Below are 48,822 nucleotides of genomic sequence, written 5' to 3' on the forward strand. Positions count from 1 at the left end.
TAGGTGTCAACAATTTTTTGCCGCAGGTCAAGGGAGTAGGGTTTCATCTCTAATCAAGAAAATACTCATGCTCTATGCTTTGAGCGTACCTCACTAGACAGGAAAAGGCTATAGTAAATATTTAGATGCTTTCCAAAAAATCCTATTTGAAGCATTTAGGATAGATGTAAAGATTGCCTGTATAGTCGATAACGACTATGAGCTTTTGATTAATAATTCTTCTATAAAAGATGTTGGTGGTTCTAATACATTGCTCCTACATCTGAAACGTAAGGAAATAGAAAATTACTTACTTGACTATGAGGTGATAGCACAAGCAGCAGCAGATTTAGTTGAAGAAAGGAAGAAGTACACAGGAAAAAGCATTAGCTACCCAACTGTTGAGGAAATCAAAGCTGAAGTCAATAGCATACTAGACAGCCCTGAAATTCGCAGTACTGTTAAGTGTCAACTTGTACCAAAATATCGTGAGAAGATGCTTGATAGTTCTCTAGATTCCTCAACTAAAGAACGTAAAGGAGAGGAATGGTTTGAGCAGAAGTGGAATGATGAAAACTGGCAAATAAGGAACTGCCCTGGCAAAGAGGTTCTAAAACGATTAAGAACATGGTGCCAGCAAACCTATGGTCTTACTTTAACTCCTCCTAAACTTGCCGCAACGCTCCATCAGTTGCCAGATGATGTGCAAGAAATTATGGATAAACTCCAAGAATACTTTTACAGTTGACTGAAAACAAAGCCACAAATGAGGCTTCCGAGACATTAGACTATATACTTATTTTTGACTTACAGCTCACCCCTTACCAATACCCCCCTGTAACCGCTGCTCTCGTTCCTCCCAATCCGGTAGATAGGCGCGTACATGAAGCTTTTGAATATTTTGCCGTGATTGGGAACCAGCAAATGCGCCAGCAGGTGTTTTCATTGACATTGAGTTGCTGTTGTTCGGCGCTGGTGTCTATGTATTGTTGAGCTAACTGGGAATGCAGGCAATATTAGGGCACGAGCCACCAATCATGTTTAAGCTACGTTCCACCAGAGCGGCTTTGCGTCCATCCGCGATTAGTGCAGGTGCCAGGGTTTTACCTGCTTTACCGCCACCGATAATAATGTCGTCGTAGTATTGGGTATCCATTTCCATCTCCTTTGCGTTTGGCATTACTTTATTCGACGATTGGGATTACTTCACAGCAGAGCTAACAGCAAAAATCCTTGAACTTTTTTCTATGTAAAAACCATCATTGCGATCACCTGTGTATTCATGATTTTTGCTAGATTGTTGAAATTCCTAAAATGGGTTTTCTTGCCTGCATGATTAACTTGAAAACTAATGGGATGGGTAACTGGTTGCCTATTAGATATGTGGTAAAACCAATTAGACAAACACCATTTCCACTTGAATTTTTCTGAGCTGCAAGTGCAACTCCTTATGCAATTAGCATCGTTGATAGGCGTTATGCCATTGCTGCTACAATCTCGTCCGTAGACAGAACGGCGTTGGCGATATACCCGAAATTAATCAGTGCGGCCTTGTAGCCGTCGCCCAGTTCCGGATGTTGAGGGGCAGCCGTTGCGTCTTTGATGACAAGCACCTCAAATCCCTGTTCGATCAAGTCGCGTAGGTGAGCTTCAACACAAATATTTGCCAGCATTCCGAGCAGAATGACTTTGCTGATGTTGCGCTTACGCAGTTGTAAAACGAGGTCATTGCTCTGCGGTCCGTAGGCTTTGTGGGGACTAACTACGATTGTCTTGCCATCTTCGATAAAGGGCTTGTAGCGCTCAAGCCAGTCAGCACCAGAACCCAAGAATCCGTCGAGGCTCAACGCACCACTGCGATCAAACTCCCTGGATTTAAGCATCATTTGCTCCACGGTTCCGGCAAATTTCCAGCCATAGTCGGTGGGGTAGTAATAGTGGGGGGAGATGAAAACCTCAAATTTATTCTGCTTCGCGGCTTTGAAGATGCGCTCAATGTTCTCGACGGTCTTGTTATCTTTGACATTGTTACCCACCAAGTCCCAGGAAACCCCTGTTTCGCTCAAGACATCGTTTTGCGGATCAATAACGACTACTGCGGTGTCATTCTTGTTGATGTTCATGTCTCTTTTCGCTTGTTGATGTTCACGGTTATCTTTGGTCTGGCACTCACGCAACTGGGTTTTAAAAAAGTGCTTAACACGCGCTAGAGGATTTAATTTTTCCTACAAGTTCGCTGCATCAAGATACGGTTGTTTTTATACACCTCTAAAGTTCCAGACTGCGGGTTATCTAACGTGCCATCCCACACCCAATATTGATAATTTCCATTCCGAAACCTATACACCCGAACACCTTCCGTCGCTTGGCTAGTTCCTCCGTCTAAACTTAAATTCCCGTTGGGACTGGTCGCGCGATAAAGCAGCTTACCAGAAGTATGATTCTGCCAAATATTAATGTTGTAGCCACCCCGGCATTTCGTACTCAGGATGATGCCAGCAGTAGAATCAGCAGACGCTCTTAAGGAAAAATTAGCTAAGACACTAATTGGCAGAGCCAGGAGTAACGCAGATATTTTTAGTAGTGTTTTCATAGTTTTCAAGAGTGTTGTAAAACTAATTACACTGAAATCGTTTACATTTAATTGCTTCGACATTAATTCCGAATTGACGAGAAAGATGCCTTTACCAAAACTCAAATTACTGTTGAAAATTGTCGGCAATAGAGTAAGCGGCTATGGCTTTACCTTCTGAGATAATTCCCTCTACACCATCCGTCGTGTTAAACAGCAACAGCTTAACGGAAACGTTTTTCCGTATTCGTATATTTCGGTGCCTAGCTTGAAGTCGTCGTGAAGGAGTACACAGCTTTAATCCGTTGCGATGGTCTTAAATAAAACCAGTATTCAGTGTTCGCTGGGAAGTCACTGTGGTTCATCTTTCCTGGATTAGCCCAATTCGCTGAAAAGGTCAGGTTTCGGTTATTGAAAGATACACTTTTTCAGAAGAGGGGAATGTGGTAATTCTCATGAACCCCTTTCCTTCTCAGCATTTGCAAGTTTTGTTCTGTACTCAGCCTTTGCCCATGTCTTTGCTTCCGCCTGTCACCAGCAGAGCACAGCGATTCCGATGTATCCGCGATGCGTTCACACTTCTCTATTGCGCGGTTGCAGCGTGTTCAATGATCTCGGCAACGGCGTCTGGATGGGACACCATTACTACATGTGAAGCGCCATTTACTATGATCGTCTTCTTGGAGCTGGCGCGGTTCGCCATGAAAGAATGCACCGCCGCCGGAATGTTCAAGTCGCGATCGCCATAAATGAACCAGGACGGGATAGATTTCCATGCAGGCGCACCGGAGACTTCATTAAACGCGGCTTCCATAATCGGACGCTGGGTACTAGCCATCAGTTGCGCGTCGTTAGCGGGCACATCAGCAGCAAATTGGGCGTGGAACTTGCTCTGCTGAATATACAGGTCTTTGCCACCATCGGGCAGGACAACCGGCGGCGCGAGGGTCGGCGCGAGCGTGCTGCCCGGATAACGTCCTGAGAGTTCGGCGGCAGTCTCGCCTTCCTCAGGAGCAAAGCCAGCAACGTAGACCAGTGCTTTCACATTCTTGTTCCCATTGACTGCATTGGTAGTTACCGAACCTCCGTAGGAATGCCCAACCAGCACGATAGGACCGTTAATGTCTTTAAGGACGCTAGCAACATAGTCTGCATCGCTCTTAACGCCACGTAGGGGATTAGCCACAGCAACCGTTGGGTAACCTTTTGCGATCAGTTTGGTCAATACCCCATTCCAACTGGAAGACTCGGCGAATGCGCCGTGGACAAGGACTATCGTAGGCTTATTGGCTTGTGCACTGGCACTATTCATGATGGCTCCGAGAGAAGTGATTGTAATGGTTCCTAAAAAGAGAATGACAATCAGAAGCAGGCGAATGCTGTTCCTGAAATTGAGCGTATTCATGTTGTGATTTCCTTTGAATTTGTTGCGTTGGATAGGAATGGATTGCAACCGTGATATGAGAAATTGACGGATATGGGTTGTGACCGCGTTCGTGAAGTGTGTGCTTTGCACTCAGTGCTGCGAAGGGTTGATCGCATCATTTCAAGACCCTGACTCATCGCTTATGATTGGGCACTGTGAACAGTACTGTTTCGCTGGTGATGACTTTGTGCAAAGGATCGGCTAGCTCGATTAATACCTTGTGTAAACCAGGTTCCAGACCGACCAGAATGATCGTTTCGCCGCTGCTATCAACAAAGTGCCAGGGCGTGTCATCAACGGTGATGTGGATATGACCAATGCGCGGCGATACATCAAGGGCACCTTTACCGAACACGGGCACCACCCGTAAATTCTCCGTCCGATACTGGATGAAAACACGACCTTGAGCCAATGGTTCAGGAAGCGGTGGATCGACAATCAGCTTAGCGGGTGCTTCATTTTCGATCGCAATCAATGGGGATGGACCAATGATGTTCTTAGCGCTTGTGGTGTGATTGCTCATAGCTGGCAGGTACTTGAGAGAGGAAGGGGGACGCGGGGAAGGGAAAGACGCGGAGACGTGGGGGAAGACACAAGGCAAAATGATGTGGGAAGGGGAAACAACATCAGTATTCTCGTGTCTCCGTGTCCTCTTATTGCAAGTGTTTCTTCAATTCAGCGGCTGCGTGAACAAACAGAGAACGAACTGCCGGAACCTCGGCTAAACCATTGAGCAGCCCAAAGTCATGAATCATGCCGTTGTAACGCACAGTTGTCACTTTCACTCCAGCCTCATCGAGCTTGCGTCCATAGGCTTCGCCACCATCACGCAAGATATCGCTTTCCGCAACTTGAATTAACACCGGAGGCAAGCCTTGCAGTTGCTCAATCGTCGCCTGTAGAGGAGAGGCATAGATATCTTGGCGCTTTTCTGGGTCAGCAATGTACATGTCATACATCCACTTCATCAATGGTGTAGTCAAGAATCGTTTGTCACCAAATTGATGGTAGGACTCCGTTTCAAAACTAGCATCGACGATCGGCCACATCATGATTTGCAACTTAATGTGTGGTCCCCCTTTCGCTTTCGCCATCAACGCAGTCACAGCTGTCATATTGCCGCCGACACTGTTACCGACCACTGCCAGATTCTTGCCGTCTACCTCAATCTCCTCACCATGCTCGGCAACCCATTTCGTCGCGGCGTAGATTTCATTGATCGCCTGTGGGTACTGAGCATCTGGCGTGCGAGTGTAGTTGACAAAGACAGCCGCAAAGCCTGAGAGCACAACGAGATCGCGAACCATGCGCTTGTGCGTTGGATAATCGCCTAATACCCAACCACCACCATGAATAAAGATGAAAACAGGCAATGTGCCTTTGACCCCTTCAGGTCGCACGATATTGAGCATAATCGAATAACCGTCAGCAGTAATCGTCTTCTCAGACTCTTCAATGCCTGAAAGGTCTACTGGAACTGAAGCCTGTGCATCTACAAGAATCTGACGTGCTTCGATCGGAGTGAGTGTCTCCAGCGCCACACCTCCTGAATTCAGCACGTTCAAAAATTCCTTCACTCCTTTGGAAAGACGTGGATCATCTGCAACTTCCAAAATTTTTGCTGCTGACGAGTTTACTTGAGCAACCATGACATTCTCCTTTGATAAGTAGTAAACAATCTGTTGAAATGACACTGTTAAGTGAGTTGATTTAACAGTGATGCTTGATCAGTAGTGGTTGTGGAATGGCAATCACTTTCTACTGACATCGTTTCCCAGCCAGAACTATTTGTTACTGGTGAAAAAGTTGTTAACCTAGCGGGTTGCTGCCTTGATCGGTTGTTTCCACACCGCAGCAGCATAGAGCGAGTTCTCAAAATCGGGGGCAATATCACCTGTGATACGTGCCTCATGATGCGCCCAGTCCTTAAAGAACAAGTCGTGACTGATGCCCGATACTATTGCAGGTACGTCGCGGCGGATGCTGTGGATGTCACCCACTGGCAAGCCAAAGCTGACCAAACCAGCAGGATTAAATACGTGAATGTCTTTCAGATAAGGGGCAGTGCCAGGTACTTTTTCTTGGTATTCGTGGGCGCTACCGAGGTAAGGGTGCATCCCCAAATTGTCGTCGCGCAGGTCTTCTGGTGGCTCGTAGCGATCGCGCCAGAGGGCAATATGCTGGGCAAAGTCGGCTAGTTCGGGACGCTTTGTTGGGTCAACGAAGTAACCAGTGCCAGCGATCGCAAAATCAAACTCGAAAACATCATCGTTCACCTGGATGGCAATGCGATCACCCATTTTCCGTGCCGATTTCCAAGGGGCAGATAGGTGGATGTGAAAGTTCGGGAAGGCGATCGCTCGCTTAATCGAGTTTGGTGGTGGCGCGGTGCCTGCTTGATGAAAGCGCCAAGCCTGGAACCAGCGAACTGCATCGGGTAGTTGAGGATAATTGTCATAAGCGCCAGGATAGTCCCGTACCCGCAGTAATGACAGAGATGCAAGCTCTGACCGCCGTACAAACAGGTGTACTGCCTTAGCTCCCGATTCCAACGCCACTCCTGCTGCATCGAAAGCTGAAGCCGCCGCACCCAGCACCGCCACAGTCTTACCGCGCAGTGCTTCAAAATCGATGGCATCGGCGGTATGTGCGTACAGCGTGCGTGGTAAGTCAGCCAGTACTGGAGGTATGTATGGACCACCAGTGCCAGCCACGCCATTGGCGAAGATAATTTTGCGCGTAGTTTCTACCTGCGGGACACCGTTTACCTCAAGGTGTAGGCGGAAGAAACCTGCATCTGGCTGAATCCGCACCAACTTCGTCCGGTAACGAACCTGGATACCGAGGAATTGCCGATACCAACTGAGGTACTCAGCCCAAGCCACTCGCCCAATGCGATCGATCTGCGCGTAGGCTGCCGCACCGTGCCGAGCTTCGTACCAGGCTTGAAAGGACAATTCTGGGATGCCTAGTTCTGGACCAGGCAGATTTTTCGGCGTGCGGAGCGTTTTCATCCGCGCTCGCGTCAGCCACACGCCTGCATGAGCCTCGTCATCGGCTGCATCGATCCCCGTCACGCGACCGATCCCAGCACGCCGTAGCGCAAATACAAAGGTGCTACCGCTGCCGCTGCCACCTATTATAGTGACATTGTGATCGATGCCAGGGCGATCGGGTACCCAGTTTTCGGGATCGGGACCGAGCAGGCGTAGTGCCTCGCGGGCAGCAAAATCGGGATCGGTCGTTGTTTTCATGTCGATCATGGTGTTCTCGACAACGTGGGTGGTCAGAAAGCAGCGAATATGATCTGCGATCGCGTCCCCATCTTCTTCCAGGGCAAAGTGTCCGGTATCGAGTAGATGAAACTCAAGATTCTGCAAGTCACGTTTGTAGGCATAGGCTCCTTCGACTAAAAAGCCCTGATCGTTTTTGCCCCACACGACTAACGTTGGGGGTTGATACTGACGCAGGTAGGCTTGCCATTGCAGATACAGCAACAAATTGGATTGATAGTCGTACTTCAATGCCAGTTGAATATCCGAGTTACCAGGGCGATCGAGAAGCGCTTCATCCAAAGTCCACGTATCGGGACTGAGGGACTCTAAATTTCTCGCTCCAGTGGTGTAATACCATTTCGCGCCCTTGATAGCTAGAGCCTGACGCACCCGCTCGGTATTCTCAGGTGTCTTGTTCTGCCAAAAAGCTCGCATTGGTTGCCAGAAATCACCTAGCCCTTCCGCGTAGGCATTGCCATTTTGCACAATCAGCGACTCTACCCGCTCTGGATTCTGCGTTGCAAGGCGATAGCCAATAGGAGCGCCATAGTCCATCAAGTAAAGACTGTAGCGTTTCAAGCTGATCGCATCGATAAAGCCTGCCATTACTTCGGTAAGGCGATCGAATGTGTAATCAAACTCATCCACCGTAGGCATGGAACTATAGCCAAAGCCAGGGTAATCAGGGGCAACCAGATGGAAGGAATCCGCAAGTGCAGGTATGAGATTGCGGAACATGTGAGAGGAAGTCGGGAAGCCATGCAACAGCAGAATCGTTGGGTTGTCGCGAGAACCCGCTTCACGATAGAAAATATCTAAACCATCGATTGAGACTGTGCGATATGTGGTCATGGAATATATGCGTTGTAGAAGTATGAGAAACAGGTGTTCTGTTGTTCTCATTGTTCAATATTCATTTGATTCAGAACACTGAAGTTTGCTGAGTTAAGCGACAAGTTAGAGACGGCTTTAAAGCGTTTAAATCTTAACTCAAAGAGTAATTACAGGTTATCTCCATCCAGTTATTTCAATCGTTACAAGAAAGTGCCCTATAAGTAGTGGCTGATGGACGTGAAGCCATGCTGAGAGAACCTTCTTCAACTGGTGAAGTTTTACGACAGGTTAATTTATCTCACATCCTGACGACGACCTTGCTCCTGGAAGTAGTCGCGCCAACTTTCGGGTAAAGCTTCCAGTTGAGCAGCACGGTGAAGTAACTCTGAATTGTCTTCCTGGCGAACATAAAGTTGAGTGATATCAGCAACAGTGATGTTGTTGTCATCTCGACTCACCAACTCTAAAGTGTCTCCAGCTCCGACTTCGCCCTCTTGCAAAACACGAAAGTAAAATCCGGTTCGACGACTCGCGAGAAATGGTTTAACCATATCCGGTCGTCCAAACCGAATCCCAAGTTTGTAGCAGGGTAGACGAGGTTGTGTCACCATCAGTTTTACAGTGCCGATCGCAAAGCGATCGCCAATGTTCACTTCCTCTTCTTTCAGCCCAGTGATCGTGAAATTTTCGCCAAAGATACCTGGCGGGAACTCTGTATCAGGCAATTCACTTTGCCAGTAATCATAATGCTCGAAGGGATAGACATAGATGGCTTTGTCTACTCCTCCATGAACGGTTAGATCGGCTTGCCTATCACCGTCTAAATTGAGCGATCGCACCATCACCCGTTTGCTGACTGGCTCTTTGAAAATTCCAGTTGTAACTGTTTTCCCTTTCCAGGTCACTTCACGCGGAAGTCCTACGTTGACACAGATGAGTTTCATCTTTAGCTCCAAAGTTTTGGATTCCATTCGATTACGGCAGCCAACATGGGATATCGAAAAAATGACTGAGTTGCTTATCGGAGTGCTTGATTGACTAAAGGTGCAATGACCGCGATGTTTTTGACCAACTCATCGGAGAGAGAGAACCGCTGCTTTAAGTAATTAGGATCGTTGTAACTCAGCCATACCTTACCGTCAGCCGCTTCCCATGCCAGTATTTTCAGGGGTAAATCCAGAGCGCTCGTCGGTTCTGCCACCATGAGCGGTGTTCCGGCTTCAGGGTTGCCAAACAGCAATAACTGTGTCGGACGCAGGCTGAGTCCAACTTTTTTGGCTTCAGCTCGTTGATCAATGCGGACAAAAATGGTGATGCCTTTTGCCTGAAGGATAGCTTCTAAGCGATCGACGGTTTCGGTTACTGAATATGGGCTGGGTTGACTGATGATGCCGTTAATTGCATTCATAGCAGCGAACTCCTCTATGGTTTTGGTGATGGGTATTTTTAGGGCACTTTAAATCTGTGCCATACCGCCATCGACAAACAGCTCGATGCCGTTGACAAAGCTGCTGTCGTCACAAGCGAGAAAGACGACGGCTTTGGCAATCTCATCCGGTGTGCCGACTCGTCCTAGTGGGATATTTTTGGCTTCAGTTGCTACGAAATCCTGCACCTGCTCATCACTCAGTCCCATGAGATTGTAACCGGGAGTGGGCACGACACCAGGGCTAATAGCATTAACTCGGATCTGGCGCTCTTTGAGGTCGAGTGTCCAATTGCGAGCAAACGAGCGCACAGCGGCTTTGGTCGCACTGTAAACGCTGAAGGCTGGGGTACCCATAGTAGTAGTAGTCGAGGCGTTTAGAATGATGGAAGCGCCCTCTGGCAACAGAGGTAGTGCCTTCTGCACGGTGAACAGCAGTCCTTTGACGTTAGTGTTGAAGGTTTTGTCAAAGTGTTCTTCGGTGATTGCTCCAAGTGGAACGAGTTCTCCACCACCAGCATTGGCGAAGATCACATCGAGGTGTCCTTTCTCTTGCTCAATCGTGGCGAACAGGCGATCGAGGTCTTCCATCTTGGAGGCATCGCTCTGAACACCCGTGATGTTTTCACCGATCGCTTTGACAGCGGCATCAAGTTCAGTTTGGCGACGACCGGTGATGAAGACATATGCCCCTTCGGCGACAAAGCGCTTAGCAGTGGCAAGACCGATGCCGCTGGTACCGCCGGTGACAAGAGCGACTTTTCCTTCTAGTTTTTTCATCATGATAAATCCTGTGGTTGTTGAGGGGTGAAAGAGTAGTTTGCGGTGGGTTGCTTTCAACACGAGAACAATGAGGAGCAGCCTGATGTTGACGATCTGCGCTAAAAAGTTTTCCCGCATCACCTCATGTGGGGGGTACATCTCCGGGCGCACCCAGAATTTCGTCGCCAATCTCAGCGCTAATGCGTTCAAATAGCGCCAGGTCTGTTGGTTCTGTCTCATCTACCGTCCCGGTTGCTGCAATCAACCGAGCAAAACCGCTGGGTGCAGCAACGACTAATGCACGCGCTGGTTTATCGCTGAGCACGCCAACGACGTGAGGAGTGCCAGGAGAAATCAGAAAGCTTTCGCCAGGGGTTAGCACAGCCTTGTTCTTACCCGCCCAGACCGTAAGCTCCCCTTCCAGCACGTAGAGTTGTTCGGAATAGCGCGTGTGGCGATGGAGGGGCGTTAGTGTACCCGGAGGGTTGTAGCCCTCGATTAGATCGTACTGACCACCTGTTGTAGTGTGATCGGCAATGATGGTGATACGATTGCCCAAAAGCCAGAAAGATTGTGTCATAAGATTGCTCTTTTCTCCTTGTGGATAGGTATAAAGTTGATGTTTAATAGCCTTATTAGTCAGAGGGGTCAATCGCTGCAAATGTGCGATCGCTTGAATCGCTATCGCCTCATCAGGATTGCTGTCTCGATTAACTGGAAAATCATGAGATGACTGAAGCCGCTGAGCAACCTCTTGTGCAATATGGGTAAATACATGATTCAAACTGGAGCTGTTGAGGTGTTGCGGCAGGCTTTGCAACTTTTCAGGATTATCGATAGCAGTGGAGTAAAGGTATTGCCGATCACGGTTCATTAGTTTGTCTCCCTATCTAAACTTCACGGTTTAGAACACATTGCTAGAGTGGGTTTCCTAGTGTTTGATCGTGCAAGCTCAGTGCAAATGTTTTTCACCTGATTCCGAATGAACTATCCCTATTCTTTGACGTTCGGCTAATTTAAACCAAGAAAGTTTTCCAAGATAGGTTTTAAGTTAAGTTCAATTTCAGCATCCTGAAGTGCAACTATATATCTGAATTGCCCAAAAAATAAATTTAAGTTAAAAACTGAATAGCACTCAAAACCATTTTTAAACAGTAATAGAATGGATGTCATAAAATTTTCCTCAGTGAGACATTAGTTAGGATTAAAAACCAGGAACATCAATTACTTACAGTGATAATTGCTGCCATCAACTGGTCAATATTCCAGCGACCAATATAGCGAATTTCATTAATAAACAGTGCTGGGGCAGCTGTTACTCCACTGTTTAATCCACTTTCGATATCTTGATTGATGCGATTGATATGTACTTTACTTGATATATCTTGCAGAAATTGAGGGATATCAAGTCCTAAATTATTGGCATACTCCACAAGATGATCGTTTCCTAACGCTTGTTGATGGGTGAACAAAATGTCATGCATTTGCCAAAACTGACCTTGGGCGGCTGCCGCTTGGGCCGCTTCGGCTGCACGTTGGGCATAAGGATGTATTTGTGGCTGTGGAAAGTGGCGAAATACAAAGCATAAGTCGTATAGCTGTTGCTGGATCGCCTTGATTAATTGGTGAGCTTCGCCACAATTAAGACATTGATAGTCACCATATTCAACGAGTGCCACTGAAGCGCTCACCAATCCCTGAATATGATCTTGTTCAGAAATTGGCACAAGCAACCGATTATAATAATCACCGAGACTCATTGGCACCTCTTAGGAAAGGAGTGCAGCAGGTAGAGACAGATGATTGCTATAAAACATCTTTCAAAATTGGGTAAATCAATACCTCTGTGTTATCTGTTGCATACTCTCAATTTAGAGAGTTAAGTCGATTTTGTCGCTGAGAAAAACTTCAGTTGATAAGCTGACAAATTATGCAGATGATAACCTGACAAATTTGACAGGTATGACGCTACAAGCTAACAATGCCCCGCCTTAATGCAACGATCACGGCTTGAGTGCGATCCTCTACACCCAACTTACTTAAAATATGATTGATATGAAAGTTGACAGTCCGTTCAGTAATATGTAGAGCCTTGCTAATAGCTTGGGTGCTCTTGCCTATTGTAATGAGTTGAAGTACCTCTAATTCGCGATCGCTCAATTCTGGACTCGTCATGCGCTCTAAGAGTTTTGCACCTACCTGAGGTGGAATGTGCTTCTGTCCTTTGTGAACAGCGCGAATAGCAGCCAGCAATTCTTCTGGCTCAGCATCTTTGAGTAAATATCCTTTGGCTCCTGCCCGTAATCCCTGATAAATATCTTCATCGCCCTCGTAAGTCGTCAATACGATAATCCGAGCAGCAGGAAACTCGGTGCAGATGGCAGTAATCGCAGCGACTCCATCCATCTGGGGCATTCGCAAGTCCATCAAAGTTGCATCTGGCTGTTCTTGACGAAAGACAGCAAGTGCCTCCTGACCATTTCCAGCTTGTCCAACAACAAGAATATCTGGCACTTCTTCTAGCATCCCGACCAAGCCCTGACGCACAACCGGGTGATCGTCTACAACCAGAACACGAATGGCATTAGATTGATTCATGATGGTTTTTCCTGCTGATTTACCGACACCGCGATTTCTGTTCCTTGTCCAGGATTACTCTGGATCTGGAGTTGTGCCCCAATGCGATGGGCACGTTCTGACATCCCTAATAAACCAAAGCCATTGTGGCTAGAAGAACGATCAATGGGAAATCCCTGTCCATCGTCCTTAATTCGTAATCTGCACTGCGCGGAGTCATATATCAGTTCAACGCGAATTTCGGTTGCTCTGGCGTACTTCAGTGCATTAGTCAAGGCTTCCTGTCCAATCCTGAGCAGATTATTCTCCACCTCAGAGGGTAGCGGATAGGGAATACCGATGGCTTCACACATAATTGTCGTACCAGAGGATGATTCTAACTGGGTTGCCAGTTGCTTGAAAGCGCTTAACAGATCGTTATTTTCTAATAAGTATGGACGGCGTAGCGCCTCTACAGAGCGGCGTGCCTCCGTGAGTCCAGTTCGGGCTAAGTTTTGTACTTGAGCCAGGTAAGCTTGAGCTTTTTGGGCGTCTACCGTTATCTTGCTAGCAGCAGACCTAGCGTGAATGATAATGCCCGTGAAGGACTGTGCCAACGTATCATGGATTTCTCGCGCCATGCGGTTGCGTTCTTCCAGAATCGAGGCAGCTTCAGCGAGTTTGCGATCGCTAATATCAAGAATCACACCCAACATTCGCACAGGCTGTCCGGCTGCGTTATAAATGCCTCGACCTCTGCCAACCAACCAGTGAATACTACCATTTGGGTAGATCACTTGATATTCAGCTTCAAAATCGGTATGAGTTGCTAGAGCTGCTGTAACAGCTTGCTCAATCCGATGAATATCTTCTGGATGAACGCGATCGCGCCATACCTGATAGCTACTCTCAACTTCACCGGGGACCAACCCCAGCAATCGAGCGTGGTTATCGTTCCAGTTTGTTGTATTCTCCACGATATTCCAGTTCCAACTGCCGATGTGGGTGAAATCCATTGTCAGCCTGCGTTGCTCTTCACTCTGACGCAGAGCGTTTTCAATTCGTTGGCGCTCTTCAATCTCCTGCGAAAGCAGCAAAGTCCGCTCAATTACTCGTTGTTCCAATGTTCGGTTATAGCCGGCTAGCAGTTTCTCTGCTTGTTTGCGCTCAGTGATGTCTTGAAAGGCTGCAATCGCATAAACTACATTGCCCTGTTCGTCAAAGACGGGAGTGCCCCACACCTCAACAGGGATCGTTTGGTTATTTTGGCGAATTTCTACGTCATCAATCGTAGTGCGTTCGCCGTTCAACGCCCGGATGAGTGGCATTTTTTCAGTAGGGTAGATTTGATCCGTTCCCGTCACATAAAGTTGATAAGCCTCTGCGATTTGATCCGGCGGTACGGCAGGATCAATCTCTCTGCCCATGAGATGAATGCCCCATTGATTGGCATAGTAAAGGCGACCCGTCGCATCAATGGCGGCAATTCCTACGGGAACCGCTTCTAAAAACTGAGCCATCTGACTTTCGCTCGCGCGGAGCTTTGAGTAGAGTTTGGCGTTTTCGATCGCGATCGCTGCCTGCGTAGAAAGTAGGCTTAGAATTTGCGATTGCTCCGGTGTAAATGCCCCAGTTGCCAACTGATTTTCTAGATACAACACACCGGTGAGCTTGCTTTGATTGAGCAGAGGTAAACAAAAGACTGATTGAGTCTGGTGGTGTTGAATATAGGGATCATTAATAAAATTACCTTCACGAGTAGCATCATTTAAGATGACAGATTCATGAGTACGAATCACATAATTAATAATTGATTCAGGTAGATGATTTGCAGTTGGGATAGATTGCAGCACTTGTGTAGCATAGACATTCTCACCCTCATTAAGTTCACTAGACGCTTCAATCACCCATTTTCTTGAGTTTTCCAAAATCAAAAATCCTGTTTGTGCGCCAGCATTTTCGATCAATATCTTCATCAAGGAACGGAGCAGCTGATCTAGTTCAATTTCGCTCAAAATCGCCTGAGTTGCCTTCATCACTGCCGTTAAATCAAAAGCGATATGTGAGGTATTAGAGGTAGTTCCAGTAGTAGTGCGGATTGGTGTGGAAGCCACGCTGGATAAATGAGGAAATAACTGCGGATAGCGAGCTTCTAAATCTCTCACTTTCGCAGTTGCTCCCCAACGCTCATAACAGTAATGAGCTTCTTTCATATAGGTTTGGGCAATTTTTTCCCGACCCCGCACCAGATAATGTTTGGCAGCTAACTCGTAGGCTAAGGCTTCTTCTTGAATGTACTCATTGTCTCTAGCACCAAGAATTGCTTGTTCGTAGAGTTCTTCTGCGTCAAACAACCGCCCTAAAACTCGCGCTTTCTCTGCCTCAACTAGATAATATTTATGCAAATAATTCATCGGGGCATAGTGTGCCCAGTGTTTCATTTCTTTTTGATGAGCCGCAACTTTTCTGAGAGTTTCTGGCTGTACTTGAGCACAGCTTTCAGGATATATTGCGAGTCTAGTTAAAGAATCATAGAAATAATACAAAACCTTAGCAAAGGTAGCTGTCATCTGGAGCAAATAATTTTGTGCTATGTCTGAGTTCTGAACTGCTTGATTGTACTCATAAAATAAATAGCATAGGAAAAGCTTATTAAAATGTACATTGAAGATTGCAAATCCATCATTTGTTATTTCATGCTGTGGCAGTTTGCTTTCCTCATTGTATGCTTCTCCAATCAGACGGAATGGATTAACTGAGCATCCGATTAAATTCAAGATAGACTGTTGATATACCTGATTCCAGGTAAGTGCTACTTCTTGTTTAATTTGACGGATTGCTTCACCATACTTGGTCATATTACGTTCAAGTTCCACGAGTTCTTTCCCGACCGCAAAGGAGTGAAAGCAATAACAATGAGCACAATAGGCAGCAAACTCTAAATCTCCAGTTTCAAGCCCACTTTGATAGCCTTCTAGAAATTGTGGCAAGGTTTCCCTGACATGTTTCTTCCAATGGATAATAAAGTTACTTACAATTGTTAGAGTCCGAGATTTGATTGCATGGGTATGTGGCTGTGACAAAAGTCTTAGGGCAAGCTGCCCAAATTCGTAACCAGACTCGATGTTTCCAACCAACCCACAGAGAATTAACCCAAAGTTTGCATAGGCAACAGGAGATGTAGACGCATTTCCATTCTGAATTGACAAGCTGACTTGCTTAGACGCAAATAGAGGCATCAAATTAGGAGCCGCAATTTGGGCAACGGTCGTTATCCTTGATAGGATTCTCATTGCTTCTAACTTGTCTTGTTCGACCATTTGGGGCAAATAGCTCAACTCTTCAATCGGCATCTCGCTAAAGAGTGATGTGATCGCGTCTATTTCAAGCTGAATATCTAATTCACTGAGCTTTTCGGGAAAACTGATCCCAAATTTCTGTAACACTAGCAATCCAGTATTTATTGCTTTTAATAGCTGGTTCTGCGCGATATCGGTTTGGATTTTGACTTCGTAAACTTTCACGATGTCGAAAATGGTTTTGGCTTCTTGTAAAACGATCGCCGCCCACGATTCTACCTGCTCAAAATCGCCACACAAATACGCGACTTCTGTTGTTTCTGTATATAACTCTAAGGTCAGCTCATAGTTAGTTTGCCAACTGGAGTCTGTCAGCCATGCTCTACCTCTGGCTAAATAGTTTTGAGCCACACTATAGGCGATCGCAGCTTTTGCTTTCTGTCCTGTGATTAAATTTAATCTAGCAATTTCATTGCGTTCTAGTCGATCTGTGACAAGCTCAATTCCATGATTAAGATGATCGACAATTTCAAACAGTCGGTCTGATAGTCTCTCTGGCAAAGTTTTTCCGAGGAGATTGCGACCAATTTGTAAATGAACAATTTGTTTTTGCGATTCATCGATTAAGATGTATGAGGCTTGCTGCACGCGATCGTGCAAGAATTTATACTCTTGAATTAACAAGTTTTCATCTAATTCAGATAGAGGTTGAATTAATCCAACTTGTATGGCTGTTAGTAAATCTTGAAAAACCGTTTTATGTGATTTTTCACAAACAATCGATAGAGTATCTAAATTAAATTCAGCGCCAATGCAAGCAGCTAACCAGAGAATTTGCTGTGTATTTTCTGGTAGTTTATTCAACTTGTGAAGCATCAACTCCACAACATTATCAGTGATATCTTGGGCTTGGATCTGAGCTATGTTCCACTGCCAGCTTAAGCCTTCAGTATAAAAGGTCAATAAATTTTCGCTATGCAGCATTCTCAAAAATTCACTGACAAAGAACGGATTACCCTCAGTTTTACGCAAAACTAACTCAGCTAATGGACAAACGGTGTCTGCATTCCGATGTAGCGTCTCGGCAATCAACTGACTTAACGGTTCAAGCGTTAATGGTGTTAGGGTAATTTCCTGAAGTACTGCCCCTTGTTTTCGCAATCTCTCTAGCATTAATGCTAATGGATGCGTTGGATTTACTTCATTATCTCGATAGGCTCCAATCAAAAATAGGGATTGGGTTTGCTCATCCAGCAGCATCAACTCGATTAACTTCAGCGTGGCTGAGTCTATCCACTGCAAATCATCTAAGAAGATCACCAGGGGATGTGATTCTGAACAAAACACCCGCACAAACTGCCCAAAGATTCGATGAAAGCGATTTTGAGCTTCAGTTGATCCCACTTCTGGTATGGGCGACTGCTTGCCGATAATTAACTCAATTTCCGGGATGATATCAATGATAATTTGTCCGTTGGTTCCCAAAGCTGTTAAAAGCTGAGATCGCCACTGTTGCAGATGCTCATCTGGCTCACTGAGCAATTGCTGCACTAATTTTTGCAGAGCATCTGCGATCGCGCTGTAGGGAATATTGCGCCCAAATTGGTCAAACTTACCAGAGACAAAATAACCGCGCTTTGCAGTAATAGGTTTGTAGAGTTCCTGTACTAATGCTGATTTACCAACCCCAGCGTAGCCCGATACCAACATCATCTCGACTTTGAATTCAGAATTTTCTTCATTCTTCAGTCTCAATTGTTCATTCCCCATTCCTGCTACTCTGTCAAATGCTGCTAATAATGCTTCAATCTCTGCTTCGCGCCCATACAATTTTTGGGGAATTTGAAACTGATCGCAAACGTCTTGAATACCCAGTTGAATACTGTCAATTTGACCTGTTTCTGCCAACTGGCAAAAACCTGTTTCTAAATCTGCTTTGATACCCCAAGCACTCTGATAGCGATCCTCTGCATTTTTTGCCATCAGTTTCAAAATAATATCTGAAACGGGTTTTGGAATCGTTGCATTCAGTTCATGGGGCGGAGCCGGCTGTTTGGCAATATGGCAATGAACTAGCTCAAGGATGTCTGCTGTGGGAAACGGCAGATGTCCGGTTAACAGTTCGTAGAACGTCACACCAAGCGAGTAAAAATCGGTGCGGTAATCGAGCGAACGGTTCATGCGCCCGGTTTGCTCTGGGGACAAATAGGCAAGAGTTCCTTCTAAACCATAATGGCTCTTGAACGTCGGATTTGTACGGCTAAATTGGGTAGCAATCCCAAAGTCAATAATTTTAACAACGCCAGTATCCGGATTGAAAACGATGTTTCCTGGGTTGATATCTTTATGAATGACATTGGCGGCATGGATTCTGCCCAGAATGTTTGTCAGGTCGATCGCAAGCGGTAGAAAAGTAGCTAAGGGCATGGGACAGAAAGACTCTGGTCGATTGTGCATCCATTGCTCTAGAGACTCTCCACCAAAATCTTCTAAGAGAATGACGAGTGTCCGTTGATAGTCTTGCTGGCTGTATGCCTTAACGACGCCTTCCAGGTTGAGAGAACGGGTAATTTCATATTCTTGTCTGTAGCGTGTCAGTTCTTGGGGAGAGGGATAATCTTGCTTGAGTAGCTTAACTACGAGCGATCGCTGATCTTGCACTCGGATGCCCCGATACACTAGAGATACTGAACTCTCATAGATTTTGCAATGGAAGGCAATTCCAGGTATGGCAATCATTGAACCTCTCCCGATGAATTTTATGAGCTGAGTTAACGCCTGTCAGACAGGTACGCTTCATGAATATACTTCCTCACACTTAGAGCTTGAATCCCCTCTTTAGGTTTTCCAGCCATTCTGGATAATTCCAACATTCTCGAATGAGAAATTTATCCTCCTTGCCAGGGTAAACGTATCTTAATTAGTGCCAGGTTCTGCCTTGGTCAACAATTCATGCGTTGAAAGCGGGCGTTGGCAGTATCCCATTGCCATTGCAGGAGTCGTATTTTTTGTCAGTCGCCAATGCGGTCTTACCCAATTGTGAATCAATCGCTGTACATCCAAAACTCCCTTTAGAAGACCAGCGCCCTCAAATCCGTTCGCCGGAAAATCTCCCTGCCTTGCAACGCTTTGAACGTTTTTGACTGCCTTTTTGCCCCGCCTTGTTCGCCGTAAAAAAGCGCGCTTCCTCTAATCTCGGATCGTTCTTTTCACCAAAATCGCCACCAGCAACTTGGTCATTAGGTAGTCAATCACCGCCTCGACAAGTACCAAAATCTTCGCCAAAACAGAACCCGCCTGAAGGTTAGACGAGAGAGAGGTGAAGGTTGCCGCAGAGAATATAAAAGCTATCCCACAATCCCCCAGAAGGGGTTAGGTTGTCCGCTCTAACTAGAGAGGCTGGGAGAAAGTTATACGCCAAAATGAAGAAAATGATGACAGCAAGGCACCAGACAAAGAAGCGGGGGAATGAGCGCTCGTAATGGCAGCTGATCCTCAAGAAAGTAGCAAGAATTGGGCGCTTCCGTTCTAGATTAATAATTCTCGCCTGCCCCAGCGCCGACTCTTGAATGAGCGCAGCTAAGGTAAAGTGGATCTCGTTGAGATTGACGCCGATAAAACCAGTTTTATCGGCGTCAAAATCCACATTGTCCACTAAGATAATCTTCCCTTGCAAGTTTGATCGTTTTAATCAACTGGTCACTTTCTCCCAAAAATAAACAACCAAACCGTCTTACTAGCTCAGGATGGTCAAATGCTAACTGTATCCTCTCCCTTAAACTTGGTTGTATCTTTTCCTCGTCAGAACGAACCCAAATCAAGCACTTCAGATTAGACAAAATTTCTTGATAACAGGGAATTAAGATTCTCTGGATGGCTAAAATCAGCATTCTTAAACCGTCTCATTTGACGCAAAATTTGTGACTTTAAATAGCACACGGGATTAGCAACCGCGTAGTCATGGCGCATCAACCCCTTACCCGTCTCCACAAACTTGAGATTGAGAAACCTGTCCCCAATTTCCAAACTGGAATCGCGAAAATCGTAGATGACCGCATTCATCTTGGCGATCGCGAACGTCGTATGATTGAGTTCCTGACCATAGAGTTTAAGTGCTTTGCTTTTCTGGTCGGGGTAATTGCGCTCAAACACCAAACGCGGTTTAATCTACTCGTAGGCATCTCCAAACACATCGAGACTCGTGTTTTTCAACCCCAACCGATGGCGACTCACCACCTCCACCAACGCCGCCAGACGGTCATCCCCCAGAGTCCGCTGACCGCTTTAGGTTTCGTTGTAGTCCTTAATATCCAGCACACCCTTCAGTTCCGGGTTCAGTTCCGTCACTTTCCGAGTAGCAGTCGTGATAAACTCCCCCAACCCCTCCTCACCGTGATTGCGGATTTTGTCCCAACGACACTCATCCGGGATGTAGTAGCGCACCATCCGGTCTATTGCGTCCCGTCGTTATGGCATCCTTATGGTCAGCCTCAATCACCTCATGGGCAGTCTCTTCATCCCCAAACTCCTCCACATGGCGGGCAAACTCATCATCAAACACATCCGAGAGGCGCTTGTAGAACACTAGGGGCAGGATGAAATCCTTGAACTTCGGCGCGTCAGTCGTGCCACGAATCGTACACGCTGCATCCCACAGCCACGTCTCCATCGCCGACACTTCCAGCTTGTCATCCTCTGGTGCCGGGAATTTCAGTTCAGTTTGCTCAGTTGATTTGATGGATTTGGTGGGCTGCTTATTGCTGCGACGTGGCACTATTTCTGAGTTCCTCTTGAGTCGAGAGTTGACCGGATACCATTCTAAGCTACTGATAGCTTGGCTTTAGTGACTACTCCCTTAGTATTGCCAATCCATCAAGGTGCAAGTAACAGCCAATTGTTCTGGGTTTTGGATTAAGTTTTAGCCTGGAATGTACATGTTGATTCTCAGTCAAAGTCTACAAGTAACACCAAAACCCTCTAACTACCGATGAATTCCATGCAACTCCACAAAGGTTTTTAGTCGTGTGCCAAAAAGAGTAGTTAAAAACTGAAAACGTGAACAAAGCTCATCAGCATTTTATTGCCGAGTCTTTGTCCACGCTTTTCAAGAGTGATCGCTAATTAGCTAATCTGGTTGTAGTCTTTAGGTACTTATACCTGTGTGCCAGTTAGTAAAGGACTTTATTGTTTACTTAAGAACTTTATTGTCTACTTAAGAACTTTATTGTCTGTGTACAGCGATCGCTACTTTTCTACTACCTCAAACGCCCAGAACGTAGGATACTAACAACTAACCACAACCCCAAGAAACTAGCAGCAGCAAATAGACCATTGCTTAACAAAGATAGTCCACCTCCTGTTTGAGCGTTGCTAGAAATAATCGCCGCCCCGATAATCAGCGAACCCACTACAACACTGAAGGAAAGGCGGTTAGCAGAATTCTCCAAACTGCGACGGAATGGAATGATGTCTGGCGTCTTTATATTCCACTTCAAAGTTTCAGAAGTGATTCTATCTAACAGCAACTCAAGCTGGCGGGGAGATTCTAAAGACAGACTTTTAACATCCAAAGCTGTTTGCAGCAAAGCTTGTAACGGCTCGTCCCCAAATAGCTGACGACGGAACAAATCTGTCATCAAAGGTTTAATTTCCTCGATTAGATTCATTTCCGGGTCAAATCGCCGCGCCGTCCCCTCCAAATTTGCCAAAGTTTTCGAGTATAAACCCATATTGCTAGGCAATCGGATTTTATTATCGCGGGCTACTTGCAACACCTCATAAAATACTTGACTAAAGTTGATTTGCGACAGGTTGAGGTTGTAGTATTTTCGCAGCAGCTTCTCAAAATCACTCTCCAAGTTTGACACGTTTGTCAAAGTAGCTGACTCAGCCAATTGCAGCGTTAATTGACTGCATCGACGTGCATCAATATTGACAATTGCTAACAGCATCTCCGTCACAATTTGCTGAGTGCGGGGGTCTAGTCGCCCCACCATCCCGCAATCAAGCAGCGCTACCCGATCATCTTTAAGATAAAAAATGTTGCCTGGATGCGGGTCAGCGTGAAAGAAGCCGTCAATATACAGCTGTTGAAAGAAAACGCGGCATAGTAATCGGGTAATTTCTCGCCGCCGCACATCGGGAGTTTTACCGTTGCTTTCTTCCCCAAACTCTGCCAACAAAAGCGGTACGCCATCCAGCCATTCCATCACCAATAACTTTTCTGTAGTAAACTCCCAGAAAATCTCTGGAATTACTACTTGCGTGGGATCGTACCAACGACTTTTAGATACATTTTGTCGCAGTTGATTGGTGTTTGCAGCTTCTTTAGTAAAGTCTAATTCTGCCAACAACGCCGTAGAAAATTCATCAGCTAAGGCAACAATATCTATGTCTGGCCCCAAGTCGGTGAATGTCACCAAACTTGCGACACCTTTAATTAAGGAGATATCTTGGGCGATTACCGCATCAATTCCCGGTCGCTGCACCTTCAGCGCTACATCTCGCCCGTCGGCTAAAGTTGCTTTATGAGTTTGGGCAATTGAACCAGCAGCAACGGCTTGGGGATTGATAGTGGCGAAAACTTCCTCCATCGGCCGCGATAACTGTTGCCGAATCACGATTTCAATTTGTGACCAAGGCACAGGCGGAACATCGTCTTGCAATAATGACAGTTCATTAATGTAGTCCGCCGATAGTAGGTCTGGGCGCGTTGAGAGCAGTTGTCCAAGTTTGACGTAGACGGGCCCCAAATCCACTAAAATGTTGCGGAGTACAGCTGGTGTTGGCAGTTTCGGCTCATCAGGTTTGCCGCCACTCAACAGCCGTCGCATATAGTCCCAGCCGTTGCGAAAGACGACTTCAAGAATTTCTCTTTGGCGAGAAGTGGTTTGGGTTAGGGAGTACACGGGTTTTGAAGGATAGCTAATGGCTAATGGCTAATCGCTAATGGCTAATGGTTCTTACACAATTAGCCATTAGCGATTGCCATCCTTATTAATACTTCATAGTTCTAATTTCTGCCTTCCGTTGGAGGATAGATTTAAAGCAGCTTTTCCAATTTGGGATTGCTTCGCAGCAACTCAAGAACCTTTTTGATTTCTTGGGTGCGGTCTTTTTTGACAATCAGGGTGACATTGCGATCGCGTACAATCACCACATCCTCCATCCCAATCGTCACAATTACCTCATCCTCACCTTCAGCATAGAGAATCGCCCCCTGCGTATCCATTCCTACATGAGTCGCCAGTTCCACGTTGGGCTTATCCCCTTTCAGCAACCGTTCGATGGCGTTCCAATCTCCCAAATCGTCCCACCCAAAAGATACTGGCAGCACATAAGCCAGTTGCGTTTTCTCCATCAGCGCATAGTCAATACTCTTCTTCGGCAAGTCAGAGTAAGCTGCTACACCTTTTTCTTCCAAAAGACTGATGATTTCTGGCGCATAAGTATGCAGCTCCTTTAGCACCACCCCAGCTTGGAAAATGAACATCCCGCTGTTCCAGCTAAAGCGACCCGTCGCCAGAAACTCCTCAGCAGTTTCGCGGTCGGGCTTTTCTGTAAATCTGCTCACCGCGTAAGCAGGAAATCCACCAAAATTGCCAATTTCTTCCCCTTGCTCAATGTAACCATAGCCGGTGGATGGATAATTCGGCTTAATTCCCAAAGTTACAATCGATGGCTGCGTTGCGGCTAAAGCTGCACCAGCTTCCAGAGTTTCCTGAAAAGCTTTCTCGTCGGCAATCCAGTGATCCGCCGGGAAAAAGCCTACTATACTTTCCTCACCATAAGCTTTAGCAATTTCCAGAGTTGTCCAAGCAACAGCAGGCGCAGTGTCGCGTCCTTCTGGTTCAACCAGCAAATTTTCTACTGGTAGCTGGGGAAGTTGTTCTTTCACACCTTCGGCTAACAAGCTGGAAGTACACACCCACAGCTTGTCCCAACCGCCAGCCAGGGACAGCAGACGGTCAGCTGTAGCTTGCAACAAACTTTTGCCGCTACCATCCAGACTTAAAAACTGCTTAGGTCGCTGCTTGCGACTCAGGGGCCAGAAGCGTTCTCCTTTGCCACCAGCTAGAATCACAGGTATCAAAGATTGAGTCATTTTAGCTACAGCCTATTTATTGTCTGCACTATATTAACTTTGTCGTCATGTGTCAGCAAAAAAAGCATTTCCCTAGAAACAAGATCATTTCCTTTAAGGGAGCCAGTAGCTGAAGTTATAATTCACCTTGGAATACAAGTCTCATGAACGATACGATTAGGCTGCGGTTATGATCGCGAGGTAAAAGTGGAAGAAGGCATCAAACAGCCTCAAACAAGTGTCGGACAAGAATCATCCAATGGTTCTGACAACGAGCAAGTATATCCCGATACAGAAGATGTGAATAGCGATGCTACCGAAGAGGTTACGTCTGACAGAGACGGCTTGGGGCGGCGGTTGTTATGGATAGGTGCCGTTGTCCTCACAGCAACCGTTTCTGCCACAGTTGGGGCAACTTTGGCGCTAATTACGCCTTTGTCCCCGATTATCTCTTCTAACGCTCCCGGACAAAACTCGCTAAACGATACCTGGGGTAAAGGCTTTCAGTATCGTCTGGCGCGACCTGTAAACATCCTCGTCATGGGGATTGACCGCCTCAATGAGTCCCCAGATAACTCACCCGATGCTTTCACAGGCAACAGCGATACAATGCTGCTTTTGCGCCTAGACCCCACAGACCATTCTGTAAAAATGCTTTCCATCCCACGGGATACGCGAGTAGAAATTCCTGGCGTTGGGGCGCAAAAAATCAACCAAGCGAACGTACACGGAGGGTCTGCTTTAGCTGCAAAAGTTGTTAGTGGCACCCTGAACAACGTGCCGATTGACCGTTACGTGCGAGTTACTACAGACGCTTTTGGGGAGTTGGTCAATTTAGTGGGTGGCGTTGAAGTATTTGTTCCCACCCAGATGTCCTATGAAGACAAAACCCAAAAACTTAAAATCGATCTTTCCCCAGGATGGCAAACTCTGAATGGAGATCAAGCGCAACAGTTCGCCCGGTTCCGTCAGGATCAGTATGGGGATATTGGTCGAGTACAGCGTCAGCAAGCGCTGCTGAAGGCGTTGCGACAGCGTTTTACTAATCCAACTGTGCTGGCACAATTGCCTAAACTCATCCAAGTAATGTGGAAGTACATTGACACTAATCTCAGCTTGGAGGAAATGCTGGCGCTGGCAAGTTTTGGCATCAACTTAGAGCAAGATGATTACAAAATGGTGTTGTTACCCGGTCGGTTCAGCGACCCTAAAGAGTACATTGCCAGTTATTGGATTCTGGATGAAGTGGGGAAAGACCGGATAGTGCGCGAATATTTTGACCAACAAACGACTGTTTCGGAAGTGGAAACAAGTCGTTCTCTGAGTAATTTGAGAATCGCTATCCAAAATGCTACCGGAGAGCCTGATGTAAGTAATCGCTTTGCTAAATATTTGGCTGAGAAGGGATTTACTAATATTTATATCGTGCAGGATTGGCCTGACCAAGAAAGTCAAACTCAAATTATTGTGCAGCAAGGTGACTTAAGGAAGGCAGCGGATTTGAAAAGAGTTTTGGGTGTTGGTCATATTGAGGCTGCTTCCATTGGGGATCTGGAATCTGATATAACCCTGCGAATTGGGGAAGATTGGTTAAATACAGTTAAAGACTAAAATTATATTCTCGTTCTCAGCATCTGACTGAGAGGATGTCTGAAAAGTCATAATCGAGACGCTTAGAGGGTGGAGATCCCCCTTCCATCCCCCTTAAAAAGGGGGAGTAAGGCTTGATTCTCCCCCTTTTCTCTAGCGCAGCGGCTGGGGGATCAAACTAACTGTTGACACTTCTCAGACACCCTCTGAGAACGCCTACCAAAAGGCAGAGCCTGGTAGATGTGGAAATAGAAGGTAAAATTAAAAATTGAAACCTTCATCTATTTTTAATTTATAATTTTTTCGATGAAACCTTACAACTTCTTCGTTGCCAAACTTAGCCAAGAAACGCCGACTGGGAGCCAATCCCAGACTGAGCCTGGCAACAAGAAAAAGAGCTTTTTGATAGGTTTGCTCAGAGCAATTATAGTGCTGGTTCTTGCCTGGTTCTGGGTGATGTTGAGTGCTACTCCAGCTTTGGCTCAGCTAGATGGAATTAATTACACAAATATTAATTTGAATAACCGGGATTTCTCAAATGCAGATTTAGTGGGTGGGGTGTTTGTGTCTGCCGAAATGCGGAAGACAAATTTTCAAGGAGCCGATCTTACTAATGCCATATTGACAAAGGGTGTTTTATTGGGGGCAAATTTGCGGGGTGCAAACTTGACAGGCGCTTTGGTAGATCGGGTGACGTTGGATGAGGCTGATTTAAGTAATGCTATCCTCACAGAAGCGACTTTGATGCGATCGCGTTTTTACAATACCAACATCACTGGTGCTGATTTTACCGATGCTTTGATTGACCGCTATGAAGTGACTAAGTTGTGCGATCGCGCTAGCGGGATCAACCCAGTGACTGGTGTCTCGACACGGGATAGTTTAGGGTGTCGTTAAGCTGAATTGAGAAAATTGTTGCATTGGCTCCCAGTTAAGGACATCTTGCAGCAATGCTTGATAGCCTAAAACATTAGGGTGGAGTCCGTCTTGGGTAAGACGCGATCGCCACCAATCTTTACCCCGATCCAGCCACAAATCAAAAATATCCAGATATGGAATCTGTCGCGCTACACACGCTAGGCGAGTCGCTTCTTTATACCGATACTGATCGGCGTGATTGAAGTATAAACAATCGAAAAATGGCATTTTCTCCTCATCGACTGGCACCATTCCCACGAATAAGACGGGACAAAGATGTTGTGCTTTTTCCAGCAAAGCTGCCATTTCAGCTTGAAAAACTTCAAAATCGGTGAAATTTCGCCCGGTAATTCGCGCCAGCCGCGCCGAATCATTTACCCCCACCGACAACGCGATCGCATCCGGGACGCGATTTCTCAATTCACCCCGATGGCGAAACTCCTGCTCTAAACGCTCTTGTACTTGCTTTACGCAGTCACCCCGGACACCCAAATTGTAGAGGACGTGTCCCGGACTATCCGGCAACATCCAGCGCCGCCGTAGCCTTTCCACCCAACCACCGCCTTCAGGATCGCCGTATCCATAAACAATGCTGTCTCCCAGCGCTACAAGCTTCAGGGGATGGCTATTAACTTGACCCAACGGCTTAAGACTAGGTGCGACAATGGTTTGCATGAACTGTAATACCCGAAAAGTTTGTTTTCAGAACTCTACACTTTGACAATAATTTAAACAATATTAAGCGATTCTTTGCACTTTGAGACATTCCCCCTAAAGCAGATCCACAGTGCTAACAACCCCAAAGGCTTTGAGTCTCCTGCTAAACTGAAGTGTGCAACGCTCGCTTTCATCAAATAACGTGCCTCGTATACCACTACTAACCACTAATAACAAATACAACCCTATGCTTAAGCGTTCCAAGTTTGATTCAGCTTTAATTATGTACCGGGCGGAAGAATTGGTTAGTGCGGCTTCCAATCGCTACCGGATTACGGTTCAGGTGGCGAATCGTGCCAAGCGCCGTCGCTATGAAGACTTTGATAATATAGACGATCCGATGATGAAGCCAGTGATGCGGGCAATTATTGAAATGTCCGATGAACTGACCCAACCGGAGATTATTGGCGACTAGGAAAGAGGTAGAGGGGAAGGGAGACAAGAGAGAATTTCTTTTCCTAACTCCTGACCCCTTACTCAGCACTATAAGCCAAGGCACTGAGCAGTATTCTTATGTGAGGAGAAGATGAAAAGACAAAGTAGGAGGTTTCTCAACCCAATTGGGCGTTTTACCGTTGTCATAACAGCGGCGTGTCTATGCCTTTGGGCAAGCATCCTTGATTTTTCCCTTCATCCTACATCCTTCCTGCTTCATCCTGCTAATGCCCAGATAGTGAGGACAGAGAATGTCTGGCAGCAAGTCTATCAACGCCTACCGGATTTGCCACGGGAAAATCAATACATCAGTAAGGAAACCGGTAAGGCGGCGACAGAAAACACTTTAGTGAGTCGCTTGATCCGGTATCACGTATATGTAAAGTCACGTCCACCGAACTATCGTCTGGATTGGAAACTGACTTTGGCTGACTATCTGGGTGCAAATGAATTGATAGTCGAATCGGTATATCCGGGTTATGATAGTTTGCGGCAAAATCCTTTAGAAGGCGATCGCGCTGCTGTTAGTCGGATGAATCGAGCGCAACGAGATGCCTTAGTTCAAGTCTTAGTTAGCTTTTTTGGCGGCAAATCCCAGAACGCAACGACACCACCATCTTCCACTTCCTCACCTGCACCACAGCCCACACCCCAACGCAGGCAATTGCCCCAACCGGGGGATGCTCAGCTGTTAAAAAATGAAAAATTAAAAATGGAATAGAAGTTCTTCAATTTTTAATGATTTCTATGGAACGTGTGGTTAAAAGTGGAGTTGGTTGGCGCATTGGCTGGAACCCCAATACCTCTGAATTTAAAGGTTTAGTAGGTGGGGAGGATTGGGCGATTGAGCTGACGGAAGCAGAATTAACTGAATTTTGCCGATTGCTGGAGCAGTTGGCTCAAAGTATGGCCCAGAGTGCCGATGAATTGATGGATGAAGAAAAAATTTCCTGTGAGGCGGAAAGCGATTTACTCTGGATGGAAGTCGAAGGTTATCCCCACGCCTACAGTCTTCGCTTTATCTTGAACACCGGGAGGCGGGCAGAAGGGAATTGGTCGGCGGATGCGGTTCCAGGTTTGGTGCAAGCCACGCAAGTTTTAAAGGTTTTCTAAATTGCTCTTGACAATTTAGAAAAAGACATTATATAATTTAAGACTGTGCCGGGGTGTAGCGCAGGTTGGTAGCGCGCAGCTTTGGGGTAGCTGAGGTCGTGGGTTCGAATCCCGCCACTCCGATTAATAAGAGTTAACCTTTGTAGGGTGGGCAAATGCTCACCCTACAAAAATATTTTGGCGCGAACCCTTCAAAGGGGTTATCCCCTTGGAAAATCGCGTCCTTCCCTCCCAGGAAAAACAGCGATGTTTCAACGCCTCACCAGTCGTACCATACTCGCTCCGGCTGTGTTTTTGCTTCTGGCAGCCGTTAGTCTAATAATTGTGCTATTAACCCCACAGCCAGTTATGACATCCCAAAATCAGCTGCTGACTGCCCCATTTCTGCAACTGCCCAGCGAGACGAGCGTGCGAGTTGTTTGGTTTACTGAATTTGCTGGCACTCGTCATCGTGTCGCCTACGGTGAAAATTTTGCTCAAAGTGTCGTCGCCACTACCACCAAACTCAGCCGCACCAGGGAAGACCAGGAATCAAAGGTAGGGAACCAAACTGAGGATAATAAATACCAGCAGCCAACTAGACGCGACATCTGGCGGCACGAGGCAGAAGTCGCTGAGTTAACTCCAGGCAAACGTGTGCCTTATCGCGTGACCAGCGTACAGGAAGATGGCGAGGCTGTAACTAGCGAGGTGTTCACCCTCGCCCCTAAACCTCCACAGGGAACGTCACTGAAAATCCTGCTGACTTCTGATCACCAACTCAAACCGATGACAGCTGCCAATCTTCAGAAGGCAGTTGAGACTATGGGAAAATTCGATGCTGTTTTCATGGTCGGGGACTTAGTAAACGTTCCCGACCGTGCTAGCGAGTGGTTTGATGATGACCGTGGAGGTGCCTTTTTTCCTTGTTTCCAAGGACGGGCGAAAACGATAAGCGATCGCAATGGCATCAAAACAGTTTATCAAGGCGGAGAAATTATTCAACACGCCCCAATTTATACCGCAATTGGCAACCATGAAGTCATGGGACGCTTCTCGATGGATAAAAGTTTAAACGAGCAGTTTGATGACTCGTTTCCCCGGAAAGCTGCTGAGGAAATATATACAAAAAATGCGACGCAATTAAACAATAGTGACGACCCAAAGGTGCGCGAAGCTTGGTTGAAAGACAATTCTTTTAATACCGACACCTACGAAGAAATTTTTACTTTACCCCAGAGCAAAGAAGGTGGAGAAAAATACTACGCTCTCACCTTTGGGGATGTGCGTTTGGTGGTGTTGTACGCTACGAATATGTGGCGTTATTGGGGACTTGAAGAGAAGACTAGGGGAAGATACCGCGAACGAGAGCAAGATTTGAATAACCCTGAAAATTGGGGTTATGGACAGCACATCTTTGAGCCAATTGCTAAGGGCAGCAAGCAGTATAAATGGTTGGAAACAGAGCTATCGGGTTCGGAGTTTCGCCAAGCTAAATATAAAATGGTGATGTTGCATCATCCACCCCATTCTCTGGGTGACAATATTGTTCCTGCATATACTGACCCGGTGCAGGTGCGGGAAGTAAATGCGGATGGCAGCAGAAAATCTATTCGCTATGAGTATCCCAAGGAAGCCGATTATATTATCCGGGATGTGAAGCCACTGCTAGAGGCGGCTGGGGTGCAGTTGGTGTTTTATGGACACTCGCATTTATGGAATCGTTTTGTGAGCCCTAGCGGGATGCACTTTCTGGAAACTTCTAATGTGGGCAACTCTTATGGTGCTGCTGTTGGCGACAAGAAGCGACCTGTACCAGATGGCTTTAATAAGGAAAATTATGCGGTAACGGGCGATCCGAATAGGTTGGAGGCGGTTGTGCCTACAATTGCGCCGCTGATGGCTGAGGATGGGAAACCGTTGCCGTATGTGGCGAGTAATGAAATTACGGCGTTCAGTATATTGGACACGGGTACGGGTACGGTGAGTAGTTACCGCTTTGATACGGTGGAAGAATCTAAGGTGGTAAAGTTTGATGAGTTTCGATTGAATTGACTGAATTTCTATGTGTGCTGGGTTTCCTTGCTCCACCCAGCACACAAAATTCAACTACTCTTTAGCTTTCTCGGATTGAACTAGAAGTGGCGAGAGTTTCTGCTGCTTTTTGCATGGTTTCGATATCTGAGGGGAGCCAGGGACGAGGGTGTTGGCAGTGATGAGCAACTAGCAAGCCCCACAACCTGGAAGGATTCAGAATCGGTACTACTAAGTTAGCGCGAACCTGGATGCTGCGGAGAAAATCGCGGTGGCAAGGGTGGATGGGTTCTAATTCAATATCTGCGATCGCTCTTACCCTTCCCTCTAGGTACATTTCTGCATAGTTATCATTAAAGCAGTCATCAGCTCCTGTCGTTCCGAAGATTGAGAACTCGTCAGAATTTAAAGACTCAAATGTAACTTGACCTTTCCACTGGCGATAAAAGTAATATAAAACTACTCGATCGACTTGAAGAAAATCTCTTAGCTCGTCGGTAGTTTTTTGAACTAAAGCATCTCTCTCCATCGTTTTAGCAAGACGATTGGCAAATCCGCGCAAACCAGGATCGCCAGAAGGTTTATGTTCACTAGGGTCAGAGTCTCTGTTGAAGTTACTTTGCACGGGGTGAGAAGTCATGCTGAATCAAGAAAATTTGCTTTTTTTATGATATCGTTCCGCACAAGCGCCCACAGCAACAAGATTGGGATGCAATTTAAAACTAGAAATTAAAAGTTGTAAAATTTACTTGTCGCTTTTCCCTTTTGGTGATGTCGGCGGGTGACTCCTGAACAGTCACTGCTAAACGCGCGATCGCTACAAACGCCACTCAAATTTTAAGACATGATCTGAGCCAGCGCCTGCCGCTTGTTCTGCCCAATCGGAATCTGGATGAGGAATTGTGCGCCCTGCCCTGGTGCAGAAATACACTGCAATTGACCGCCGTGTTTTTCTACCACAATTTGGTAACTAATAGACATCCCTAAACCTGTACCTGCGCCGACAGGTTTAGTGGTAAAGAAAGGATCGAATAACCGACGTTGTACCTCCTCGGTCATACCTGGCCCGTTGTCAGCAATCCGAATCAGCACTTGATTGTCGTCCTGCACCTCGGTAAAAATCCGAATTTCCGGATTTTGAATTTTGGCTTTCCCCTTTAATAAACAGGAGTTAGACAGAGTTGGATTTTGGATGGGAAATTCTCTATTCACGAGTCCCCAGCCCCCGTTCCCCATTTCCCGTTCCCCATTCCCCATTTCTAGTACATCAATAGCGTTACTGAGGATATTCATAAACACCTGATTGAGTTGTCCGGCGTAGCATTCCACCTGGGGCAGGTTGCCATACTCTTTTATCACCTGGATAGCAGGACGATCTGGTTTGGGTTTCAGACGGTTTTGCAGAATTAGTAGAGTGCTATCTAACCCATCGTGAATGTCCACCTGTTTCATTTCGGATTCATCCAGTCGCGAGAAGTTACGCAACGATAAGACAATTTGCCGGATGCGGTCGGCTCCCATTTTCATTGATGATAGGAGTTTGGGCAGGTCTTCTTGGAGGAATTCCAGGTCAATTGCGGCAATAGAAGCTTGAATTTCCTCTGCTGGATGAGGATAGTATTTCTGGTAAAGTTCCAACAAACTCAGTAAGTCTGCGGCATATTCATTAGTATGAATAATATTGCCGTAGATGAAGTTAACGGGATTGTTGATTTCGTGAGCGACACCAGCCACCATCTGTCCCAAACTAGACATTTTTTCACTTTGAACGAGTTGGGCTTGGGTTTGTTGGAGTTCCCGCAGGGTTTGTTCTAGCTGGGTGGCTTGCGCTTGGGCAGCAGCAGCAGTGGTGCGACTTTGTTTGTAGAGTGCGGCTTGGTCGATAGCGATCGCTAGTTGGTTGCATACTGCTTGTAGTAGTTCCAACTCCCCTTCTGTCCATTGCTGGGAAACCAAACGCCCGCACGTCACCGCACCTAACTTGCCTGATTGCGTCTGAATTGGCAGCGACAACAGAGAAGCAGCATTATAAGGCTTTAACATCTCCTGCACTGCCAAATCACTCTGAGTAACATCGTCCACTCGGAATATTTCCAGATTTACTAGCGCAGATGTGAACGGATGCCAGTTTTCCAACGGATATAAACCCCGGAAGCTGGGCAAATCGGGATTTTTGGCATCTTTTACGACCATCCAACCAGGACGAGCGCCGTTGGGACGATACCAACTAAACAGGCAAACATCAATCTCTAATTGGCTGTGGATTTCGAGTACGGCTGTTTCTAAAAGTGTATCCAAATCAAGGGAAGCGCGAATCTGGCTCGCAAGGCGATTGAGTAGTGCTTCCCTAGTCGCTACTTCCCGAAATTTTGCTTCCGACTGCCGCAGTTTCTCCTCAGCGACTTTGCGTTCGGTGATGTCAGTGGAGATCCCGCAAATGGCATAAGATACGCCAGCAGAGTCGTATAGAGGGAACTTAATCGACAGGTAGGTGTGGAGTCCATCGTCTAGAGGGGCAACTTCCTCAATTTTTAAACCCGTTCCGCTTTCGAGTACCTTTCGATCGTTCTCCCGAAATGCGATCGCTAATTCATAAGGAAAAAGATCCCAGTCAGTTTTACCTTTGGCTTCCTCTAAAGAGACATGAAACAGGCTGACCCACTGGCGGTTTACCAGAAGGTATCGCCCGTCGTGGTCTTTGAGGTAAATGACTGCTGGGGAGTTATCCAAAATTGCCTGTAGTCGTTGTTGACTCTCCCGCAGTGCGTCTTCGGCTTGCACTCTGGCGCTGATATCAATCAATAAGCCGATGCTACCAATTACAACGCCACTGCTATTAAACATCGGTGCTGTCCAGAGGCTGACATGAATCAATGAACCGTCTTTCCTCTGGCGGCGTAATTCGATACCAGAAGGTACCTCCCCCTGCATCTCCGATTGAAGTAGGGCAAGGGCTTGCTCTTGTTCACTTGGAGGAACGATGGGCAGAGGGCGACCCATAACTTCTTGTTCGCTCCAGCCAAAAAGTCGCTCTGCTGCTGGGTTCCACATCATCACCTTGCCATCAACAGAGATGGTGGCGATCGCTACTGGGGAAGCTTCAATCAGCGTTTCCAAAGTTTGGTTGCTAATTCGTAACGCTTCTTCAGTAGCGGTGCGCTCGGCAATTTCGCGCTGCAATTTCTCGTTAGCATCTCTAAGAAGTGTTGTGCGCTCCTCAACTCGGCTTTCTAGTTCTTCGTTGATTTTTTTTAAGGCATCAAGAGCCTGTTTGCGGGAAGTAACGTTTTGGGCGATACCAACAACACCGATGATGTTTCCTTGCGCGTCGCGGTAGGGACTTTTGGTCAATAGATAAGTTAGTGTAATTCCCCGGAGCGTGAAAACTTCTTCAGATCGCTGGGGAAGCCCGGTAGCGATCGCCCTCCGGTCAATTTCAGCTTGTCGCTGTGCCATTTGGGGCGAAAATAATAATGTGTCATCTTTACCAATAATTTCCGCTGCCGGCTGGCTATATAAATGGGCAGCAGAGGTGTTAACTAATATGTAGCGTCCCTGTATATCCTTGGCAAAGATGACATCTGGAGTGCCATCGATCGCCGCACGCAAGAGGTTATAACTTTTTTCCAGCTCATCTTTAGCTTTTTCCAAAGCTTCTTGGGCAGCTTTGCGCTCGGTAATATCTGTGTGGGAACCCGCCATGCGGATAGCTCTGCCGTTGGCATCAAATAGCGCCGCTCCCCGCCCGAAAATCCATCGATAAGAGCCATTTTTGTGCTGCAAGCGGTATTCTACTTCCCAATGAGGAGTTAGTCCATCCCAACAAGCTTCGATATTGGCTAGTATGCGATCGCTATCATCCGGGTGTATCCGATTTTTCCACTCATCCCAATTATTTTGCAGTTCATGCTCCGCAAAACCGAGCATACTCTTCCATTGCGGCGAGAAATAAACTTCGTTGGTTTGAAGATCCCAATCCCACAAGCCATCTCTGGAACCAAGAACAGCCAAATCAAAACGATTCCGGCTTTTACGCAGTTCTTCCTCTGCCAGTTTACGCTCGGTAATGTCTTCGATAGTACCAAGGATGCCTACAACTTTTCCCTCTGCATCATGGAGGGGAACTTTGTTAGTGTCCGCCCAGGATTGTTTGCCATCAGCTTGCAGTATGGGTTCAATGATGTGATATTCTGGCTTGTCCGTCTCCATCACGCGAGCGTCGCACTTGCGGAAGAATTCTGTTTCCTCCTGCTTCCAAGGCAAGTCGTAGTCTGTCAGCCCGACGATATCTTCTGGATTGTCAATGCCAGCCATTGTGGCAAAACTGCGATTGCAACCTATATAAACTGAATTTCTATCTTTCCAAAAGATGAATTGTGGGATGTTGTCCATTACTAGCTGTAGCAGCTGGTGCGATCGCACCAGCTGCTCCTCAATACGCGATCGCTCAATGATTTCGGCTTCCAGTTTGTGGTTAACTGCTTCTAGTTGTGTCGAGTTTGGCAACGCTAGGGCTTGGGGAATTAACCGTACCAGTAGCACTGCTGTATAAAGGGAAATTCCAGCGGTAATGGCTTTCAGCATACCGGAAAGCCAATAGGTCGGGTGCCACAGTGTCCACACTTCCATCACATGGGTTGTGCCACAAGAAACTATGAAGGCTCCAAATAGTAAGAATATCCAATCGAAGGGTAAATCCCGTCGCTTTTGGACAAAGTTTAAGAGGGTAATAGGAATAGAGTAATAAGCTAAGGCAATTAGAGAATCTGAGGCGATATGCAGCCACACCAAACCAGGCTTCCACAGGTAACAATGGCCGTGGGGAATAAATGAGTTTGAAGTCAAAAAACTTTGTAAAAATTCCCCCATAAATTCTCCCATCTGTGGTGCATAATTTTTGTTATATATGTATTGTATGTATTGATTATTACTAATAAAAGTTGTTTTGCTGAGGAAATTATGATGTTTGTGTAAAGTATTTCGATTACCTAGACGAGCCTAATTGCAGGCAAAGCCCTATTGAAGTGGGTGGATACCGTTCTAGCCTGCGGTATGAGCAACAGAGCGATCGCAACTGGAATTACTCGCAAAGTTATCAACTCTTGACAATATTTTTACGTAATTATACGTAGCTAAATTTAAAAGATTGGTAATTTATACAATACCCATAAGGTGCCTTACCTTTGACTTTGTGCAGGAAGTTGCACGTAGGGCAGGTGTCTCGCCTATCCTACAAATATGCGTAACTGGTATTTTTTTTAAAGAAAATTTTCCTAGGGACGGCTTCAAACTTCAGTAACGCAATTTTTTCAGCCAAAAGAAGGATGCGTAGCACCCCAAAGCCGCCTAAACCAAACTTGCGGTCGCGCAGAATTGTAAAGTCGTGTTGCAACTCTTTGAAAAAGATTTAGAAATTGGTCATTACCCAGTCCGAACTTTAACCTAGAAATTTAAAGGAATGTTGCGAGGAAAACGTCATGGATAAAATGCAAAAGTATCGCTTCGTCTGTACCCTCTCTTTTGGCGATATCTACGGTCAAATCATCATTTGGTTGATTGTGATTTTCATTAGTTTAGCCTCGGCACTTGCCCTGTGGAGTAGCACTCGTCAAATCTACGCCCTAGCCACCGTGGGACTTATCCTCGTATTGTCTCTGCCCTTCTTGCTATTTGCCTTCGTGACTACGTTGTTTAACCACATTGAAGTTGCTGCTATGGATACAGCAGACACAACTGAGACTGTAGGTGGAAGTTTGCCCTACCAAAAAGCTGCTGAAGTAACCAGCTGAACAGTCTATTCGTAGCACAGGCGTCTCGCCTGGGTCAGTAGTCAGTGGGTACTTTTCGCGTGGCTCCCCGGCTTACCGGAGACGCTTACATAGTAGTAGTCAGTGGTTAGTGGGCAGCTATCAACGGACAACGGATTAATTTATAAAAAAACTTCCCTGCTTTCTGGTAGGGAAGTTTTTATTTGCGTTACTCATAGAGATAGGAATTCCAGATATCAGACCAAAGATGCTTGAACACGATGTCATCATTGTGGGAGGTGGATTAGCGGGGTGTCGTGCCGCCCTGGAGATTGTCCGCACCGACCCCAGCTTGAGTGTAGCTCTCGTTGCCAAAACTCACCCGATTCGTTCCCACTCTGTCGCCGCCCAAGGTGGCATGGCGGCAACCCTGAAAAATGTAGATGCCGAAGACAGTTGGGAAGCTCATGCCTTTGATACCGTAAAGGGTTCGGACTACTTGGCGGATCAGGACGCGGTGGCAATCTTGACCCGCGAGGCTCCAGATGTGGTAATTGACCTAGAACACATGGGAGTTCTGTTTTCCCGGTTGCCAGATGGTCGCGTTGCCCAAAGAGCTTTTGGAGGACATTCTCACAATCGCACTTGCTACGCAGCAGATAAGACTGGTCACGCAATTCTGCACGAATTAGTTAATAACCTGCGTCGTTGCGGTGTCCGTATCTATGATGAGTGGTACGTGATGCAGTTGATTTTGGAAGATGCCCAGGCGAAGGGTGTGGTGATGTACCACCTTCTAGATGGGCAAATTGAGGTTGTCCGGGCGAAGGCGGTGATGTTCGCCACAGGCGGCTATGGTCGCGTTTATAATACGACCTCGAATGACTATGCTTCGACTGGGGATGGTTTGGCGATGTCTGCCCTGGCTGGGGTGCCTCTGGAGGATATGGAGTTTGTGCAGTTTCACCCGACTGGATTGTATCCGGTGGGGGTGCTGATTTCCGAGGCAGTGCGGGGTGAGGGGGCGTATCTGATCAATAGTGAGGGCGATCGCTTTATGGCGAATTACGCCCCTAGCCGCATGGAACTGGCTCCTAGAGATATTACTTCTCGCGCGATCGCTCTGGAAATTAGCGCCGGACGCGGCATTCATCCTGATGGTAGTGCAGGTGGCCCCTTTGTCTATCTCGACTTGCGCCACATGGGGCGAGAAAAAATTATGAATCGGGTTCCCTTCGCTTGGGAAGAAGCTCATCGCCTACTGAGTATCGATGCCGTAAATCAGCCGATGCCAGTCCGCCCTACAGTTCACTACTCAATGGGCGGCATCCCCGTCAATACTAGCGGTCAAGTGCGTAGTGGCACAGACACCCTAGTTGATGCCTTCTTTGCCGCCGGGGAAGCCGCTTGCGTCTCCGTTCACGGGGCAAATCGACTAGGAAGCAATTCCCTGCTTGAGTGTATCGTTTACGGGCGAAAAACAGGCGCTTCGTTAGCACAATTTGTCCAAAATCGCAAATTGCCGGATCTAGATGAGCAATCCTATTTGCTAGAAGCTCACTGCAAAATCCAAGCGCTACTAGAGCAATCCGGGCAATACCGGATTAACCAAGTCCGTGAATCCTTCCAAGACTGCATGACTAAGTATTGTGGTGTTTTCCGCACCGAGGAACTGATGCGCGAGGGCTTGACAAAGTTGCAAGAAATCCTTTCTCAATCCCAAGATATCTACCTGGATGACAAAGGCAAACTCTGGAACACGGAAGTCATCGAAGCTATGGAACTCCGCAGCCTGATAATTGTCGGTCAGATAATTCTCACATCTGCCCTCAACCGCCAAGAAAGTCGTGGCGCACACTTCCGGGAGGATTATCAAGAGCGAGACGATAGCAATTTCCTGAAGCACACGATGGCTTACTATTCCCCCGCCGGGATTGACCTTCAGTATAAACCTGTGACGATTACCATGTTTGAGCCAAAAGAACGGAAGTATTAGGGGGGATTGGGGATTAGGGATTGGGGATTAGAGATTGGGGATTAGGAAAAAGTCTTACCTAGCCTCCAGTTCCCAGCCCCCAGCCCCCAGTCCCAAATTTCATTTGGGTAATTTCACTACTATCCTTTCGTCTAAGATAGAGGTAAAATTACTTGATAATGAAGGGGAGTAGCTGCTAGCAAAAGAGTTTGCTAGCCCATCTGAATCAACATACTGGCGATAAGCCTGGTTCAGGTGACAAGAAAAGAGAAACTTGACACGGCGCGTAGTGGCACCAGCTAAAGTTTCCCGCCTTGGGAGCGAGACCTTCACTAAGTTCACATCTTATGTGAGCTTGGTGAGGTCTTTATAGTCTTCTCAAGCTCACTCAGATGGAATTTAAGTAGAAAATTCTGAGGATCTTGAGACAATGCTGGCAGCTTTTACCGCAGGTTTATTACTAATTACAATTTCAGAATTAGGCGATAAAACCTTTTTTATTGCTGTGATTTTGGCAATGCGCCACTCCCGAAGATTGGTATTTACTGGAGTTGTAGCGGCTTTGGCAGTGATGACGATACTTTCTGTTTTAGTTGGACAAGTAGCGTCTTTACTACCCCAGAATTATGTTAAGTTGGCGGAAATTGCATTGTTTCTGGGTTTTGGGGTGAAGTTACTTTACGATGCTGCCCAAATGCCAGCGGAAGCAGACTGTGCGGAAGCAGAAGAAGCACTCAGCACCGTGAAAGAAGCTGAGTTAAAAATGCCGAAACACAAAAGCCAGTGGGCGATTGTAATGGAAGCCTTTATGTTGACATTTGTGGCGGAATGGGGCGATCGCACACAGATTGCTACGATTGCGATGGCAGCATCCTATCCAGCGGTGGGTGTCACAGCTGGAGCGATTTTGGGGCATAGTATTTGTGCAGCGATCGCAGTCTTGGGCGGTCGTATGATTGCAGGGCGAATTTCTGAACGGATAATTACAGGAATTGGTGGCTGCTTGTTTTTGGTTTTTGGAGCGATGGCAATTTTAGAAACTTATAAGTTATGAGTTAATAACTCTAACTTTTAGTTTTCAGCTTCTAAATCCTAACTTTTTGCCAACTCAAAAGTCCGGAGATTCAAAGTCTCCGGCTTAGCAAAACTCATAACTCCTAGCTTTCTTTAGTTTCTTGTTTCGTCGGGCTGAGGTGGTGGAATAGTAGGCACACTACTAGGAGCATTAGAGGGAGGGTTGGCGGGAGAATTAGTGGATGTAGGTGTTTGGGTAGCCAATTGTTTAATTCGGTCTTTGACATCCGCTGGCGCTAAAGCAATAGCAGTGTCGAATAAAGGCTTAGCTTCGGCAGTTCTGCCTTGTTGTTGAAGCACATAAGCCTTCGCTACGATAGGGCGAAAATCCTGCTTATTGCCCTTAATTGCCTCATCGTAAATAGCGATCGCTTCCGGAAAACGATTTTGCCCAACATAAACCTTACCCAACTCCAACTGCACCGAAGTTACATCCACACTACCCGGCTGCACTTGATTCACATCTGTCGCCGTTTTCAAAGTATCTTGTAGCAGCCCTATCGCCGCCTCCGGACGGTTTTGTTCGAGCAAAAGACCTACAAGACCTTGCAGAGCATAAATATCTCCCGGTTTAGAAGTCAAAATCGAGCGATAAGTTTGGGCACTCCCTTCCGAATCGCCAGTTTTTTGTTTAGCTTGGGCAAGCAAGACAGCGTACTCAGACTGTTGGGGATTCAGTTTCGCCAGTTTTTCCAAGGGTGCGATCGCGCCCTTAACGTCGCGCAGTTTCAGCCGCGTTTCCAACAACCCTCGCAACGCCGTTTGATTCTCAGGCTCCTTCTGCAAAACCAATTCATAACCTTTCGCCTGAGCTTCTAATTCCGACTGATTGACAGGTGGTTGGCTCGTCTGGGTTGCTACAGGTGTCGCTCCAGTAGAAGGCGGCTTTTGCTCAAAAACCATACCTACCAGCGGAATAATCGACACACCTACAAATACCAGTACACCCAGCACCAATACCAAATTAATTAACCAGCGACCGCGTTTTTTGGACACACAACTGCATTGAACTCTATTGACATTATCGACCACAAACGGATTTTCCACTTTTGCACTTACGACACGCCGCCTCACCGCCTCCAAGCTCTAAAATAGTGGCAGCATTGCATCAAATTTGATATTCTATAGGAGTTTTTGCTTAGTTTCGTGCAAAAACATTGCGGATCTACCAGTCGCATCTCTGCATTCAGTACAATGAGCTGACTGACTCCCCCTAAGGGGATGTGTCTCCGCCGCGAGGAGTAATATGAGTCCTTCTGTGAATCGGTTTTCCGACTTACCTGAGTCTTCTGGCGATCCCAAGCCAGAGCCACCACAAACGCCCAATCCGCTAATACCAGCCGATACAATGCCGAACAGCGATTCGGAAACAACACAAGTGCCTGTCTCTGATGATACTGCCACAAGGCAGCAACCAATTCCCCCGCCCAGCGAACCCATGCAGTACCGGGCAATTGGCCTGGTACGGGGTAAATACACCTCCTCCGAAGAGCAATTTACGCGAGGAATGCTTCTGGCATCAGATGGAACCGACATCGATGCCGTGCTACTGGGTCGAGTTATGAGTTTGGTGAAAAATCACCTGAACTTAGAGCAACAACACCTGTGGGTTGTTTATCCCCGAATGCGACAAGAAGACGGCAACTTACACGTCCAAATCGTGGGTGTCTGGGAGCCTGAAAGACTGAACCAACCGCCGCCTGAGTCTGAGGCAGAATCAACCAAACTAACGGATGCTCAAAGCGAGGAAAGTGTAGCCAAGGATGGTTATTTTTCCATTCGTGGCGAGGTGATTTATCAGTCGCGAGAAGAAGAAGACATCGTCATCAAGATCAAGCAGTCTCCCCGCAAGGACGAGGAAAATCCCAAGTTTTTTAAGTTGAAACTCAAGGGCATTGTCCAAGACAAAGCTGTTGGTCACTTCATGGATGTGCAAGTGCAGCGGCAAGGTAACGAGCTGGTGATTCAGGAGAGCAAAGATATTGGTCGTCTTCCTCCCAGGAAGATTCCGGGCAAGAAGCCGTTCCGAGGCGGGGGTGGTCGTCCTCCAGGCAGAAAACCAACAGGCAATCGAGAGCGTCCCATGCGTCCCGCAGGAGACAGACAAGCAGCAGCAGCCCCGCAACCCAAACGCCGGGAACCCCTGCCAAAGCCAGTTAAACGCTCAACACCGCCTCCAGAAAGTAAAAAGTAAAAAGGCAAGCAAACCCTCGTTCCCAGACTGGGACTGGGAACGATAAAAGGAGGGTGGTTTCATTTATTAAAAGAAAATTCTGTAACGTTGATTTTGGCTGGCGGTAGGGGCTTTTTGATTACCATGCCCCTACAAAAAAAATGTCGCAATTTTCGATATTTTCTAAGGGTTGTATGAAACCACCCTGAGACTGGGAACGAGATATTAGTCTTTAATGACTATTCCAAGGAAATTTGAGATCCCCATCGGTCTTGGGGTAAAAAAGACCGATCCATCGGAATCTGGGCAACAGGTTCAGTGAGGGTAAATTCCCCAGCCTCAATCCATTGCTTCAACTCCAGCGCCACTTGACGCGAGAGAAACACAGACGCGAGGGGGGCAACCCGCACGGGTTTACCTTCAATGGCGATCCGTCCGGTTTTCAACTGGGCGTAACTCACTAAGCCAAAGGTGGGACGGACGCGCCGGGGAATCGAGAAATCGACAACTGGCGCTACGATGTCTTTGTCTTGGACTGCACAACTAGCGACGACTTGCTCGTGCAACACTGGCAAGGGAACGCCGACACCCAGCATTACAGAAGGGCCGTAATTTTTGAAGTAGCAACCGCGCACCCAACGGGGGTTCATTTGTTTGGCATCTCCCATCAAGGCAAGGGTGGCTGCTGGGCCAATTGGTGTCCGATTTGGCAAGCGCTTTTGTAAAGGGAAGTGCTGCGTGCCTTCCCAGGAAACGTAACCGATGCCGCCGCCTAAAAAAATTCGGGTGCCGATACCAATCAGTTGCAGGTCGGGATCGTTGAGGAGGGGGGAAATTGCCCCAGCGTTTGAATAGACGGCATTTGCGAGTCGGGGCTGCAATGGGCCCAGGTAAGTGAAGAGAGGGCGATCGCCTCCATTCACCCCTACAATAAAATTTTGGTATATATTGCGCGGATTAAATAAGTAAAATTGGTTAATCGTGTCGCGGGTGATGGTTGTTTCAAAGGACGCTCGCGGATAGCAATCTGTAACTTGTCCGATGGCGCGTAGTTGCACTGGTTTACCAGCAATCAAGTCTTCTATGATATGACCGCCGCCGCGTTCTCTTGATTCTTCCCCATCTGGTGCCTCACCAGTGCTGGCGTATTCCACCATCCCGGTTGCACCCAAATACAGATCCACGGCACCAAATCCCGCGTAAGCTGGCACTCCATCCAACCAACAACGGCGAATTTTCATCGGTGGATCAGTGTGTCCCAGGTTGATAATCGCCCCGGATGACTCCATCGGCTCAAAGGTGCCAGTGGTAATTACATCTACTTCCTTCGCGGCTTGGGTGACTCCCACCTCTGCCACCCGTGCTTTTAATTCTTCTGTTGTCCACACAACAGCCAATTGGCGGCTGATCTTGTCGTTAATTTCGGCGATAGTTCGCATAGGGAAGGTTGAAGGGTGGGATTGCTCATCCTTAGTTTCCTCTATTGCGACGCCCTTTGGGGCGACCCCTTTGAGCGGTTCACGTTATGTGCTGCTGTTGAAATTATCGCTCCTGAGTCGCCAAGTAGCTGACTAAATCGCTTTGGCTGGAGAAATTCAACAGCGCCTCCGCCAAATCTTCTAGCTGAGGGATAGCTAAACCGCGAATCTGTTCTTGCAGTTCCGGATTAATGTCACCAAACCGTAGCGTTAATAGCCGCAAAATTAACGCCGCCTCTCCTTGCTGCCTGCCCTCTTCCCTGCCTCGTTGCAGACCTCTCATCTCCCCCTTTTGGAGGATGTCTTGATAGATAACAGATTCCTCCATAATTTCCTCTCGCAATAGTTGTTGAATCAAATCTTTTTTAAACCGCAAACCAGCCAGAACCCCTGCACAAGCTAGGATATTCTTTCGCTCGGCGGTTCCCTCGATCGTAGCGACCCCAGCGGCAACTTGCTCTAATAAAGCTCTCGGGGAGTCGCTGCGAGCTAAGGTTGCCAGTGGTAAGAGAGCAGGGTTTGCCAGCAGTGGGGTGGGATCTTCTTCCCACCGACGGATGACGCGATATTGGTGTCTGGTGTTCGTGTCTACATACTGCTGTCTAAAGACGAGTTCTGAGGTGGTGGCTTGCAAGAAAATCACCACCTGCACGATTTCACACCAATATTGTCGCTTGAGTCGCGTGTAGTAATCGAGCATCCGGAAGTCGAGGGGAGGAGTTGATTGCGCCAAGGTTTGAAATTCTAGGTGCAAGATTTGGTTAGCGACTTGCAGGAAGGTGACAGAATCAGCGCGAATCGGTTCTAAACCCAGTTCAGTTTTGATTACCTTGATGCCTGAATCAACATTGAGTAGCCAGTTAGCAAAGTCAGCTGGGTAATTCTCGGCAAGATATTTACAGGTGTTGTCGTATTCCAAGAGTGCAATTTCAGAGAGCAATATTATTCTCTCATTGAGGAGTGCTGATGATAGCGATCGCTATTTATTGCTACTTTTTATCTTTGCCACTCACATCATCAAGATTCGGCTCGTTATTGATTGGTGGATTCGCTTCTGGCAAAACCCCAGTTTCTTGATCAAATTCAGCAGCTTCATCGGATAAATCTGTACCCTTGGCATCAAAAACCTCTTTGCGATCGCTACGCCATTGATCGAGAACATCTTTGATTAATACTTCCTTTACCCAAATTTGACCAACGACGGTTAAAGGTAGTGCCAAAAATAACCCCAAAAATCCAAAAAAGGTGGCAAAAAACACTTGAGAAAGTAAAGTTACAGCTGGCAGTAGCGATACCTGCTGAGCCATGACGTAGGGGGTTAAAAAATTACTTTCAATCTGCTGAATGGCAAAGTAAAGACCGAACACAGCGGCGGATTTCCAAGGAGCTTCCAACAACGCGATCGCCATTGGTGGGATCACACTAATAGTTGGGCCCAGATTGGGAATCAAGTTCAAAACCCCCGCCAAAATTCCTTGCGCCAATGGTGAAGGTATACGCAGAATTGACAGTCCAACCATACTCATCAGCGCTACTACACTCATACTAATGAGAGCGCCACCAAGCCATCTTCCCAATGCAACTTCGCATTGATCCAAAATTCCATCCACCCGCCGCCGATAAAAAGACGGGAATAACCGCACGAATCCCTTGCGGTAAGCTTGAGGATTTGCTAATAGCATCCCTGTCAAAACTAGCACTAACAAAACCCTGAGGATAACGCCCAAAGAGCTAGAGAAAAACGCGACCGAACCTCCTAATAGCCGATTTAATAAAGGCTGCACTTGTTGGCTGATGCTGTCCACATCCGGTAGATACGGAACTAGCTGGGTAGGAACACGCTCTCTCCAGTAATCAGTCCAATTATTCAGGCGCTCAAATCCTTGAGGAACCCGCTGTGTTAGTTCTTCAAACTGGACTGCAAAAGGCGGCACAATGAGCCAGAAAAATCCCACAATCAGGGCTAGTAACAAAGCAATTGAACACAACACAGCTAAGCCATGTTGCATTCCGGATCGTTGCAGCCGTAGGGATAGCCGATTCAAGGCAGTGGCTAACACAATAGCAGCAAACAATAGCAGTAACAAATCCCGTATTTGCCACAGGATATATAAAGAAACGACTATGGCAAAAAAGCCAATTAGCTGACCTAGTTTCACAAGTTGACGCCTCAAAGCTATCTCAGGCTATAATTCCCGATCAATGCAGCTAGATTAGCCGATATCGGCAACTTTCGCCTAGCTTCGCGGGAGGGATGCCAATTTCGGATTGGGGATTGGGGACTGGGGATTGGGGATTGGGGATTGGGAATTGGGAAAAAGCCTTACCTAGTCCCTAATTCCCAGCCCCTAGTCCCCAGTCCCCTTATAAAGATATGCCCGCCGCCAGAGGGCAAAAGCCATGATGAGAGTGGGAAGAAAGACGAGTATAAGCGCGATCGCTTGTAATGGATCGTTCCCTAGAAACATCGCTCCTGTTGCTGGAATAGGAATATAAGGCCCAGCATACTTAATCAAAATCGACAGCACAGCTGACAGAAGTAGCACCTTGAGAACAAATCCAGCCTGAGTTGTCATACAACTTAATATATAAAGACTAAAGTACGGCTATACGGATGTTTGTAGGGGTAGACACCGAACCCAGACTTACGCATCCTCTTTTTTACAATAGCTAAGAGAGCCTCACCATATTATCAGTCTCGAAGCTCTAAAAGCTTACTCACCCGAAGACAGCAAAAAGCTTTCAGCAAGTAGAAATCTGAAAGCTACTCTTGTTTTCTTGCAAACATTTAAGAGGTTCGTATCTACAATGCCTGTTGAAAATAATAAAAAGCGATCGCTTAAACCCTCCCGACCGAGGCAAATTGGCGGCGGATTACTGATTCTGTTCACAATCCTTGTACTGCTAAACTTTATCATTCCTAGCTTTGGGCCTCGGTTGCCGCAGGCTTCCTATAGCGACTTTATCAATCAAGTACAAAGTGGCAAAGTTGACCGTGCGATTGTTGGCAACGATCGAATTGAGTATTCACTCAAAACCGATGCCAATGCAAATGAATCTGCACCGAGTCAAGTATTTGTCACCACTCCAGTAGCACTCGATTTAGATTTGCCGAAAATTCTGCGCGAACATAATGTAGATTTTGCCGCACCTGCACCAAATAATAATGGCTGGATCGGAACGCTACTGAGTTGGGTTGTTCCACCGATAATTTTCTTTGGTATCTGGGGTTGGTTGATGAACCGGGGTGGTGGTGCTGGTGGCGCTGCCTTAACGGTAGGAAAAAGTAAAGCGCGAATTTACTCAGAAGGCAGCACTGGCATCAAGTTTAATGACGTTGCTGGTGTCGATGAAGCCAAAATGGAACTGCTAGAAATAATAGATTTCCTGAAAAACGCTGGTAAGTACACCCGACTGGGAGCGAAAATTCCCAAAGGCGTTCTGCTAGTAGGCCCTCCGGGAACGGGAAAGACACTTTTAGCGAAAGCGATCGCAGGCGAAGCTGGCGTTCCTTTCTTCAGCATCTCTGGTTCCGAATTCATCGAGCTATTCGTCGGCGTAGGTGCTGCACGAGTCCGCGACTTATTTGAACAAGCCAAAAAACAAGCTCCCTGTATCGTCTTCATCGACGAATTAGATGCACTGGGTAAATCTCGCGGCGGTGCGAATGGTTTTGTCGGTGGCAACGATGAGCGCGAACAAACCCTCAACCAGTTGCTCACCGAAATGGATGGTTTTGATGGCAATACTGGCGTGATTATCGTCGCCGCCACAAACCGCCCAGAAGTGCTTGATCCAGCGTTACGCCGCCCCGGACGTTTTGACCGACAAGTGTTGGTAGATCGACCGGATAAGATTGGTAGAGAAGCGATTTTGAACGTCCACGTCAGAGGTATTAAATTAGCTCCTGATGTCGATTTGGTAACAATTGCAGCTCGTACTCCCGGCTTTGCTGGTGCCGATCTAGCTAACTTAGCGAATGAAGCTGCACTACTGGCGGCACGTCAGAACCGCGATGCTGTAGTGATGGCAGATTTCAACGAAGCAATTGAGCGGGTTGTTGCTGGATTAGAGAAGCGATCGCGCGTACTTAATGAAATTGAGAAAAAGACCGTCGCCTATCACGAAGTTGGTCACGCTATTATCGCCGCTATGATGCCAGGAGCCGGTAAAGTGGAGAAAATCTCCATCGTGCCGCGTGGCGTGGGAGCGCTGGGTTACACTCTGCAAATGCCGGAAGAAGACCGCTTCTTGATGGTGGAAGATGAAATTCGCGGTCGCATTGCCACTCTCTTAGGTGGACGCTCATCAGAAGAAATAATCTTTGGTAAAGTGTCTACAGGTGCCAGTGACGACATCCAGAAAGCAACAGATTTGGCAGAACGTGCTGTCACTCTCTACGGCATGAGCGATGAATTAGGGCCAGTTGCTTTTGAGAAAACACAACAACAGTTTATCGAAGGTTACAGCAACCCCCGTCGTGCAATTAGTCCCAAAGTGGCTGAAGAAATCGATCGGGAGGTAAAGGAAACAATTGATGCAGCACACCACATCGCCTTAGCAATTCTGGATAAGAATCGGGACTTGCTGGAAGAAACAGCGCAAACCCTCTTACAGAAAGAAGTTTTGGAAGGTTCTGCACTGCGAGAGCAGCTAAAACTTGCTAAGGTTCCAGCCAAAATGGATGAATGGTTGCGTACTGGCAAACTTCCCGAAGGCACGCAGTTGATGCAAACAGTCATTAGTTAGGATAGCGTTTCTCCCTGGGTGGAGTATATCGCAATTGAGACCTTCGGGCGACCTTGGTAGGGACATGGCAATGCCCATCGGTGTCAATTTAAGCCCCGGCGAATGGAATTCGCGGCTACAAAAACGAAGTCCGCCTGCGCGGACTAACGGATCAAGGGATCAAGATCTGACGGGGTGACAACCCCGTCAAAAGCTCTACCTGTAGCAGATTTAGCCACATTGCGGTAAAAAAAGATGGGGTAATGTTTGTTAAAAAGCCCCACCTGTTGAAAATGATTCCTCAATTTTACCAAATCCATCTCCAACAGCAACTGAAAAATACCGAATATCTGACTCTAAAACTGTTGATCTATCTTCTGCAATCTCACAAACAGGTCAGTATGGAATTACTGGCAACGTTAATGCCTTATCCAATTCAATCTGAAAGTCGCAGGCGCAGCTTACAAAGATTCCTCAAATTGGACAGCCTGCAAATTGAACCCCTGTTCCTCTGATTCAAATCATTTTACATTTTAGGGAGCATCCCGGTTTTGCAAGAATATCAAACAGATAGGAGTTCGTTGAGGTAAGCGCAACGTAGTTTGAGCATTTGACTCACATTTTTGGCTAACCACTGCGCTCCAGAAAT

The 48,822-nt window shown here is 46.8% G+C and carries 41 protein-coding genes, 1 tRNA gene and 2 pseudogenes; 14 read left to right on the forward strand and 30 right to left on the reverse strand.

Annotation, left to right across the window (positions count from 1 at the left end):
* The first annotated feature begins 205 nt into the window (after positions 1-205).
* On the forward strand, positions 206-727 hold the full coding sequence (locus tag NDI42_RS19695) for a hypothetical protein (protein ID WP_190457601.1): 522 nt from the start codon (positions 206-208) through the stop codon (positions 725-727).
* Between the two features lie 66 nt (positions 728-793).
* Here the strand turns inward: NDI42_RS19695 and NDI42_RS19700 are convergent, their stop codons facing one another.
* The 20 genes and pseudogenes from NDI42_RS19700 to NDI42_RS19790 all read right to left on the reverse strand — a co-directional run bounded on the left by NDI42_RS19700 (position 794) and on the right by NDI42_RS19790 (position 20,798).
* Entirely contained in the window at positions 794-925 is a 132-nt protein-coding gene (locus tag NDI42_RS19700; RefSeq protein ID WP_277922540.1) for a hypothetical protein, read from the reverse strand.
* Positions 926-976: 51 nt separating this feature from the next.
* Positions 977-1,141: pseudogene (locus NDI42_RS19705) on the reverse strand (mercuric reductase); the annotation flags it as partial.
* Positions 1,142-1,454: 313 nt separating this feature from the next.
* A complete protein-coding gene (locus tag NDI42_RS19710; protein WP_190457603.1) occupies positions 1,455-2,102 on the reverse strand; it encodes a cysteine hydrolase family protein in 648 nt (215 codons plus the stop codon).
* Between the two features lie 92 nt (positions 2,103-2,194).
* Complete coding sequence (locus NDI42_RS19715) at positions 2,195-2,572, reverse strand: hypothetical protein (protein ID WP_190457605.1); 378 nt, start codon at positions 2,570-2,572, stop codon at positions 2,195-2,197.
* Positions 2,573-3,134: 562 nt separating this feature from the next.
* On the reverse strand, positions 3,135-3,956 hold the full coding sequence (locus NDI42_RS19720) for an alpha/beta fold hydrolase (RefSeq protein ID WP_190457607.1): 822 nt from the start codon (positions 3,954-3,956) through the stop codon (positions 3,135-3,137).
* Between the two features lie 154 nt (positions 3,957-4,110).
* Entirely contained in the window at positions 4,111-4,500 is a 390-nt protein-coding gene (locus tag NDI42_RS19725; protein WP_190457609.1) for a DUF6130 family protein, read from the reverse strand.
* Between the two features lie 130 nt (positions 4,501-4,630).
* Positions 4,631-5,626, reverse strand: coding sequence for an alpha/beta hydrolase (locus tag NDI42_RS19730; protein ID WP_190457611.1), 996 nt, complete (start codon positions 5,624-5,626; stop codon positions 4,631-4,633).
* 165 nt (positions 5,627-5,791) lie between these two features.
* Complete coding sequence (locus NDI42_RS28940) at positions 5,792-7,231, reverse strand: SidA/IucD/PvdA family monooxygenase (protein ID WP_431191437.1); 1,440 nt, start codon at positions 7,229-7,231, stop codon at positions 5,792-5,794.
* 111 nt (positions 7,232-7,342) lie between these two features.
* A pseudogene (locus NDI42_RS28945) lies at positions 7,343-8,155 on the reverse strand (alpha/beta fold hydrolase); the annotation flags it as partial.
* Between the two features lie 224 nt (positions 8,156-8,379).
* Complete coding sequence (locus tag NDI42_RS19740; protein WP_190457615.1) at positions 8,380-9,030, reverse strand: MOSC domain-containing protein; 651 nt, start codon at positions 9,028-9,030, stop codon at positions 8,380-8,382.
* A 74-nt stretch (positions 9,031-9,104) separates the two neighbouring features.
* Positions 9,105-9,494: a DUF302 domain-containing protein gene (locus tag NDI42_RS19745; RefSeq protein ID WP_190457617.1), complete on the reverse strand. Its 390-nt coding sequence runs from the start codon at positions 9,492-9,494 to the stop codon at positions 9,105-9,107.
* Positions 9,495-9,542: 48 nt separating this feature from the next.
* Entirely contained in the window at positions 9,543-10,292 is a 750-nt protein-coding gene (locus NDI42_RS19750; RefSeq protein ID WP_190424693.1) for an SDR family oxidoreductase, read from the reverse strand.
* 124 nt (positions 10,293-10,416) lie between these two features.
* The gene (locus NDI42_RS19755) at positions 10,417-11,148 is read right to left on the reverse strand and encodes a cupin domain-containing protein (RefSeq protein WP_242017732.1); all 732 of its coding nucleotides are present in this window, start codon (positions 11,146-11,148) and stop codon (positions 10,417-10,419) included.
* Positions 11,149-11,494: 346 nt separating this feature from the next.
* Positions 11,495-12,034: a DsbA family protein gene (locus tag NDI42_RS19760; protein ID WP_190457619.1), complete on the reverse strand. Its 540-nt coding sequence runs from the start codon at positions 12,032-12,034 to the stop codon at positions 11,495-11,497.
* Positions 12,035-12,242: 208 nt separating this feature from the next.
* Positions 12,243-12,872, reverse strand: a complete 630-nt coding sequence (locus tag NDI42_RS19765) for a response regulator (RefSeq protein ID WP_190457622.1) — start codon at positions 12,870-12,872, stop codon at positions 12,243-12,245.
* Positions 12,869-18,868, reverse strand: a complete 6,000-nt coding sequence (locus tag NDI42_RS19770; protein WP_190457624.1) for an AAA family ATPase — start codon at positions 18,866-18,868, stop codon at positions 12,869-12,871. Before NDI42_RS19770 ends, NDI42_RS19765 begins: the two co-directional genes overlap by 4 nt.
* Before the next feature lie 565 nt (positions 18,869-19,433).
* A complete protein-coding gene (locus NDI42_RS19775; RefSeq protein WP_190457626.1) occupies positions 19,434-19,784 on the reverse strand; it encodes a hypothetical protein in 351 nt (116 codons plus the stop codon).
* A gap of 176 nt (positions 19,785-19,960) precedes the next feature.
* Positions 19,961-20,281 carry an N-6 DNA methylase gene (locus NDI42_RS19780; protein WP_190457628.1) on the reverse strand — a complete coding sequence of 107 codons (321 nt, stop codon included), beginning with the start codon at positions 20,279-20,281 and terminating at the stop codon, positions 19,961-19,963.
* A 132-nt stretch (positions 20,282-20,413) separates the two neighbouring features.
* Positions 20,414-20,575, reverse strand: a complete 162-nt coding sequence (locus NDI42_RS19785; protein ID WP_190457630.1) for a type I restriction-modification system subunit M N-terminal domain-containing protein — start codon at positions 20,573-20,575, stop codon at positions 20,414-20,416.
* Entirely contained in the window at positions 20,550-20,798 is a 249-nt protein-coding gene (locus tag NDI42_RS19790) for a type I restriction-modification system subunit M N-terminal domain-containing protein (protein WP_277876868.1), read from the reverse strand. The genes NDI42_RS19785 and NDI42_RS19790 overlap by 26 nt, the downstream gene beginning before the upstream one ends.
* Between NDI42_RS19790 and NDI42_RS19795 the strand changes: the two genes are divergently transcribed.
* On the forward strand, positions 20,725-20,973 hold the full coding sequence (locus NDI42_RS19795) for a hypothetical protein (RefSeq protein ID WP_242017739.1): 249 nt from the start codon (positions 20,725-20,727) through the stop codon (positions 20,971-20,973). The genes NDI42_RS19790 and NDI42_RS19795 overlap by 74 nt on opposite strands.
* 411 nt (positions 20,974-21,384) lie before the next feature.
* Here the strand turns inward: NDI42_RS19795 and NDI42_RS19800 are convergent, their stop codons facing one another.
* Complete coding sequence (locus NDI42_RS19800; protein WP_313931378.1) at positions 21,385-23,037, reverse strand: ABC1 kinase family protein; 1,653 nt, start codon at positions 23,035-23,037, stop codon at positions 21,385-21,387.
* 134 nt (positions 23,038-23,171) lie between these two features.
* On the reverse strand, positions 23,172-24,233 hold the full coding sequence (locus NDI42_RS19805) for a mannose-1-phosphate guanylyltransferase (RefSeq protein ID WP_190457634.1): 1,062 nt from the start codon (positions 24,231-24,233) through the stop codon (positions 23,172-23,174).
* 186 nt (positions 24,234-24,419) lie between these two features.
* On the opposite strand from NDI42_RS19805, the gene NDI42_RS19810 reads away from it, so the two are divergent.
* On the forward strand, positions 24,420-25,823 hold the full coding sequence (locus NDI42_RS19810) for an LCP family protein (protein ID WP_190457636.1): 1,404 nt from the start codon (positions 24,420-24,422) through the stop codon (positions 25,821-25,823).
* A 285-nt stretch (positions 25,824-26,108) separates the two neighbouring features.
* The gene (locus tag NDI42_RS19815; RefSeq protein WP_190457638.1) at positions 26,109-26,699 is read left to right on the forward strand and encodes a pentapeptide repeat-containing protein; all 591 of its coding nucleotides are present in this window, start codon (positions 26,109-26,111) and stop codon (positions 26,697-26,699) included.
* Here NDI42_RS19815 and NDI42_RS19820 read toward each other — a convergent pair.
* Positions 26,685-27,395 (reverse strand): GDSL-type esterase/lipase family protein, encoded by a 711-nt coding sequence (locus NDI42_RS19820; RefSeq protein WP_190457640.1) that lies wholly within the window; start codon positions 27,393-27,395, stop codon positions 26,685-26,687. The two genes, NDI42_RS19815 and NDI42_RS19820, sit on opposite strands and share 15 nt — an antisense overlap.
* Positions 27,396-27,624: 229 nt before the next feature.
* On the opposite strand from NDI42_RS19820, the gene NDI42_RS19825 reads away from it, so the two are divergent.
* The 5 genes from NDI42_RS19825 (at position 27,625) to NDI42_RS19845 (ending at position 31,019) form a co-directional block, all read left to right on the forward strand.
* The gene (locus NDI42_RS19825) at positions 27,625-27,852 is read left to right on the forward strand and encodes a DNA-directed RNA polymerase subunit omega (protein WP_190457641.1); all 228 of its coding nucleotides are present in this window, start codon (positions 27,625-27,627) and stop codon (positions 27,850-27,852) included.
* 111 nt (positions 27,853-27,963) lie between these two features.
* Positions 27,964-28,593, forward strand: coding sequence for a hypothetical protein (locus tag NDI42_RS19830; protein WP_199311296.1), 630 nt, complete (start codon positions 27,964-27,966; stop codon positions 28,591-28,593).
* Positions 28,594-28,619: 26 nt separating this feature from the next.
* Positions 28,620-28,985 carry a DUF1818 family protein gene (locus tag NDI42_RS19835; RefSeq protein WP_190457643.1) on the forward strand — a complete coding sequence of 122 codons (366 nt, stop codon included), beginning with the start codon at positions 28,620-28,622 and terminating at the stop codon, positions 28,983-28,985.
* Between the two features lie 49 nt (positions 28,986-29,034).
* Positions 29,035-29,108, forward strand: a tRNA-Pro gene (locus NDI42_RS19840).
* Between the two features lie 123 nt (positions 29,109-29,231).
* Complete coding sequence (locus NDI42_RS19845; protein WP_190457645.1) at positions 29,232-31,019, forward strand: purple acid phosphatase family protein; 1,788 nt, start codon at positions 29,232-29,234, stop codon at positions 31,017-31,019.
* Between the two features lie 61 nt (positions 31,020-31,080).
* On the opposite strand, the gene NDI42_RS19850 is transcribed toward NDI42_RS19845, so the two are convergent.
* A complete protein-coding gene (locus tag NDI42_RS19850; RefSeq protein ID WP_190457647.1) occupies positions 31,081-31,638 on the reverse strand; it encodes a GAF domain-containing protein in 558 nt (185 codons plus the stop codon).
* 197 nt (positions 31,639-31,835) lie between these two features.
* The gene (locus NDI42_RS19855) at positions 31,836-35,843 is read right to left on the reverse strand and encodes a PAS domain S-box protein (protein WP_190457649.1); all 4,008 of its coding nucleotides are present in this window, start codon (positions 35,841-35,843) and stop codon (positions 31,836-31,838) included.
* Positions 35,844-36,475: 632 nt separating this feature from the next.
* Here NDI42_RS19855 and NDI42_RS19860 point away from each other — a divergent pair.
* From NDI42_RS19860 to NDI42_RS19870, 3 genes are all read left to right on the forward strand, one after another.
* A complete protein-coding gene (locus NDI42_RS19860) occupies positions 36,476-36,787 on the forward strand; it encodes a hypothetical protein (protein ID WP_190420958.1) in 312 nt (103 codons plus the stop codon).
* A gap of 226 nt (positions 36,788-37,013) precedes the next feature.
* Positions 37,014-38,741: a succinate dehydrogenase/fumarate reductase flavoprotein subunit gene (locus NDI42_RS19865; protein WP_190457651.1), complete on the forward strand. Its 1,728-nt coding sequence runs from the start codon at positions 37,014-37,016 to the stop codon at positions 38,739-38,741.
* Between the two features lie 409 nt (positions 38,742-39,150).
* Positions 39,151-39,774, forward strand: coding sequence for a TMEM165/GDT1 family protein (locus tag NDI42_RS19870; RefSeq protein ID WP_190457652.1), 624 nt, complete (start codon positions 39,151-39,153; stop codon positions 39,772-39,774).
* A gap of 113 nt (positions 39,775-39,887) precedes the next feature.
* Here NDI42_RS19870 and NDI42_RS19875 read toward each other — a convergent pair whose 3' ends face one another.
* Positions 39,888-40,790 (reverse strand): tetratricopeptide repeat protein, encoded by a 903-nt coding sequence (locus tag NDI42_RS19875; RefSeq protein ID WP_190457654.1) that lies wholly within the window; start codon positions 40,788-40,790, stop codon positions 39,888-39,890.
* Between the two features lie 250 nt (positions 40,791-41,040).
* On the opposite strand from NDI42_RS19875, the gene NDI42_RS19880 reads away from it, so the two are divergent.
* Positions 41,041-41,988: a hypothetical protein gene (locus tag NDI42_RS19880; RefSeq protein WP_190457656.1), complete on the forward strand. Its 948-nt coding sequence runs from the start codon at positions 41,041-41,043 to the stop codon at positions 41,986-41,988.
* A gap of 218 nt (positions 41,989-42,206) precedes the next feature.
* Here the strand turns inward: NDI42_RS19880 and NDI42_RS19885 are convergent, their stop codons facing one another.
* The 4 genes from NDI42_RS19885 to NDI42_RS19900 form a co-directional block, all read right to left on the reverse strand.
* Positions 42,207-43,406 (reverse strand): homocysteine biosynthesis protein, encoded by a 1,200-nt coding sequence (locus NDI42_RS19885; protein WP_190457658.1) that lies wholly within the window; start codon positions 43,404-43,406, stop codon positions 42,207-42,209.
* A 103-nt stretch (positions 43,407-43,509) separates the two neighbouring features.
* The gene (locus tag NDI42_RS19890) at positions 43,510-44,364 is read right to left on the reverse strand and encodes a DUF4351 domain-containing protein (RefSeq protein WP_190457667.1); all 855 of its coding nucleotides are present in this window, start codon (positions 44,362-44,364) and stop codon (positions 43,510-43,512) included.
* Between the two features lie 70 nt (positions 44,365-44,434).
* Complete coding sequence (locus NDI42_RS19895; RefSeq protein ID WP_190457660.1) at positions 44,435-45,604, reverse strand: AI-2E family transporter; 1,170 nt, start codon at positions 45,602-45,604, stop codon at positions 44,435-44,437.
* Positions 45,605-45,793: 189 nt separating this feature from the next.
* Complete coding sequence (locus NDI42_RS19900) at positions 45,794-46,021, reverse strand: hypothetical protein (RefSeq protein ID WP_190457662.1); 228 nt, start codon at positions 46,019-46,021, stop codon at positions 45,794-45,796.
* 232 nt (positions 46,022-46,253) lie between these two features.
* Here NDI42_RS19900 and ftsH point away from each other — a divergent pair, with 232 nt between their 5' ends.
* A complete protein-coding gene (ftsH, locus tag NDI42_RS19905) occupies positions 46,254-48,194 on the forward strand; it encodes an ATP-dependent zinc metalloprotease FtsH (protein ID WP_190457663.1) in 1,941 nt (646 codons plus the stop codon).
* Positions 48,195-48,822: the final 628 nt, after the last annotated feature.

The sequence above is a fragment of the Funiculus sociatus GB2-C1 genome (genome assembly GCF_039962115.1).
In the GTDB taxonomy this organism is placed as follows: domain Bacteria; phylum Cyanobacteriota; class Cyanobacteriia; order Cyanobacteriales; family FACHB-T130; genus Funiculus; species Funiculus sociatus.

Bases quoted from the DNA above. Each gene is read 5' to 3' on its own strand.
- NDI42_RS19700 (WP_277922540.1), bottom strand. From the start codon at position 925: ATGAAAACACCTGCTGGCGCATTTGCTGGTTCCCAATCACGGCAAAAT.
- NDI42_RS19710 (WP_190457603.1), bottom strand. From the start codon at position 2,102: ATGAACATCAACAAGAATGACACCGCAGTAGTCGTTATTGATCCGCAA.
- NDI42_RS19715 (WP_190457605.1), bottom strand. From the start codon at position 2,572: ATGAAAACACTACTAAAAATATCTGCGTTACTCCTGGCTCTGCCAATT.
- NDI42_RS19720 (WP_190457607.1), bottom strand. From the start codon at position 3,956: ATGAATACGCTCAATTTCAGGAACAGCATTCGCCTGCTTCTGATTGTC.
- NDI42_RS19725 (WP_190457609.1), bottom strand. From the start codon at position 4,500: ATGAGCAATCACACCACAAGCGCTAAGAACATCATTGGTCCATCCCCA.
- NDI42_RS19730 (WP_190457611.1), bottom strand. From the start codon at position 5,626: ATGGTTGCTCAAGTAAACTCGTCAGCAGCAAAAATTTTGGAAGTTGCA.
- NDI42_RS28940 (WP_431191437.1), bottom strand. From the start codon at position 7,231: ATGAAAACAACGACCGATCCCGATTTTGCTGCCCGCGAGGCACTACGC.
- NDI42_RS19740 (WP_190457615.1), bottom strand. From the start codon at position 9,030: ATGAAACTCATCTGTGTCAACGTAGGACTTCCGCGTGAAGTGACCTGG.
- NDI42_RS19745 (WP_190457617.1), bottom strand. From the start codon at position 9,494: ATGAATGCAATTAACGGCATCATCAGTCAACCCAGCCCATATTCAGTA.
- NDI42_RS19750 (WP_190424693.1), bottom strand. From the start codon at position 10,292: ATGAAAAAACTAGAAGGAAAAGTCGCTCTTGTCACCGGCGGTACCAGC.
- NDI42_RS19755 (WP_242017732.1), bottom strand. From the start codon at position 11,148: ATGAACCGTGATCGGCAATACCTTTACTCCACTGCTATCGATAATCCT.
- NDI42_RS19760 (WP_190457619.1), bottom strand. From the start codon at position 12,034: ATGAGTCTCGGTGATTATTATAATCGGTTGCTTGTGCCAATTTCTGAA.
- NDI42_RS19765 (WP_190457622.1), bottom strand. From the start codon at position 12,872: ATGAATCAATCTAATGCCATTCGTGTTCTGGTTGTAGACGATCACCCG.
- NDI42_RS19770 (WP_190457624.1), bottom strand. From the start codon at position 18,868: ATGATTGCCATACCTGGAATTGCCTTCCATTGCAAAATCTATGAGAGT.
- NDI42_RS19785 (WP_190457630.1), bottom strand. From the start codon at position 20,575: ATGGTGCGCTACTACATCCCGGATGAGTGTCGTTGGGACAAAATCCGC.
- NDI42_RS19795 (WP_242017739.1), top strand. From the start codon at position 20,725: ATGAAATCCTTGAACTTCGGCGCGTCAGTCGTGCCACGAATCGTACAC.
- NDI42_RS19790 (WP_277876868.1), bottom strand. From the start codon at position 20,798: ATGGAGACGTGGCTGTGGGATGCAGCGTGTACGATTCGTGGCACGACT.
- NDI42_RS19805 (WP_190457634.1), bottom strand. From the start codon at position 24,233: ATGACTCAATCTTTGATACCTGTGATTCTAGCTGGTGGCAAAGGAGAA.
- NDI42_RS19815 (WP_190457638.1), top strand. From the start codon at position 26,109: ATGAAACCTTACAACTTCTTCGTTGCCAAACTTAGCCAAGAAACGCCG.
- NDI42_RS19820 (WP_190457640.1), bottom strand. From the start codon at position 27,395: ATGCAAACCATTGTCGCACCTAGTCTTAAGCCGTTGGGTCAAGTTAAT.
- NDI42_RS19825 (WP_190457641.1), top strand. From the start codon at position 27,625: ATGCTTAAGCGTTCCAAGTTTGATTCAGCTTTAATTATGTACCGGGCG.
- NDI42_RS19830 (WP_199311296.1), top strand. From the start codon at position 27,964: ATGAAAAGACAAAGTAGGAGGTTTCTCAACCCAATTGGGCGTTTTACC.
- NDI42_RS19835 (WP_190457643.1), top strand. From the start codon at position 28,620: ATGGAACGTGTGGTTAAAAGTGGAGTTGGTTGGCGCATTGGCTGGAAC.
- NDI42_RS19845 (WP_190457645.1), top strand. From the start codon at position 29,232: ATGTTTCAACGCCTCACCAGTCGTACCATACTCGCTCCGGCTGTGTTT.
- NDI42_RS19850 (WP_190457647.1), bottom strand. From the start codon at position 31,638: ATGACTTCTCACCCCGTGCAAAGTAACTTCAACAGAGACTCTGACCCT.
- NDI42_RS19860 (WP_190420958.1), top strand. From the start codon at position 36,476: ATGGATAAAATGCAAAAGTATCGCTTCGTCTGTACCCTCTCTTTTGGC.
- NDI42_RS19865 (WP_190457651.1), top strand. From the start codon at position 37,014: ATGCTTGAACACGATGTCATCATTGTGGGAGGTGGATTAGCGGGGTGT.
- NDI42_RS19870 (WP_190457652.1), top strand. From the start codon at position 39,151: ATGCTGGCAGCTTTTACCGCAGGTTTATTACTAATTACAATTTCAGAA.
- NDI42_RS19880 (WP_190457656.1), top strand. From the start codon at position 41,041: ATGAGTCCTTCTGTGAATCGGTTTTCCGACTTACCTGAGTCTTCTGGC.
- NDI42_RS19885 (WP_190457658.1), bottom strand. From the start codon at position 43,406: ATGCGAACTATCGCCGAAATTAACGACAAGATCAGCCGCCAATTGGCT.
- NDI42_RS19900 (WP_190457662.1), bottom strand. From the start codon at position 46,021: ATGACAACTCAGGCTGGATTTGTTCTCAAGGTGCTACTTCTGTCAGCT.
- ftsH (WP_190457663.1), top strand. From the start codon at position 46,254: ATGCCTGTTGAAAATAATAAAAAGCGATCGCTTAAACCCTCCCGACCG.